Origin of the sequence: Maritimibacter sp. UBA3975, assembly GCF_002384975.1 — a bacterium.
Taxonomy (GTDB): domain Bacteria; phylum Pseudomonadota; class Alphaproteobacteria; order Rhodobacterales; family Rhodobacteraceae; genus Maritimibacter.
On record NZ_DGCP01000009.1, the window covers coordinates 820,827 to 878,497 of the forward strand.

Below are 57,671 nucleotides of genomic sequence, written 5' to 3' on the forward strand. Positions count from 1 at the left end.
CCTCTTCTGCGGCCTGAACCGCGCGATCGACCTCATCCGCACCGCCGTTGGCCGTGTCGTGGGAGGCGCCGTCGACGGGTTGCGACGCGAAGGTGGAGCCGGAGCCGACCCAGTCGCCGGCGATCAGGTGTTTGCCTTTGGGTTGGTATGTCATGGACTTACTCCTTATTTGCCCCAGTTGAGCGCGATGAGATCAAGCTCACGCGACAGGGACAGCAGACGGTCCCTCGTGCGGGGCGACATGGGTTTCAGGGGGTGGCGCACATGGTCGGACCCGATTACGCCGCCCTCCATCATCACGACTTTCGCGGCACGCAGGCCGCATTGCCGATTTTCGTGGTTTATGAGGGGCAGGCACAGTTTCCACTGCTCCAGGGCCGCGTCGGTATTGCCCGCGCGGTAGTCGACGACGATGGGCCGGATCTTTTCGGGCTGGAGCGCCGACGTCATGGTGCCGGTGCATCCCGCGTCGAGATCGGCCAAGAGCGTCACCGCCTCCTCGCCGTCGAAGGGGCCGACGATGTGATCTCCGCCCGCCTCGATCAGCGCGGCCAGCTTGTCGGCGGCAAAGGGTGTTTCCATCTTGAAGTAGGAGACGTTCTCGATCTCTTTCGCCATGTGCACGAGCAGCGGAACCGTCAGCGTCACGCCGGACAGCGGCGCGTCCTGCACCATGATCGGGATCGACACCGCGTCGGAGACCGCCGCGAAATGCTCGAAGATACCCGCCTCGGCCGGGACCAGCCCGACGCCGTGATAGGGCGGCATCATCATCAGCATGGATGCACCCAGCGCCTCGGCCTCACGCGCGCGGGCCACCACGATTTCCGTTGCGAAGGCGCTCACGGTCACGATCACCGGAACGCGCCCCGCGACGTGTTCGAGGCTCACACGGGTGAGGATGGCGCGCTCCTCGTCCGACAGCAGGAACTGTTCGGAGTAGTTGGCCAGGATACAGATCGCGTCGACACCCTGATCGATCATGCAGTCGAGCACACGACGCATCCCTTCGGGGTCGATGCGGCCATCCGCGTGGAACGGCGTGGGTGCGACGGGCAGAATCCCGGTCAATGGCGTTTTCATAGCGGCCTCTTTGTCTGTCGGGTCACGGCAAAGCGCGTAACTTGTCGGTAAGTCTCGCCCGGTGACAGCACCGAGCCTGGATAATCGGGGTGGTTCGGCGTGTCGGGCCAGAACTGCGGCTCGAGCGCGATGCCCGCACCGGGGCCATAGGGCCGGCCCTCGTGGCCCGCGAAGGGCGCGGTATCCAGCGCGCCGCCGGTGTAGACCTGAAGCCCGATCTCGGTGCTTTCAATCTCGAGCCTGAGCGCGTCGGTTTCCAGCCGGCAGACGAGACGCATGTCGCCCTGTGCGCCGTCGAAACAAAAGTTGTGGTCGAGCGCCGGATCGGGCGCGTGTGGCTCACGGAAATCGAAGCGCGTTCCGGCCACGGGGGTTGGCGCATCTTGCGGGATCAGGTCGGCATCGACCGCCAGATAGCGTTCCGCCGGAATTGTCATGCGATGCGCTGACAGATCGCCCGCCCCGTTCAGCGTCCAGTAACCGTGGAAGGCCGGGCCGAAATATGTCGGGGCGTCGGTTGTCCCCGTAATCTCGACGGTGAGCACGCCAGCGTCATCGAGGGCATAGCGCGCACGAACGGCGATGTTGCCCGGAAACCCGTCGCGCCCGTCCGGGTGCTCAAGCGTGAGGACGACCGTGTTCGGGGTCGTCTCGGCAATCGTCCAATCCTGCTCCGAGAACCCGGTGCTGCCGCCATGAAGCGTCGTCTTGCCCGCCTCGTTCCGGTCGAGGTCAAAGACCTGTCCGCCAAGGGGCATACGTCCCCCCGCGATACGGTTGGCGACCGGCCCGACGATGGCCCCGAAGTAGCGCATCGGCCCGGCATAGGCCGCGATGCCCGCGCTCCCCAAGACAAGAGACTGGTCGACGCCCTGGATGCGGAAGTCCTGCAAGGTCGCCCCACGGGTCAGCACCGTGGCCGTGGCCCCGCCGCCCGTGATCGTGACCGCCTGAACCGTCGTGCCATCCGCGAGGGTCGCGAAGGGCTGGATATGGGTGCCCGTCTCGCTCACCAGTCGAACGCCTCCACCGTGACGCGACGGCCAAGCGTGAAGGCATCCGCGACGTGGCGCATCGGCGCCAGGTCCATGTCGATCCCGCCGGTGGCGACGAGCCGGGCCATCTGGTCGTAAAGCCGCGGATACTCGCCCGCCAGACCGGGCAGGCTTTCATCCTCCTGCCCGTCTATGGTGAGTTTGCCGCCGCCGTTTTCCAGCGTCAGCGTGCCTTGGTCCGTCACCGCCTCAATGGTCCAGACCGGGTCGCCCGGTTCCAGCCAGTCGAGCGCCATCGTGACCTCGGCCCCGCCGGGGTGGTGAAAGCCGCACTCGACGGCAATCGGTGTGTCGCGGTTGGCCGGGAACTTCAGCTCGGCCCCGGTGACATGAACGGGCACCGGCAGGATTTCGGTCAGGATCGACAACGCGTTGATGCCGGGGTCGAACACGCCAAGGCCCCCGGCCTCGAACACCCAGTCCTGCCCCGGATGCCAATGCCGCACGTCCTCGCGCCAGTCGATCCTGAGCGAACGGAGCGTCTTGTCAGCCAGCCATGCTTTCGCGGCGGGCACCTTGTCGGCCTGCCGTGAATGCCATGTCGCGTAAAGCGAGACACGCTGGGCGCGGGCCAGTTCCTCGAGCGCGTGACATTCGGACAGCGTGGCGCCCGGTGGCTTTTCCAGCATGACGTGCCGCCCCGCCTCGATCGCCATGCGGGCATAGTCAAAGCGCGGCATGGGCGGCAGGCTCAGCGAGACCACGCGAATTTCGGGATGCGCCTCAAGCATGGTGGCGAGGTCGGTATAGGCGGGCACGCCATCGACCGACCCGTGCCGCGATACCGTCGCCGCGAGATCCCAGTCCGGGCTGGCCGCAATCGCGGGGACATGCTGGTCCACCGCGATCTTTCCGATGCCGACGAGTGCAACTTCCATCAATGCGAGTCCTTTCCGACCGGCGAGCCACGGCAGCCCTTGAGAAAGTCCAGATCGGCCCCCGTATCCGCGCCCATCACATGGGTCTGGTGGAGCCATTCATAACCGCTTTCGCGTTGCTCGTGGTTCGGTGTCCATGCCTCCAGCCGTGTCGACAGATCAGCCTCGGAGATGTCGAGGTGGATGCGCCGGGCCTCGACGTCGACTTCGATCATGTCGCCCGAACGTACCACGGCGAGCGGCCCGCCTGCGGCGGCTTCCGGAGAGGTGTGGAGGATCACGGTGCCGTAAGCGGTGCCCGACATGCGCGCGTCCGAGATACGCACCATGTCGGTTATGCCCTTTTTCAGAACCTTCGGCGGCAGCCCCATGTTGCCCACCTCGGCCATGCCGGGATAGCCCTTGGGCCCGCAGTTCTTCAGCACCATCACGCAGGTCTCGTCGATGTCGAGCGCGTCGTCGTTGATCCGGGCCTTGTAGTCGTCGATATCCTCGAACACCACGGCACGTCCCCGGTGCTTGAGAAGGTGCTGTGACGCGGCCGAGGGTTTGAGAACGGCACCGTCGGGCGCAAGGTTTCCGCGCAGCACGGCGATCCCGCCCTGATCGGTCAGCGGTTTGTCGACGGGGCGGATGACGTCCTCGTTCCAGTTTCGCACGTCCTGAACCTCGTCCCAGATCGTGCTGCCGGCCACGGTCAGCGCGTCCTTGTGCAACTGCCCGGCTTCGCCCAGACGTTTCAGGACCACGGGCAGGCCACCGGCATAGAAGAACTCCTCCATCAGGTATTCGCCCGATGGCATCAGGTTCACGATGGTCGCCACGTCGCGCCCGCAGCGGTCCCAGTCGTCGAGCGTCAGGTCGACGCCGACCCGGCCCGCGATGGCGAGCAGGTGGATGACCGCGTTGGTGGAGCCGCCGATGGCGCCGTTGGTGCGGATCGCGTTCTCGAACGCGTCCTTTGTCATCACGTCGGACGGCTTGAGGTCGTCCTTGACCATCTGCACGATGCGACGCCCCGAAAGCTGCGCCATCACGCGGCGGCGGCTGTCAACGGCCGGGATTGCGGCGTTGCCGGACAATGCCATGCCCAGCGCCTCGGCCATCGAGGCCATCGTCGACGCGGTTCCCATCGTGTTGCAGGTGCCCGTCGAGCGGGACATGGAGTTCTCCGCTTCGAGGAATTCCTCCTGCGTCATCTCGCCCGCTTTCACCGCTTCCGAGAACTTCCACAGGTGCGTGCCGGAGCCGACGCGTTCGCCCCGGAAATACCCGTTCAGCATCGGTCCGCCGGTCACGACGATGGACGGCAGATCGGTCGAGGCCGCCGCCATCAGCAGGCTCGGCGTGGTCTTGTCACAGCCGACGAGGAGCACGGCCCCGTCGATGGGCTGGCCGCGCATCTGTTCCTCGGTCGCGAGGGCGGCGAGGTTGCGATACATCATCGCCGTCGGGCGGAATGTGTTTTCGGAAGCCGAGAACACCGGGACTTCGACGGGGAAGCCGCCAGCCTCCCAGATGCCCGCCTTTACCTTTTCCGCCAGTTCGCGAAGGTGGCCGTTGCAGGGGGTCAGGTCGGACCATGTGTTCATGATCCCGATGATCGGCCGCCCGTCGAACAGGTCATGCGGGTGGCCCTGGTTCTTCATCCAGCCGCGGTGATAGATCGTGTCGCGGCTGTTGCCCTCATACCATTCCTGCGACCGAAGCCTGCGCGGCCATTTTGCTGGCGAAAAAGTCATGGCTCACCCCTGTTTCGATTTGTTGTAGACGTCGAAGATCACAGCGGCGAGCAGGACGAGGCCCTTGATCATCTGCTGGTAGTCGATGCCGATCCCCATGATCGACATGCCGTTGTTGAGCACACCCATCAGGAAGGCCCCGACCACGGCGCCGACGATCTTGCCGACCCCGCCGGACATCGACGCGCCGCCGATAAACACCGCCGCGATCACGTCGAGCTCCAGCGCAAAGCCCGCCTTGGGCGTCGCGGTGTTGAGCCGCGCGGCGAAGACGAGGCCCGCAGCGGCGGCCAGAATACCCATGTTCACGAAGGCGAGGAACGTCAACCGCTCGGTCTTGATGCCTGACAGCTTGGCCGCCTTCTGATTGCCACCCAGCGCGTAGATGCGGCGGCCGAGGATCGTGCGTTCGGTGATGAACGCATAGACGATGGTCAGCACGCCCATCGTGATCAGCACGTTCGGCAGACCCCGGAAGGTCGACAGCTTGAACATGATGAAGATCAGCGCGATGCCGACGATGGCGTTTCGAGCAATGAAGAAGCTGCGCGGCTCGTCCACGATGCCATAGGCCCGGTTGCGCGCCCGCTTGCGGATACCCGTCGACACCACCGCAAAGGCGGCGATCAGACCCGTGCATAGCGCCAGAACGTTCACCTGCCGCGCGTCGAAAATCGGGGCGAGCGCCGCGCCGATCCCTTCGGGGAAGATGTCGGGCACAAAGCCGTTGGCGATGACCTGAAACTGCTGCGGGAAGGGTCCGACGGACTGCCCTTCGAGCAGCCAGAGAGACAAACCGCGAAACACCAGCATCCCGGCCAGCGTCACGATGAAAGACGGAATCTTCCAATAGGCGACCCAATAGCCCTGCGCCGCACCGATGACGCCGCCCGCCAGCAGGCAGACGAGGATCGTGAAGAGGAAGTTGAACTCGTAATTGACGATCATCACCGCCGCGAGCGCGCCGATAAAGCCCATCACCGAGCCGACCGAAAGGTCGATGTTGCCCGACACGATGACGACCAGCATCCCCAGCGCCATGATGATGATATAGCTGTTTTGCAGCAGCAGGTTCGTGATGTTGACGGGGCGCAGCAGCGTCCCGCCCGTGACGATCTGGAAAAAGGCCATGATCGCGATCAGGGCGAACAGCAGCCCGTATTCCCGCATATGACCCAACAGGTATTCGCCGACGCCCTTGGGCTGGTTTTCTTCGACAGTGTTCTCAGCAAGTGCCATGTCCGGCCCCCCTATTCCGTCACGATGAGCGACATGATCCGCTCCTGGCTGGCTTCATTCGCGGTCAGTTCCCCGACGAGCGCCCCTTCATTCATCACATAGACGCGGTCGCACATGCCGAGCAGTTCGGGCATCTCGGACGAGATCATCAGCACGCCTTTGCCCTGTGCGGACAGGTCGTTGATGATCCCGTAAATCTCGAATTTCGCGCCAACGTCGATCCCGCGCGTGGGCTCGTCGAGGATCAGAACCTCGGGCCCGGCAAAGAGCCATTTCGACAGCACCACCTTCTGCTGGTTGCCGCCCGACAGGTTCATGACCTTCTGAAAGACGCTGGGCGTGCGGATGTTCATGGCGCGCCTGTATTCTTCGGACACCTCGGTTTCGCGGTTGTCGTCCAGGATGCCGCCCCGCGACACGCCGTCGAGATTGGCCAGCGTCACATTGCGCAGGATGGTCTCTTCCAGCACGAGGCCAAGGCTCTTGCGATCCTCGGTCACATAGGCGAGGCCCGCGTCAATGGCGCGATGCACCTTGCTGACGTCGACGGGCTTGCCGTGCATCTTCACGGTGCCGGAAATATTGCGGCCATAAGACCTGCCGAAAATGCTCATCGCCAGTTCGGTGCGGCCCGACCCCATCAGCCCGGCGATCCCCACGACCTCGCCCGCCCTGACGTGGAAGTCGGCGGATTTGATGACCTGCCGCTCGGCGTGTTCCGGGTGCCAGACGTTCCAGTCCTCGACCTCGAGAAGAACCTCGCCCGCCCGGCGTTCGCGGCTCGGATAACGATGGGCCATGTCGCGGCCCACCATGTCGCGCACGATGGCGTCCTCGGTGATGGTCTGGGTCTTGGCATCCAGCGTGGACACGGTCGTGCCGTCGCGGATCACCGTGACCGTATCGGCCACCCGGCGCACTTCGTTGAGCTTGTGGCTGATGATGATCGACGTGACACCCTGTGCCTTCAGCTCCAGCATCAGGTCGAGCAGCGCCTGACTGTCGGATTCCGACAGCGCCGCGGTCGGCTCATCCAGAATGAGCAGGCGCACTTCCTTGGACAGGGCTTTGGCGATCTCGACAAGCTGCTGCTTGCCCACGCCTAGCTTGTCCACCAGCGTCGTCGGCGCCTCGCGCAGGCCGACCTTGCGCAATAGCTCGGTGGTGCGCTGGAACGTGCCGGGCCAGTCGATGACCCCGCGTGTGGCGTTCTCGTTGCCCAGAAACAAGTTCTCGGCAATGGACAGAAGCGGGACGAGCGCCAGCTCCTGGTGAATGATGATGATGCCGCGCGCTTCGCTGTCGGCAATGTCGCGGAACTCGGCCAGCGCGCCGTCGTAATGGATTTCGCCGTCATATGTGCCTGCGGGATAGACCCCGGAAAGCACTTTCATGAGCGTGGATTTCCCGGCACCGTTTTCGCCGACCAGTGCGTGAATTTCACCCTGCCTGACGGTCAGGTTCACCTCGTCGAGCGCCTTGACACCCGGGAACGTCTTGGTGATCGAACGCATTTCGAGAAGCGCGGTCATCGCCACCCCTTTCGATAAACCGAACCTGCCCGGACCGAAGCCCGGGCAGATCGGGAGAAGATCAGGTGATTACTGGATCTGATCCATCGTGTAGTAGCCGGAGTCCACCAGCCGCTCTTCCCAGTTCTGCGCCGTCACGGGGAGCGGCTCGAGCAGGTAGGAGGGGACGACCTTGACGCCATTGTCATAGGTCTCGGTGTCGTTGATCTCGGGCTCACCGCCTTCGAGCAGCGCATCGACCATGCCCACGGTGACGCGGGCCAGTTCGCGGGTGTCCTTGAAGATCGTCGAGTATTGCTCGCCGGCAAGGATCGACTTGACCGAGGGAACCTCGGCGTCCTGACCCGTGACGATCGGCATCTCCTGATCGCCGGAGCCATAGCCCACGCCCTTGAGCGAGGACAGGATACCGATGGACAGCCCGTCGTAGGGCGACAGCACACCATGAACCTGCTTGTCGGTGTATTGCGCCGACAAAAGGTTATCCATGCGCGCCTGCGCCACGGCACCGTCCCAACGCAGGGTGCCGACCGTGTCCATGCCCATCTGGCCCGACGCGACCTCGATGCTGCCATCGTCGATCAGCGGCTGGAGCACGCTCATCGCGCCGTCATAGAAGAAGTAGGCGTTGTTGTCGTCGGGCGAGCCGCCGAACAGCTCGACGTTCCACGGGCTGACGTCCGGGAAGCGTTCCTTCAGACCTTCGACCAGCGTGGTGGCCTGCTGCACGCCGACCTTGAAGTTGTCGAAGGTGGCATAGTAGTCGACGTCCCCGCTGTCGCGGATCAGGCGGTCATAGGCGATCACCGGGATGCCGGACGCCGCGGCGTTGGCCAGCGCGTTCGACAGGGTGGTGCCGTCGATGGCGGCGATCACGAGCGCGTCGACACCCTTGGTGATCATGTTCTCGATCTGGGCCAACTGGTTCGGGATGTCGTCTTCGGCATACTGAAGATCGGTCTCGTAGCCCGCCTCCTCGAACTGGGCGACCATCGAATTGCCGTCGGAAATCCAGCGGGCCGATGATTTGGTCGGCATCGCGATGCCCACGGTGTCGGCCCAGGCCGCAGGCGCGGATGCGAGCACGGCAATGGCACTGGCCGAAGCCAGGAAAGTCTTGAATTTCATGGTGTTCCTCCACTTTGTCGCGCTCTCCCGGCGCGAACTCTCCCTGAAGGTCCTTGCGAACCCAGCCAAGGCCTAGGCTGCGGCTGCATAACAATCAAATCCGAGTTTTGACAATCTGCATACTATGAATGATATGTTTATCGCATGGATATTGCGCACCGCCTGAAACCCAGCCATATGCAACTCCTTCTGCACATTGCCGAAACCGGCCAATTGCAACGGGCGGCCCAGCTTTGCGCCATGTCGCAACCTGCCGCGTCGCGCATTCTGTCCGATATCGAGCGCCAGATCGGCAGCCCTCTGTTCGACCGGCATCCCAAGGGCTCGACGCCGACGGAACTCGGGTCAGTCGTGATCCGGCACGCCAAAGTGGTCCTGCAAGAGCTGGATGAACTGGAAACCGACGTGGCCCGCCACACGACGGGCGAGATGGGGCAGGTGCGCGTCGGCGCGGTCACGGGCCCCGCGGTCGGGTCGCTCATTCCAGCGATCCGGCGGATCCGCTCGCGAACGCCGGATATCGAAATGACGGTCGAGGTCGGCCCCTCGAACGAACTCGTCCGGGGCCTCGCAGAGGGGCGCTTCGATTTCGTCATCGCGCGGCTGCCGCCGGGATACGACTCCCGCGATTTTCGCATGTACCCCGCGCGCAGCGAAGAGGTCGCGCTGGTCGTGCGGCCCGGCCACCCGCTCGCCACGCGCAGGGGCGTCCGACTTTCGGAGACACTGAACTTCGAATGGGTGATCCAGGCGATTGGCTCACCGATCCGCCAGGCGGTCGAAGCAGCCTTCCACGCCCGCGGGATCGACACGCCGGCACAAGTGACGAACTCGTCGTCCCTGCTCGTCATGCTCGCCATGCTCGACGGGACCGACGTGATCGCCCCCCAAAGCAGGGAGGTTTTCGACATGCTCGTCTCCGGCGGTCGCGGCGCGCATGTGGCCATGATCGACCTTGACGTGCCCCTGTCGGTGTCACCCTGCTTCATCATCCGCAATCGCTACAGCCGCCTGTCGGCGGCAGCAGAGCGGCTGTTTCAGGAAGTCTTGGCCGCGCTATAGCGGCGAGCCCCGATGCATGTCCCCGGACCGGAGCTTTCGCCCGGCCCCGCTGAAACCGGGGCCGGTGCACTTTTTGGAGGACTCTATCCTATTATTCGGCGGGGTATCACCCGAACAGGACAGGTGCGCATTTCAGGCGGTCAAGCCCTACCAGAGCAGCGACTGGCTCCCGCCAAGTTTCGAGTTTCCGAGTGGGCGGTAGCTTTCAACAAAAGCCTCGACTTCAGGCGCATCGAACAACGACAGGTAGGCGTCCGCCCATGCCAATTCGAAGCCCTGCACCTCGTCTTCGCCGTTAAAGAGCGTCTGCGCCTCGCCAGCGCGATCCGTGACCAGCGCTTCGTCTTCGAACGCAGCCGGCACGAAGGACGCGATCCGGTTGATCGCGCCGTCGCACTGGGAAAACAGGTCGTAACCGTCGTCGTCCAGCATCGTGGCCCCCACGACCAGCGGCGCGACCGCGTGGAGTTGGTAGTGCATGGCACGCGGACCGCGATCCATCTCGAGCGGAAGCGCTCCGACCTGATCCGCCTGGCAGGCAACGGTCATCAGTGAATACGCGCTCCAGGACCGCAGCAGGTCGTCATCGGTGGCGTCACCGACAGCGGCGGCCGCGAAGCCGGCCCAGGCGCGCAGGTTGTTGCGGCTCGCCTTGGGCGGCGCGTCGGCATCGAACCAGTTCATGCTGTGCGTCATACGCGCACGCAGCCACTGGTCGATGCGCTCGCCGGCCTCGGGCTCCGGTTCCACCACCTGCTTGGCCTGCCAGTAGGCCATCGCAAAGCCCGCAATGCGGGACGGGGCGGACAGGTTGGCATTCATGCTGCCCAGATCCGAGAGCGCGTCGCTTTCGGCCCATTGATCCAGGGCGGCGATGACGCAGCGCGCTTCGGACTCGGCATCGGCCCCCTCTTTCTCGAGCGCCGCATTGGCGTGAGAGGTCAGCTCCACGATGAAGTCGTCCACCGGGTCCAGCGCCTCGTTCACTTCGGCATTGGACTGTTCGTCGATGTCCGAGCGGTCCTCGCTCTCGTCGGTGTAGCGGCTCCCGTAGGACAGCGAGACCACGGGCTCGGGCACGTCAAAGCATGCCTCTCCCCCGCCCTGCGCCTCCTGGGCCTGCGCCCCCGTGGTCCCAAACGCAGTCGCGAGGGCCAGGAGGGATAAGGTCGTTTGGCGTTTCATTCGGATGTCCTTTCGTTTGTCAGAAGACCAACGCGGCTTTGCGCGGTCGGGTTTCCTGCTTCGGCGGCACGGTCAAGCCATGCGCGGGACTGCGCCGGGTCGGTCTCGACCCCGATGCCATAGGCATAGGCCTCGGACAGGAGCAGCATGGCTTCCCCCTGCCCCTGCGCCGCGCTCGCTTGCAGAAGCTCGGCGTAACGTCCGGTGCCGTCAGCCCCTTCCGCATCGCGCACCAGCTTGGCCAGTTCGAGCTGCGCGGTCGCATTGCCCTGTTCCGCAGCGGTCGCATAAAGCCCGCGGACGTCGATCTCGTCCTGAACCGCAGCCTTCAGCTCCGGGTCGGAGAACTTGAGCAGCTTGAGCGCGGAGGGGATGCCCTCGACGGTTGTCGCGTCGAGGTATTCGATCCAAAGCTCCTTGGCGTCCTCCAGCGCGATCTCGGCCTTCCCTTCCTTTCGCATCGCAAGCAACTTGCGATACGCGATCGGGTAGTCGAGCGCTGCGGACTTGCGGTAAAGCGTCATCGCCGCCTCCGTCGGGCGCTCAAAGAGGTCGGCGTTCGCGAGGAGCGCATCGCCAACCGCAACCAGCTCCCAGTCGACGCCGGATGCCGTGGCTTTCGCCACCTCGAACCAGTGGCGCGCGTCGTCCGGCCGGTCCAGCGCGAGCATGGCGTCAGCCATGCGCACCGCGTCCATGCCGTGACAGGGGATGACGGCCTGAATCCGGCCGATATAGTCCGCGATCCGCTCGGGATCGTTCAGATGGTACAGTGCGAAGGTCAGCGCCTGTGCATCGCCCGTGCGTTCGATGTCCTGCGCGAAAGCCTCCCACGCCGCCTGCGCGTCCATCTCGGGATCGACGTCAATGAGAAGCTCGATGGCGCGGCCGTTGCCCTGATGGGCGGCCTCGGTGGCGAAACGGATGATGTCGTCGCGCCGCGCCTCGCGCAGGCCCGGATCGGCATAGAGTCTTGCAAGGTCGATTTCCGCCCCGTCCTCGTCCGCTTCGACCGCCTTTTCAAACCAGACGCGCGCCGCGTCACGGTCGCCGTTGCGAAGCGCGGCCAGGCCACGGGCGGAATTGATGGGTTCGCCGTTGCGGCGAAGTGACCCGACCAGCGCTTCCAGACCTTCGGCAGACCCCTCGCCCATTTCCCTGAGCAGGTTGGCCAGCGACCGGCTTCGGTCGTTCAGCGCCTGCGACTGAAGCTGGGCCATCGTGACAAACGCCTCCGAGGGGCCCATCTCGCCCGTGTTCAGCTCTGCGGCCGTGATGGTCATGTCCCCGGAAAAGGCTTCTGCGCCATACCAAAGCTCGGCCTTGTCGAGGACCGGCGCCTCGGGTGCCCGGCAGTGATAGACCCGTTGGAGGGCCTGCATGAATTCCGTGCGCCCGTTCTCGCGCACCATCGCCCTGAGGCCCGAGGTCAACTCGGTGAAGGCCTCGTCACTGTCAACGTATCGCATCCGCAGGCGGGCATCGCGCAGCTTTGCCGCAGGTTTGCCCGGCTCCAATTCCAGCGCACGGTCGATAAGCGCCTGGGCTTTCTCTTCACCGGCCCAGCGCCCGTCACGTTCCAGGACTGCGTCGCTGAGTTGCGCGAACGCCCAGGCAGGCGGGTCGGGCAGTTCGGTTATGTCGGTCAGCAATGAGATGATCCGCGCCCTGTCATCCGGCGAGCCGTCGCTCTCCTGCTTCGCGAGGTTGGCGAGGCGGCTGTAGGCGGTCAGATCGCCGTGCGACGCGGCGGCCTCATACAGCGTGGCGGCGGCGTCGACATCCCTTTCCGCAAGAGCACCGCGTTGCAGGACCTGAGCCATCTCGGTCATCGCGTAGGGCAGTTCCCCGTCGGCGGCCCGCGTCAGGTGCGCCATGAGAACGTCATTGTCCTTGTCGATGAACTCCGCGCTCATGTGATAGCGCGCCACCTGCCAGGCGGCGTTGAAATCGCCGAGGCTCGCTGAAAACCGATACCAGGTTTCGGCGAGGTCGTGGTCCGTCTGCACCACGTCCCCCTTGGCATAATGGGAGGCAATCTGGTTGATCCGGTCGCAGACCAGCGGGTCCGCGTCGCCGATCTTGGCACCGAAGGCCATCGTGATGGCCACGTCCGGTGCGATGTTCCAATCCGGGACATCCAAGCCCGAGGCGGACATCGACGCGAGTTCGATGATCGCGTTCGGATGCCCCTCATAGGCGGCCGAGCGCAAGAGCGTCAGCGCCTGCGCGTCGTCACGTTCGACCCCGCCGCGCCCCTCGGACAACAGGGACGCAGCCGTAACCTTGACCGACCCCGATGCGCCGGGCGCCAGATCGACGAGGGACTGCGCCAGCCCTTCTTCCTCGATCTGATCACTGCGCCCGGCGGCTTCCAGAAGCGCGAGGCGGTCACGTTTGCGGTCGGAGTCGTCATAGGACTCCGACCGCTCATCAAGCAGCGCCTGCGCACGTTCGATCGTGTCGAACCATGTCGCGGCATCCATCTGCCGAAGCAAGCGCAGGTCCCGACGCACGAGGGCGTTGGACCGGTCGCCCAGTTCGGCACCGTCCCAGCCTTCCCAGCGCGCGCGCACCTCATGGTTGGGCGGACGCGGCACACAAAGGTCCTGTGGCGCCATTTCGGGCGGCGTGAACGTCACCTCGATGGGATCGGCCTGTGCGGGCAGCGCCGCCGACAGGGCCAGACAGGCCATCAGCGGAGCTTCGAGACGTATTGGGGCGGTCATGGATGCCTCCTGGATCGGGTGGCGGTTCAGTCGGAATAGGTGCTCTTGGCGACGCCGAGCTCAGCGGATTCCGCGTTACCCGTCACGACAACCGTTGAGCCGGTGCCGCGTTCGAGCGTGACGGGATCGAGGCTGGCGAGCGTCTCGCCGTCCTGGCGAAGCTCGAACGTCAGCGTCAGCGGCGCTTTCAGGGCCACGCCGGAATGTGCGCCGGGCGCCACATCGGCCATCGCGGCCGTTTCGGCCTCGACCGCATAAAGCTCGAAGCTCTCGAGGTCGCCGAGGTTGTACAGCAGCAGGTCAGCCTGCGCCGGGGAGTCCTCGACGGCGTCTTCGGTCAGGGTCGTCTCACCCTCGTCCGCGATCACCGTGTAATGCGTGTTGGCCCCGACCTCGAACTCCGAGGTGTCGTCGCCGATGTCGAGACCGACCGTGCCGGGCTGAACCTCGATATAGGGCGAAAAGCCCGCGTCGTTCATGTCCACATCGCTGCCGTCGATCCGCGCGCCGTCGTTCTCGACGTCGAGGACGCGCAGGAACGAGGCGTCGGGGGAGCTGGGTTCCGGATAAAGCCCGCCGTCCTGCGCAAAGGCAGGCGCGGAGACAAGGCAGGTTCCGATGAGAAGAGTGGTCAGACGTTTCATGTGGATGTGTCCTCCGTTTTGCAGATGGAAAGAGTCGCGTCGTCGGTCGCCGGACGATCCAGCGTGACGTCGACCCGGGTGAAATCGGCACGCCATGCAGGCGCGACGTATTGGTAGAACCAGCGCGTCGGCTCATAGCGGATGGGGCGGCGGATCGGTGTGCGCGCTTCGACACCCTCGCCAGTCGACAGCCGGATCACCGCCTCGCGGCCATTTGCCGACCCGGTATCGACCTCGATGTAGTCGTCCCGGCCCAGCGCGCCCTCGGGCAGCGTGGCGGTGAGGGTCATCGACCCGTCCTGTTCGGTGTCGAGCGGAGCGCACTCGGCCGCCATGGGCGCATGAAGCTCGCGCAGCGGCATCTCGCCGAACTCGCCAAGGTTGTTGTAGATCGGGTTCTCCCAGATCAGCACAGCGGGCGGGTTCTCGCGAAAGTCCTCCGACAGAATGTATGAGGTCATGCCCCCGAACTGGTTGCCGCCGGTGATCGAGTAATTGGCGACCGCAAGACCGCTTTCCTGCGCCAGGAACTGTTCGAAGTGAAAGCTGGCCTCGGCCGACATCGACGTTCCGGCCAGCGCGATCGGCGGGCCCGAGGCTTCGGCGGCGAAAATGCCAGAGCCTGCATCGGATTCGCTTGTGCGGGTGGTCGCGTAGCCTTGGACTTCGGCTGCGGGGACCGTCTCGCGGCAGAACTCCTGAATGGTCGTTCGCAGGCGCGAGTCCATCGGCTCGACCTCGGTCGCTTCGGTCTCGTAACCTGTCTTTTCAAGGTCGTCATAGTCCGGCATCGCGCGAATGGTCTCGCCGAGCGCCCCTGCGACGGCGCGCGCACCTTCGGGGCTCCAGTGGAAATCCGTCAGTTGGAACGGTGCGCCATCCGCCTCGCGCATGGCGCGCATGGTGTCGACGGTCGTGACGCCCGCATCGGTCAGCTTTCCGAGGAAGGCGTCATAGGCGACCTCGGCCACCTCCATGTCGAACCCGTAGGAGTCGACCCCGTCCGGCACGCGGTCCGGCATCGCGAGGCTCTTGGTCGGCACGGGAACATAGATCAACTCGGTGCCCAGTTCACGCAGCGCAGCCGCCATGTCGCCGATCAGCCCCGCGGCGCCGGTCGACAACGGTTGGTTCATGCGGAAGTCCAGCTTCAGCCGGAAGAACGCACCATCCTTGCCCTCGATAAGCGGGGGCGAAGCCCTGTCTAGGTTATTGCAGCCATAATTCGACGGTGCGGCCGTGAGCGGTGCCACGCCGAGCGTCAGGAGCGCACAGGATGCGGCGGAGGTGAGGCGTTTCATTGAACGGTCTCCTTTCCGGTGTTTTCCGGGTTCGTTTCATCGTCGAGGCGGGCCAGAAGCGTGCGCGCAGCGGCGCTCATGCCCAGATCGCCCTCGTCGCGTGCGATTTTCAGCAAGCCGCGGATCTGCTCCGGATCGCGCGGAGCCTCGCCCGACATCATGTCCCGCACGAGGTCCATCGCGGCTTCGGGATTACCGTTTTCGGCGCGTTCGATCATGATGCGGCGCACTTCGTCCGGCTTGCGTCCGAACGGCTCGCCGCTGGCATAGAAGTCGGCCAGAGCGTTCACGGCCCGGTCGCTGCCCTGCAACGCGAGGTTGCGCATCGCGTTCTCCAGATGCTGCAACCGCCCCTCAGAGAATTCGACCTCCGGGTCACGCAGCAGCTTGACCAGTTCGTAAACCGCGTAGTCCCGGCCCGTAAGCGCGGCCGAGGCGAAATAGAGCGCCGCGGCAGAGCGCACCTCCGGATCGTCCAGCGCCAAGAGCCGCTCGCCGTATTGAAACGAAGCGTTGCCGTCGCCCGCATCGGCAAGGCGCCGCATCTCGTCGAACGAGATGTATTGATCGGCCAGCATCCGGCGCCGGATGTCTTGAAGCTCCAGCGTCGGCAGGTCGCTTGTCCGGTTCACGCGATTGTCTATGGCCTGCGCGCGTACAACGGGCAGGTCAGTCCGGGTCTCGGGCACATCAACAGTGTCCGCTGTCCCGATGGACAGGATGAACGGAAGGGTGAGAGTGAGATTAACCATGAAGGGCCTCCTCAACGGTCATGTCGGGCTGACCAAGGTAGCGAACGGGGTATTCCCAGATCACCGTCTCGGCCTCGGCGCCCGCGCGCGCAGGGTCCGCGAGATAGTCGAGCATCGGGGCCAGCGGCCCGCGCCCTTCGGTCGCGAGGTTCAGGACGTCGCGCTGCAACGCCAGCTTGAGCGCAGGCGCGAAGCTCCAGCTTTTGTTGGCGCTGTAGGATGTGCCGATCAGGACGAGGTCGATGCCGTCCTCCGCCTCGCCGGCAAAGATGCCCCCCTCTGCGCCGCCGGCCTCTTCGGCCACATACGGCGTCACCCGCTCGGGTCCGAGCCCGAGGCTCGGGGCCAGCCGGTCGGAGGTGACGAAGGAAACGAGGTCGCCCACGAACTCTTCTGGCGCGCGCGGCCGGCGAATGAACTCGGTTCCGCCCGTCTCGACGTGTTCTGACTCAGCGACCCGGTCCGCGACCTGCGCTGCGCCACGCGGCGTCCAGTGTGTATCGGTGGTCAGGTACATCGGCGCATCGGACCGACCTGTCACAAGGGCCGGGCGCGTGTCGACCGAGGCGATGTCGCGATCGGCCAGCGCCGTGCGGAACCGGGCATATTGCTCGGCCATCGCGGCGCCCGCGCCATCCGGGGCCTCATCTCGGTAGATGTCCGCCTTGGCCGGGATCGGCACGAGGACGAGTTGCGTGTCCTGCTCGGCCAGCTCCCGCGCCACGACCTCGATCTGATCGACCGCGGCGGTGACGGAGTCCGGTTTGGCCGGGCGCATCTCCTCGTCGGAGAAAAGCCAGCGGTGCGACCCGGCCGTCACGCCTTCGCGTCCTTCACCAAGGAGCAGATAGCGCCCTGCCCCGATGAAACTCACGGCCGTTTCGCGGTGCGGCAGCGCGGCGCTGTAAAGCCCCGCCACCTCGCTCGCGGCCTCGCCGGTGATCACGTCGCCCTCGACGCCCTCGAGCAGCGGCTCGTCCGAGAAGATGTCGACATTGACGAAAAGCGCGTAGCCCATGAACAGAACCGGAAGCGCGTGTCTCAGCATGTAGAGTATGGTCTGCATCTTCGGCCTCAGAACTGGAAATAAAGGAAGGGTGAGAAACTCTGCTCGGCGAGCTTGAGCAGCGTGAGCACGGCAACGCTCCCGACGAGCACGGTGGGCGCGACAGCCGTGGTCACGCCAAGTGGCGCGCCGGCCTCCGGCATGAGCCGTTCATGCGTGAACCGCATGAGCCACGGCTCCGCGATCACGACGGCAATCGCGATGACGAGAAAGGCAAGGCTTTCGCCGGTCAACGCGAGCGCGGCTTCAGGCGCCATCCCGGCGCCATTGAGGCCCAGCATCCCGCCGTAGACCGCGAAGGCCTGCCCCATGTCCGGAGCACGGAACACGACCCACCCGATGAGAACGAGGAGCAGTGTGCGCCCAAGGGCGAGCACGGACCGCGAGCGGTCCAGCCCTGTCGCACGCTCAAGCGCCATCCAGCCGCCATGCCAGGCACCCCAGACCACGAAGGTCCAGGCCGCACCGTGCCACAGCCCGCCCAGCACCATCACGGTCAGCAGGTTGACATAGGTCCGGCGGTTCCCCCGGCGATTACCGCCGAGCGGAATATAGAGGTAGTCGCGCAGCCAGACCGACAGCGAGATGTGCCAGCGCTTCCAGAACTCGGTGATCGAGCGGGAGATATAGGGCGTTTCGAAATTCTCGATGAACCGGAAACCCAGCATCTGGCCGAGCCCGATGGCCATGTCTGAATAGCCCGAGAAATCGAAATAGAGCTGCACCATGTAGGCAACCGCCCCGAGCCACGCGAGGGTGAGCGAGGGGTCCGGGCTGGAGAAGGCAAGGTCGGCCAGCGGCGCCACGGCGTCCGCCAGCAGCACTTTCTTCGCAAGCCCCACGAAGAACCGGAACAGCCCGTTGGTGAACTTGTCCATCGAATGCGTGCGGTGCTGGAACTGACCGGCCAGGTCCTTGTAGCGCAGGATCGGCCCGGCGATGAGCTGCGGAAAGAGCGCGATGAAGGCGGCGAAGTCGATCAGCCGAACGTCCTCCGGCGCGTCGCCCCGGTAGGTGTCGATGAGATAGCTCACCGACTGGAAAACGTAAAACGAGATGCCGATGGGCAGCAGGATCTGCCAGTGGATGCCCATTGCCTCGGGGGACGTGCCGAACAGGTCGGCAAAGCTGCCGACGAAGAAGTTGAAGTACTTGAACACGCCCAGCACACCGAGGCAGCCGATCACGCCCACCGCCATCCAGCGCTTCGCGGTCGCGCCTGTCGCGGCATGGCGGATCTGGCGCCCGAGCACATAGGTCCAGACCGTCGTCCCGATCAGGAGCAGCAGGAAATCAACCCGCCACCAGGCATAGAAGGCATAGGAGCCGGCCAGGAGCGTGACGGATTTGAAACGCCACGGCGTCAGGTAGTAGAGCGCGAGAAAGCCCGGCAGGAACAGGAACAAGAAGGTTTCGGAGGAAAAGACCATCAGAGCGTCTCCTCATCGCCGCAGGCGGCAAAGGCGCGCGCCGCCGCGTCCTTGCGCAGGCTGTCCGAAACCCGGGCCGAGACCTTGTCGACCACGATGTCCGGACGCGCGCCGCCACGGGCGGCATCGAGATATGTCGGCGTGACCTGATCCAGGTCGCCCGCGAGCAGGCGGGGCATCTGATCTGACAGGTCGTTGCGGGCGAGCCGCACGGTGGCCAGTCCGGTGCCCCGCACACCCATGCGGTTGCCGTCGAAGCGGTTGGCGAACACGAAGGCCGTGCTGTCTGCGGGCTGCCCGTTGATGGCCAGACCTGCGCCCCGGTTCGCCGCGATCGTGTTTTCGTCGAGGATCACGGTCCCGGCCATGTCCAGCGCGATGCCGCCGCCGATGTTCTCTGCGACGGTGTTGTTCCGGATGCGCACGCAGCCAGCGCCTTCGGCCACGGTGACGGCAGTGCCTTCGAATCCCGCGATGTCGTTGTCCGCAAGCGTCACGCGCGTGGCGTTATCATCGATGCGAAGCGCCTTGCCGCCCCCGAAGTCGAAGGTGTTCGACGTGATCTGCGCGGACCGCAGCCCCGACAGGTGCAGCGCATGTGCGCCGCGCGTGCCTGAGAACAGGTTGTCCGTGATCGTCGCGTCCGCGCCGTCCACCATCCGCAGCGTCGAGCCGCGAAAGAAGGCGAACCGGTTGTCGCGGATCACCGCATCGTCAAGCTGGCTCAGCGTGACCGAGCGAAGGTTGGAAAAATCATTCCCCGTCAGAGGGTTCGCGGACCCGTTGCCGAGCAGGCCCTGCGCCCCGACGAAGACGCCGCCGGTGAATGCCGAGCCGCCGTATCCGAGATCGGACAGGGTGCTATCGGTGATCGACAGGCTACGCTGCCCGACACCTGCGAGGAAAGGTTTGAAGCCCGGAATACCGTCATAGGGCGTGCCCTCAGCGCGAAGGGTCGCGCCCTCGACCGATACCGCGCCCAGCGCCAGGATGAAGGCGCCCTGCGTGCGGTCCAGCGTCAGCTCCTGACCCTCGGTGATGTCGAGCCGCGCGCCCTGAAGGACGACCAGCGGACGGGTCAGGCGAAATCCGCTATCGGTTCGCACCACGGCGCGCTCGACACCCTCCGAGTCCGCTGCATCCGCCAGTTCGGCAAGTGTCGCCGTGCCGGACTGGACGTACAGCGCCTCGCCCGGCCCGGCCTCGATCAGGTCCGACACGTTCGCGTCCACACTCGTGGCAAGCTGCATCAGCGCCAGGCGCAGGGAAGACGACGAAAGCACGACGTCACCCTTCGCCTCCTGCGCGGCAAGCGGCGCAGTGGCGAGCGTCGCCAGAAACGCGAGCGCTCCAAGAAGCCGGGCGATGGGTTTGGGTTCAGGCAACCGCATGGCGACCCTTCTGGAGCGAATAGGTCGCTCCCCCGTCCTGACCTTTCAGGTCACCGGCAAGGTCGACGGCAACAACGGTCAGCGGCGTTTCGCAAGCGTTATGGACACGCGCCGTGTGACCCGGCTCGACGGCAAGGTGATCGCCGGTGCATTGACGCTTCGGCCCAGACCCGTTCGTCACCTGGCCTTCGCCGCCCGCAATGGTCAGAACCACGCCGTTCTCGTCGCTGGCGGAGACGACCATGTCGTCCCCTTTCGCCAGCGTTTCCTCGCGCACATGTGCGCTCGCGGCGCGCGGCGGCAAGGACGCATGGGTGAACACTTCGGCGCGGTGATTGCGCTTCAGCTCACTGACGGCCTCTTTCACCATCTGAGCGTTCTCATGGTTGGTCACGAGAAGCGCGTCCGGCGTGTCCACGACGATGACGCCTTCCATCCCGACAACAGCGACGAGCTTTTCGCCCGCCCGGATCAGGCTGTCATGCGTATCGAGCGTGACGACGGCCCCGGTTTCGACATTGCCGTCACCGGTCTTCTCTCCAAGCGAATGGATGGCGGGCCAGGCGCCCACGTCGCTCCAGTCCACGTCTGCGGGACGCACGGTGACGCGCGGGCTGTGTTCGAAAATCAGCCGCTCGGTCGGCTCATTGCGCGCTTCCGAAAAGGGCGCTTCGGCGAGGAGAGGACCCCAATCGGTCTGTTCCGCCTGCCCCAGCGCGCCTTTGACGGCGGCGAGCGTTTCGGGCTCCAGCCGGGCGAATTCGTCGATCAGCACGTCCGCGCGCATCATCGAAATGCCAGAGGCCCAGAATGTCTGGCCCTCTTCGACAAGGCGCGTGGCCTCGTCCAGGTCCGGCTTCTCGATGAAGCTGTGGACTTCATGCAGGGCGTTGTGGCCTTCGACGGACGCGCCGGCAGAGATATAGCCGAAGCCGGTTTCCGGGTGGCGCGGCACGATGCCGAACAGGACGATATGCCCCTCATCCGCAGCAGGCGCCATGTCCCGCACGGCGGCGTTCAGATCGCCCTCGATGATATGGTCGGAGGGCAGCACGAGCAGCAGGGCACCCGGATCGGTTTCGGCAAGTATGAGCGCGGCGGCCAGAACGGCCGGCCCGGTGTTTCGTCCGACCGGTTCGCCCACGAAACGGGCGCGCGTGCCGATGTCGGCCAGTTGATCGAACAGGAGTTCCCGCTCGGATGCGCTCGCGACGATCATCGGTGTCGCGAAGCCTTCGGCCCGATGCCGCAGCACGGTTTCCTGCAGGAAGCTGTGGCTGCCGTCGCCATCGATCGGCTGGAACTGCTTCGGCTGGCGGACACGGGACAGCGGCCAGAGCCGCGTGCCCATGCCACCGGACAGAATGACGGGTACGATTTGCTTATGGGTCATGGGTTTGGCCTCTTCGGTCATTGAATCAGGGTTTCGAGTTCATTGAGTCCCGCTTCAGCGCGGCGCAGCGCCGGTCCGAACGGGTCATGCGAGACGGAGAGCCGCGCGATCCGGCCTGCCGCTCCTTCGGGAAGGCCGGAGTCCGGCGCGAAGGTGAGCGTGGCGTAGTCGTCGGGCGCACCGCCTGACGGGATGTGGGCCCCTTCCGCGAGCGAGGCGGTAAAGGTCGTCCCGTCCGAAAGCTCGGCGCGCACACCGCCCGCCCGCTCAATCTCATAGATCATGGCGCGCGGCACTTCGGCCTCGATCACGAGACCCGCGTCTTCCGACGCGACGGCCGCGACCGCGTCACCGGCCAGCACCGTGTCGCCGGGCGTCGCGTTGATCGGTCGCGCCGTGCAGTCGCAGGGCATCGCGATGGTGAGCGTCTCGCCGTCCGACGTGTCGATGGCATAGAGAACGTCTCCCTCACCCGCTTCGAGATCGACGAAGGACAATTGGCCGTCCGCCGTCGCGCGCAGTGTCTGCCCGGCGGGCATCACCCGTGCGGGCGTCGTGATGTTCGTTGTGAAGACGCGCCGGTCCACAAGGTAGGCGGCGGTCGCGACAAGGATCGCGGCGAGCAACAGGACCATGAGCGTGCCGAGGACCCGGCGTGCCCGCGCCGCAAACCCGGGCTTGGCGTCTGCCGGGTGGCGGGGCACGTCGCCGCGCGTCAGGTCGGCGCTACGGATCAGGTCGCCGGAGGAAGTCAGATCCCCGGAAATGTAGTCGTTCAGCACCTGCCGCAGCTGCGCATGGTGATCGCCGGTCGGCTCGGTGAAGACCAGTTCGAACCCGTTGTCGCGATTGCGCGAAATGCGTGCCGCGGGGGCGAGGACGATCTGGAACCCCGGAAACTCGAAGATCAGATGGACGACGCGTTCGGTTCCGTCGATGGCCGGATCGACCAGCCCGGACACCTCCGCCTCGACCAGTGAAATCCCGTCGCCGGTATAGCGACGCCCGTCGATCACCGCGCTGAAGGGGATGTCGAGCAGCGGGTATTCGTTGCCCGTGCGGTGCGGCGCGGGTTGCGGGTGCGCATCTTGATGCGGATCGGTTGGAGAGGTCATCTCGGGTGTCCCTTTCCTGGGTTATTGAAGAATGCCGGTGAGAATGCTGGCGGCGAGCGCGAGCCAACCGAGCGCGAGAACCTGCATTGCGGTTGAAGAAGCGTTTCGGATCCGGGTGCCGACCGGGATGCGGGCGCTACCGCCACTTGCGCCCTGACGCGTCCATTTCTGGCGGTCGAGGCGGAAGAGCGCATAGCTCTTCACCGTCGCCCCGACGATCTGGCCGAAATACAGCAGGAACGGATAGGTGATCGGGAAGAAGCCGGGGCGGAAGAGCGAGAGCGCCGCGCAATAGAGGTAGCGCGTGAACATGATCCACGCGACGTAAGCCGGCAGCACCAGCGGAGTCGCGAAGATTGCCGTGAGGATGACCGCAATCGGGCCGAGCAGCGTCGTGAAGATCGAAATGCGCTGGTCGAGGATCGACCACCAGGTGAACGCCCCGATGCGCGAGGGGCCGAGCGACAGGGCGCGCCCGTTCGTGCGCAGCATGTTTCCGAACCAGCGCTTCATCAGCGCGATCGCGCTTTCGACGAAACCCGGCTTCGGCTGGCTTTCCATGCTCAGGGAATGGACGTCCGGCAGATAGGTCATGTGATAGCCCCGGCTCAGAAGCCAGAACCATGTCGACTTGTCGTCTCCTGTCAGGAACCGGATGTTGCCCAGCCGCCAGTGTTCGATGTGGTCGGACTGAACCTGACGCACGAAACTGGGATCGGTGGCGAGGTCGGCGCGGAAGACCGACATCCGCCCGGTCAGGGTCAGCACGCGGCCGCCGAGGGCCATCGAGGACATCATCATCTGGCGCTGCTGAAACCGCAGGTGGAACCATTCGCGGAACGTGGGATCGTCGGGGATCTCCACCCGCTCGTCCGTGGTCAGTGCGCCCACCTTTGGATCGGTGAAGAAGGGCGCCGAACGCGCGATGATGTCGCGCGGCACGCAACTGTCTCCGTCGACGAAGACAAGCACGTCGCGCGACGTTGGCGCCTCGCGTTGCAGCAGCCGAAGCGAGCGTGCGATGGCATCGCGTTTGCCCGAGCCGGGGATCTGGTCGATCACCAGCTTTACCCCCGGCATCCGGGCCTCGTTCGCGGCATGAAGGTCGCGGATCAGGCGCAGATCGGCCCCCTCGACGACCGAAGCGACGATGGTCGCCCCGCCCTCCGACGCTGCGGCAGCGTCGAAGATCGACTGGTAGACCCGCCGTGTCACCTCCGGCTCGATCTTGTAGGATGTCACCATGAAATAGCCATGCGCGGGCACGGGCCGGCGCGCATAGGCGGCCTCGGCCGCGCGACGGCGGCGGGGGTAGCGCGCGCGGATGTAGATCAACGCGCGGGTGAAGTTCACCAGCCCCCAGCCATAGCGCCACGTCCCGATCACGCCGAGCGTCAGGATCGCGCCTTCGGCTCCCGTGAAGTTGCCGTCATAGACGGACAGGGCAATGGCGGCGCAGGCCGCGATGTATATCAGGTGACCGAGCATCGCGGGATTACCAGCAGATGCCCTGGTAGGTGTCGCCCGAGACCATACCCGGATCGACGCGCGTCAGGTCGACGACCCGCACCCGTTCGGCCGCATCGCGGATGCGCGGCGCGATTTCGGGATAGGCATTGCCCACCACGATCACGTCAGACGTGTCGATGAGCGTGTCGATATCGCTTTCCATCCGCGCGCTCAGGTCCGGCACAACGTCGTTGCCGCGCCCGACCGCCTCGGGGTCCATCTCAAAGGCCTCGGCGACATAGGGGTCATAGACATGCACGTCCTGCCCGCGCTCGATCAGCCGTGCGGCCAGATCGGCCAGCGGACTTTCCCGCAGGTCGTCGGTGCCGGATTTGAAGCTGACGCCGATCATGCCGACCGACTTGGTCGCGGCGGAGTTGACCATGTCCTCGGCGCGCCCGATCTGGGCGGTGTTACCGTCGAGGACCGCATCCAGAAGCGGCGTCGGCACCTGTTTGGTGCGCGCGACGTGGCGCAGCGCCCGCACGTCTTTCGGCAGGCAGGACCCGCCGAAGGCGAACCCGGGGCGCAGGAAGGCAGGCGACATCGCCACCTTTTCGTCCGAGCACAGGATGCGCATGACGACCTGGCCGTCGAGCTCGTTTGCCTTGGCGATATTGCCGATCTCGTTGGCGAAACTGATCTTCATCGCCCGCCAGGAGTTCGAGGTGTATTTCACCATCTCGGCCGTGCGCAGATCGACCTTGTTCATCTCGCAGGGCAGATCGCGGTTGATCTCGGTCAGAAAATCCTCGGTCTCGCGGTCCAGCGCGCCGAAGACGATCAGGCCGGGGTTGGCGTAATCCTCGATCGCCGTGCTTTCGCGCAGGAATTCGGGGAAATAGCCGACGCCGAAGTCGCGGCCGGCGCGCTTGCCCGAAGCCGTCTCGATCGTGGGGATGCAGACCTCTTCCATCGTGCCGGGCACGATGGTCGACCGCATGACGACCGAGTGAAAGCCGGACTTGCCGGCCAGCGCGCGGCCGATGGATTCGCAAACCGAAACAACGTGACCGAGCCCCACGGACCCATCGGGGTCCGACGGCGTGCCGACGCAGACGAAGGAGGCATCCGTATCACGGATGGCTGCATCCGCATCTGTCGTGGCGGTAAGCTTGCCGGAGGCGACCGTGTCCGCGACCAGTTCATCGAGACCTTTCTCGACAATGGGTGCGCGTCCCGCTCCGAGCGTGTCGACCTTGTGCTGGTCCACATCGACCGCGATCACATCATGCCCGTCCCGGGCGAGGCAGGCCGCCGATACGACGCCCACATATCCGATACCGAAGACGCTGATCCGTGCCATCGTACATCCTTTTCCGCCCTGTCCGGGCATTCGCTTGATTCGTCCGTGGCGCAGCCGGGCCGCGCCGTTCGAGAACAGATGTAGAGATGAGGAAGCGTGGTTTTCAGTCGGGAATCCGACGGGGTCTGGTAGGAATTTCACCGCACCGGGCCGGGGGAATCCCTACCCCCGGTGGGGTCTTCCCCCACCCGACTTCAGAACAGCCAGCCCCGTGCGCAGGCCACGCGCACCAGATCCGGCTTGGCGTTGATGTCCAGCTTGCGCATGGCGCGGGCGCGATGCGTGTCCACCGTCTTGGCGCTGAGCGCGAGATGCGCCGCGATCTCGCGGTTGCTGTAGCCCAGCGCCACCATCCGCAGCGTGGTTTCCTCCCGCTCCGACAGCGCCGGGGCTGCCGTGTCGTTCATGTCGATGTCGCGCATCTGACGCACGAATGATTTGTGGATGAACGTGCCCCCGTCCATGACGACGCGGATTGCACTCACGAACGACGTCGGCGCCATCGTTTTGGGCAGAAAGGCGCGGAACCCCATTTCCAGACAATAGCGCGCAAGTTCGAGCGTCGGCCGCGAGGCATAGGCCACGAAGGACACGCCCGGCGTGGCCTGCCGCACGGCGTCGACGAAACGCGGCAGGGACTCTGTCAGCAATGGGTCGAGGATCAGGAGGTTCGGATTGGCATCGATCACGGTTCGCGTCCGGATCGGTGCGACCTCTGCGATCTCTTCGGGATCGACCGAGAGGCGGTCGGTCAGCAAGCCCGCGATGGATGAGACGAGAACCGGGTTCTCATCCGCAACCACGATATGACCAGGGGACCCCACGACCGGCTCAGGCGAGCCAGGCCTGTCCTTCGGCGAAGTCATAGACCGCGCCACGCCCGGAAAGCCCGAGCTTGTTCATCGCCCGGTACTTGTAGGTTTCCACCGTCTTCGGACTGATCCTGAGCGTGCGCGCGATTTCCTTCGCTGCGCGCCCTTTCGCGACCTGTATCAGGATTTCGCGTTCACGGGCCGACAGGCCGTCTTCATCTTCGCTAGTGCGGTCTTCCGAAAGCGTGTTTGCACCGAATTGCCCGAACACGCCGTCGATATAGACGCCCCCGGCGATCATGGACTCTATCGCACGGATAAAGCAGTCGAGCCCCTCTCCGCGCGAAATGATGCCCGAGTAATCCGCCCGCAGGCATTCCCGCGCCACGCCGGAGGCATCGGACGGGATGTAGGCCACGCTTTCGTGGTCACCGAACATGTTCAGGTGCGTTTCGCGCAATGCGCCCGGAGCGGTCTCGGTCTGACAGGGATCGGCCACGACCATGTCTGGCGCGAAGTCCGCGATTTCACGGGTCGGCTGTGCCGACGGCGTGGTCCACGACATGCACTTGCAGCCATCCAGCCGCGAGACTTCGCGCGCCATCGTGCCGCACAGGATTTCGTTGTCATCTACAAAAAGCAGTCGGACTGCGTCCGGGGCGGGATTGGCGTCACGCATCTTGTCTTTTCCGATTGTTAGGACTCGCTCGTTTCGGACATTCAATGGACCACATCGGCCGTTTGTTCCGAAAATATGCGCCACGTCCGAAAGGTCACCGCTCCCGACCGGGGGCTTTGCGGCCTCGTGGCGACTGCGCCGGCCGGTCATCGATCGGAGAATTGACCCCGAAACCGCGCAGGTGCGCCCGCACCCACCCGTAGCGTCGGGAACGGCCGGTGGCGTTGCCGCTCACCATCCCGTGCTCAGCGTGGCACACCGATTCGCGGCCAAGTTGCTGAAACATATCGCCTTTCTGCGGAAACGAGCCACGACCAATCCCCAGCCTTCTCGGTGGTCAGCGTGGGTCAGTTCCAGCCGGACGCCTTCAGCCTGATTGCATGCGTTCAGGTCCGCTCCGGGTGGTGAATCCGCGGTGTTCAGCGCCGCAACCACGCCGCCCCGCAAGCCGGGCTGGCGTGCTCAATCCTTCGACCAGTCTTCCAGCGCCTCGACGACCGATGCGCCGATCCCCCGCGCCCTAGCTGACCCGAGAGGACAGGCGCGCGACAGGCGGTCCTGCACAGCCGCGACGTGGAAGCCGTCGGGCCGGTCCAGATCGGACAACTCGTCCCATGTGACGGGCGTGGCGACGGCGGCCCCCGGACGGGCGCGCAGGGAATAGGGCGCAATGGCCGTGGCCCCGCGCTCGTTGCGCAGCCAGTCGATGAACACCCTGCCCTTGCGCTTGGCCTTGGACATCGTGGCGGTGTAGCGGTCCGGATGGCGTTCGGTCAGGACGGTGGCAAAGGTCTTGGCAAAAAACTTGACCGTGTCCCATTCGGACACCCGGCGCAGGGGCACGACGACGTGCACCCCCTTGCCACCCGTGACCATCGGCGCGGCGTCCAGCCCACAGGCGGCAAGCCCGTCGCGCACGTCGCCTGCCGCCTGTTTCACGGCATCGAAGCCCAGCCCCTCGTCCGGGTCGAGGTCGAACACCATACGATCCGGGCGTTCGATCCGGTCGCGTTGCGCGCCCCAGATGTGAAACTCCAGTGTGCCCATCTGGGCCGCACCGACCAGCCCCTCGGCCGCGGTGACATACATGTAATCCTCGGTGTCGCCGTCCTTTTCCTCGACAGGCAGGGACTTCACCCCGTCGGGAAAGCCTCGGCCTGCGTGTTTCTGAAAGAAACAGTCGCCCGAAATGCCATCGGGACAGCGCAGAAGCGACAGGGGGCGATCCGCGGAATGCTCCAGCATCCGGTCCGCGACCGCCGCGTAATACCCGGCGACCTCGCCCTTGGTCAGACCCGTCTCGGGATAGACCACGCGCCCCGTGCTGGAGACGCGGACCCCGGCGATCTTCCGTTCATCGTCGGAGCTGTCGCTCGCGGCCTCTGCTTTGGCACTCACGTCCTTGGCCTCCTTGTCCTCGCGCAGACCCTGATACACGCCGTGGCGGATGCGGCCCTCGCTGGTGAATTCGGCGTATTCCGTTTCGACGACCAGCTTCGGCGTGACCCAGCGCGCGTCCGAGGCTTCGGCCGGCAGGTCCGCGTCAAATGGTGATGTCTTGCGGGCGAGCGGCTTCATCGCCCCTTGCAACGCGTCGAAATCGTCGCCGTCGAACCCGGTGCCAACCCGGCCGCGATAGACCAGTCGCCCCCGCTCGAAGCTGCCGAGGATGAGAGACGAGAACGGGCGCCCCTTCTTGTCGGAGGGTGACCAGCCTGCCACCACGAATTCGGCGCGCTTGATGCATTTGGCCTTGATCCAGCTCTTGGCGCGGCCGCCGCGATAAGGCGCGTCCGTGCGTTTCGACACGATCCCCTCGCCGCCCGCGTCACACATCGCAGCCAGCGCAGCGGCCCCGTCGCCCTCGATCACCGGGCTCATGCGGAGCGGACCGCGCGGGGGCAGCCCGCCGAACAAGCCTTCAAGCGCGTCACGCCGTTCCGACAAAGGCTTGCCCGTCAGATCCTTACCGTCGAGGTGGAGGCAATCGAACGCGTAGAAGGTCAGCGGATCACCGGACTTCAACGCTTTCTGGAGGGTCGAGAAATCGCCGCCCCCGCCGCCCGCGATCACCTCGCCGTCGATCAGCGCCGCGTCGCAATCAAGTGCCGCCGCAGGTTCGCACAGGTCGCCGAAACGGTCGGACCAGTCCTTGCCATTGCGTGAATAGAGCCGAACGCCGCCCTTGCCCACGGCAATCAGGCAGCGGTAGCCGTCGAACTTGGCTTCGTGCTGCCAGTCATCGCCTTCGGGCGGCGCATCGCGCAGCGTGGCGAGCTGGAGCTTTTGAAAGCGCGGCAGGGGCTTGCCGTGTTTGGCCGGTTTCTGCGGCGCCCGCTCCTTCGCGATATCCCGCATCGCCCGGCCGGTCGTGACGCTGGTGCGGTGCTTGTTTGTCAGGGCATCGGCGCTGCGTCCGGCAAAATCGTCACGTTCCTTGATGAGCAGCCAGTTCTCGCGCCTCTCACCCTTTTTTGCGCGCATCCGGATCAGCGCCCAGCCGCCCTTCATCCGCGCACCATGCAGCCGGAAATGGAGTTTGCCCTCTTTCAGCCCCTCTTCGGGGTCGTGCAGCGGCTCCCACCATCCGTTGTCCCACAGCATCACGGTGCCGCCGCCATATTCGTTTTCGGGAATCGTCCCCTCGAAACCGCCATAGGCGACCGGATGGTCCTCGGTCCGCACCGACAGACGTTTTTGCGACGGGTCGGTCGACGGCCCCTTGGTCACCGCCCAGGACAGCAGAACGCCGTTCCATTCGAGCCGAAAATCAAAGTGCAGGCGGCGCGCGTCATGCTTCTGGACGACGAATGACAAGCGGTCGCCCCCGGCCTCCACCAATTCCGCGCGCGGCTCCGGCGTGAGGTCGAAGTCCCGCTTTTTCTCGTAGGCCTCCAGCGATCTCATGACGCCTTCTTGCGGCGCCCACCGGACTTGCCGCCCTTGCTTTGCTTGAGGCTTTTCTTCAGCGCATCCATCAGATCGACGACATTCTCGCCCTCGCCCCGACCATCGTCATCCGGGCGTTTCGCGCGCGGGGTCTTCTTCGACTTCATCTTGCGGTCGATCAGGTCGCGCAGCGCCGCCGCGTAGTGATCCTCGAACGCCGACGCATCGAAGGGCGCCGTCTTCTTGTCGATAAGCTGCGTCGCCACGTCGAGCAGCTCGTCGTCGGTCGCATCATCCGCGATGGAGGAAAACAGCGGGTCCGCGTTGCGGATGTCCTTTTCGTAATGAAGCGTCTCCATCAACAGACCGTCGCCGCAAGGGCGGATGGCACAGAGGTATTCCTTGCCGCGCATGGTCAGCTGGCCCAGCCCGGCCTTCCTGGTCTGGCGCAGCGCGTCGCGCACGACGCGGTAGGCATCCTCGGCCAGTTCGTCGCTGGGCACGACGTAATAGGGACGATCGAACCAGATCGGCGCGATTTCCGAGGTTTCGACGAACTGAACCAGCTCCAGCGTCTTCTTCGTCTCAAGCTTGATCGCGTCGATTTCGTCCGGTTCGAGCAGGATGTAGTCGCCGTCATCCGTCTCATAGCCCTTCACGATCTCGTCGCTCTCGACCGGACCGACGCCCTGCACGGTTTTCTGGTAGTGGACGGGTTTGCCGGACGGCCCGTGAATCTGGCGAAACGACACCCGCGACCCGGACTCGCGGGCCGAGTGGATTTCGACCGGAATCGAAACAAGGGACAGCCTGAGTTGACCCTTCCATATCGCTCTCGACGCCATGCTCAAATACCTCCATCGACGACGGGCGCGGTGCCAACAACAGACACCTCAACGCGCGGTCCCGGGTCGGCTTCGCCGCGCCGCGAAAGCGTGTCGCCCATACCGGACTATCGGCTCGCCGCACCGGAAAGTTCCCGCAAAGGCGCAATTCCGTTCAGTGGTGGATGGGGGTGGCGAGGGTCGACGCGATGTCAGGACCGCACAATTCCGGCGGGCCGCACGCCTGCCACGGAACGCGCACAGGTCTTTCGGGCCCGCAGTATCAGCGCCGGTGGGCCGATCTCAGGCGCACAGCTCAAGCCCGGCCGCGCGTCACTCGATCCAGTCCTCGACCAATGTGAGGGAGGCATGAAAGATCGGGCGTTTGGCTCCGTCGCGGACGGTCACCGTGACCGCGCATTTCATGGAGTCCGGCAGCCCTTCCCGCGCCACGGGCGCGAGAACGGCAAGCGCCTCTTTGCGCGCTTCGGCCCGGTCCGCCAGCTCTGTACCTGTGTCGTCGTAGGCCGCCTCCAGGCCATCGTTGATGTCGAAATAGAACAGGCTCATGCAGGGCTCCTTCCTGCGCCGTGCTCGGCTGTCGCATCCACGCCGTTGGCGCGCCCCTCGCCCAGATGCAGATAGTCGGCTTCGAACTCGGCAAACTCGCTCAGGGCGTCGAAATCCTGGACCGAAACGCGACTGTCCTGAACATTGATAAGCCCCTGATTGCGCAGCCCCGAGATGACCCGTTGAGCGTGGACCGAGGAAATGCCGAGGATATCCCCCAGCTCTTCCTGCGTAAGCGGCATGAGAGAGTCGTAAAGCTGGTCCACCGCCGCAAGGCGCGTGTGAACCTCGCAAAACAGGTGCGCCATCTGATGATCCGACCGTCGTCGGCCCATGTTGACCAGCCATTCGCGCAGGATCGCCTCGTCCACGAGCGTCGACCAGAACAGCGCGTGGCGGATGCGGGGGTAGTTGTCGAGCAGATCGGCGATCGTATTCTTGGGAATCCGCACGATCTGACAGTCGGTCAGTGTTCCGATGCTGTGATCCATCTGCCCGAGGATTGCGACATGCAGGTCGCAGATATCGCCCGGAAGCATCAGGGCCACGATGGCGCGGCTCCCGTCCGGCAGGATCTTGTAGCGGCAAGCCATACCGGTCAACACGAGGTGCACGTTTTCCGGGTCGTCGCCGTGATGGATCAGGTCTTCGCGAGCGCCGAGTTCAAACGGGTCCGATATGACCTGTTCGAGCCGTTCCATGTCGTCAGGCCCCAGAGGTCCGGCGTTTCGGAGTTTGCGCGCGAAGACGTTGTTCATGCCGTTTATCCATTTGCATGAGTTCCGTTTACGCGGATCATATCATTTTCCGGGGCAACAGGGAAAGTCACCGATAACAATGCGCCTCCGCCATCGCGTGGCGTCCAGACCGCTTCGCCCCCCATTTCGGCCGCAAGCGCCGCGATAATGCCGGTTCCCTGCCCATCGCCCGGCGCGTCGGTCAGCCCGACACCGTCATCCGCGATCCGAAGGCACAGACGATGCCCGTCGACCAGTTCCACGGAAACGTCGATCCGCCCTCCGGCGCCATCCGGAAACGCGTGCTCGAGGCAGTTGGTGACAGCTTCCATGAGCACGCGCGCCGCGTTCTCGGCCGTCTTCGCAGGCAAATGGCGCGGGGTGTCGGCAGTAATTCCGACCTCGATCCCCTGCGCGCGCCCGAGTTGCGTCCAATGCGTTTCGATCTGGTCGAGGAAGTCTCCGAACTTGCCGAGGTCCGCTTCGGTCAGCGCGGTTTGCAGGCTGGAGACCGAGCGAATCTGGTCCAGAACGCGGCGCACCTGTTCGCGCGCCTCGTCTGACTCGCATCTCCTGAGCTGTTGACGCGTATAGGCCTGCAACAACTGGAAACCATTGGTCATTCGATGACGAATCTCGGCGACTTGCAAACTCTCGAACTCGCTATGTCTCTCCATGCGCAAATACCTTCCTTCCTGCGAATCTAGCCCAAGCATGAGGCAAGGTCCGGCCGCAGGTCGGCAACAATTGTTGGGACGTACGCCATTTCCTGGCGCCTTTTCGGTGTCGAACCTAAGCGTGCGTCACGCCTTCGTCCCGGCAGCCCGTCCGTCGGCCCCGAACAAGCGAAGCGCGAGCCCTGCGATGAGCGCCATGAAGAAGAGCCCGCCGCCGACCCACATGAACGCCCCGGCGAGCGCCTGATCGCCCATCGCGTCCAATCCATAGGGCAACGTCGTAAGCTCATGCCACGGATGCCAGAGCTTGTCCGAGACGATCAGAAGCACCGCCAGAAGCGTCATCTGCGCCCCCGTGCCTGCGGCTGCGAGCGCCGTGGCGAAGGGCCCGGACGCGACCCAGCCGCGAAACGAAGCCCACAACACGACTGCGGCCCCGACCACGCTGACATGCATGGACCAATAGGCCAGATCGGACTGGAGCGTGAGGGCATAGGGCCCCGGCACATGCCAGAACCAGAACAGGGCGGCAAAGACCACGGCCGCCAGTGCCGGCGGCGGGGCCTTGTCCTTCAACAGCGGCGCCAGCAGGGGCGCGGCAACCAGCGTAAGGAGCAGGTGCTGCGCGACGCGGGCGGAAAAGAGCGCCATCGAGGCGGCGCAGATCGGCGAGACGAACAGGACGGCAACCAGCGCCCAGCCGAGGAGCGGCTGACGCCGCGCCACGCCGCGCGTGGTCCACAGGATGGCCGCCAGACCGAGGGCGAGGACGCCGAGAAGGACCGGGTCGAGTGTCCATCGGGACCACAGCTCCGACGGCAGCGGCGGCGTTCCGCAAAATGGCACATAGTCGTCCATGTCACCCTCCACAGCTTTGAAAAAAGAACAGCGCCGACGCATTCGCGAGGATCGCGAGGGCGAAGATCAGGCCGCTCCAGAACGCAGCGGGCCTGAGGTCGCCGTCCTCTCCGGTCCGCGGCGCTGCGACCGACCACAGGCACAGCGCGACGCCCAGCACCGTCACCACGGCACCGGCGATCAGAAGTGTCGGGTGGCCGATCAGCGCCCGCGCCGCGCAAGCCGCCGAAATCAGCGCGTAGATCGCGATGAAATGCACGGCCCAGACCACGCCCGGTCTGGCAATCGCGACGATCTGACGGGTCAGCGCGGTCATCCGACACCTCCCACCGCGCCCGCGATAAAGAACGCGCCCGCCACGGCGACCATCAATCCGCAGCCCTTCGCGAAGGTGGCGAGATTGAAGTCGGGCATCGACTGGCCCGGCCCGATCCGCCGGGTCAATCTGCGCGCCGCGTTGAACAGCCCCCAGTATGTGAGGACGGCGAGGTTGAAGGCGACAAAGCCGCCGATGGCCCAGAGCGTCGCGCCCAGCGCGCTGGCCCACGGGTCAATGGGCATCAGGGACAGGCCAAGCGCGGCCACGGCGAGGAGCGACGTCAGCACCGTCAGCAGGGACAACACCGTGGCCCCGGCGAACCGGTCACGCACCGCCGCGCGGCGGGTAAGCTGGCCGAATAGCGCGACGGCGAGGCCGAGCACCACCGCAACCGCGGCCGGCAACAACGCGGGCCGGGTGAGCGTTTCGGCGGCCTCGGGGCGGATGTTCCACAGGTAGAGAAGCCCGAAGATCAGCGAGGCGAAGAGCGCCATGAGTACCAGCATCGTGCCCACCAGCGCCACATGCATATGCGACCGGCGGTCGACCACGTTCACCGGCAGCTCATGCCCCATCCCCGCGTCCCGCGTCACTCCGCTGTCCGACGGCTCCCACCCCCACAGCGTGAAGGCGACAAGCGCGATGACGGCCCCCACGGCGCAGAGCCAGTAGGCCGAGGCCAGCGTCGCCCCGAACAGGAGGGCGAGTCCGGCGGCGGCGATCATGGGAAGCCATGTGGGGTGCGGCAGGCGCAGGATGTACAGGGGCTTCCCGCTCACCGGGTCGCAGCCCACCGTCTCGCGCCGCCCGTCGCGGATGCCGTGCATGACGCCCTCGACCTTATGCGCTTCGGTTTCAAGAAGGTGGGGCTGATCCCACAACGGCTCCCGGCTTTCGACCGGCGGGATGGCGTGGAAGTTGAAGCCGGGCGCGACCGGGGGATAGAGCCATTCCAGCGTCCCCGCCCCCCAGGGATTGCGCGGCGCGGGCGGGCCGTGCCGGCGGCTGCGGAAGAAGTCGAAGACGAACAGCGCGATCCCGGCTGCCAGGATATAGCTCCCGATCGAACTCAGCATGTTCAGCCGGTCCCAGCCCAGCCCCTCGGCATAGGTCGCCACGCGCCGGGGCATACCGCGCAGGCCCGTGATGTGCATGAGCAGGAAGGTCGTGTTGAACCCCACGAACATCAGCCCGAAGACCCAGCGGCCAAGCCGCTCGGACATCATCCGCCCGGTGAAGTGCGGCGCCCAGTAGTAAAACGCGCCGATCAGGGGAAAGACCATGCCGCCGATCAGGACGTAGTGCAGATGGGCGACGACGAAGTAGCTGTCATGGGCCTGCCAGTTGAACGGCACCGAGGCGAGCATCACGCCGGTCAGCCCGCCAAGGACGAAGATCGACAGGAAGCCGAGGATGAACAACATCGGCGTGGTCAGTTTCGGCCTGCCCGAGGCAAGCGTGGCGATGAAGCAGAACACCTGTATCGCTGTCGGCACCGCCACCATCGTCGAAGCCGCCGAGAAGAGCGACAGCGACAGGATCGGCAGGCCCGTGGCGAACATATGGTGCGCCCAGAGGCCGAAGCTGATGAACCCCATCGACACCACCGCTGCCACCGCGAAGCCGTAACCGAACAACGGCTTGCCCACGAAGGTGGGGAGCATCGTGGCCACCATCCCAGCGGCTGGCAGGAAGATGATGTAGACCTCCGGGTGGCCGAACAGCCAGAACAGATGCTGCCACAAAAGCGGGTCGCCCCCGAGCATCGGATCGAAGAACGGCAGGCCCAGCAACCTCTCGGCCTCCAGCAGGATCGACCCGATGATGAGCGGCGGAAACCCGATGGCGATCATGAAAGCGGTGATGAGGATATACCACGCGAAGATCGGCATCTTGGTCAGGCTCATCCCCGGCGCACGCGCGGTCAGGATCGCGGTAATCAGCTCGACCGCCGCCGTGACCGAGGCGATCTCGGCAAAGGTGATCCCGATCAGCCAGAAATCCGCCGAAAGCCCCGGCGTATGCGCCTTGGTGGACAGGGGCACATACATGAACCAGCCGCCATCCGGCGCCGCGTCGAACACGAACGACGACAGCACGATGATCCCGCCGAAGAGGTAGCAGTAGTATCCGAACTGCCCGAGACGCGGAAAGATCAGGTCGCGCGCGCCCAGCATGAGCGGGATGAGATAGACCGCGAAGCCCTCGAGGATCGGGATCGCGAACAGGAACATCATCAGCGTCCCGTGCATCGTGAAGACCTGGTTGTAGGTCTCCAGATCGAGGAACGTGTTACCCGGCACGATCAACTGCGTGCGTACGAGGAGCGCGAGCACGCCCGCGATCAGGAAGAACACGAACCCGGTATAGATGAAGCGCCGCCCGACGACGCGGTGACTGACCGACGACAGAACGTGGATGCCCTTGGGCGTGTCCCACACGCCCTCGAAACTCTTGTCCTCGCCCTTGCGCGCGCCGGAATAGGTCGTCGGTGTTTCGCTCACACTCATGTCAGGCTCTCCAGCCAGGCGACCAGCGCGCGCAGGTCAGGCCCGGACAACTGGTTGTAGGAGGGCATCTCGGCGCCCGGTTTCATGTCGCCCACATCCGCGATCCAGCCGGCGAGGTTGCCGGTGTTCATCTCCCACATCCCAGCGCCCAGCGCGGCACGTCCGCCCACGCGGGTCAGGTCAGGGCCGATCCGGGCGTCGCTGATCCCTTGTACCCGGTGGCAGGCGACGCAGCCGGAGGTCTGAAACACCTCGGCCCCGCGACGTTCCTGCGGCGTGACGGCATCGCGGGCCTCGCCATCGAGATCGGCGAGAAAGGCGTCGTATTCCTCGGGCGGCAGGACAACCGCCTCGAAGGCCATGAGCGGGTGGGCCAGACCGCAGAACTCGGCGCACTGGCCGCGGAACCGGCCCTCTCGGGTGGCGGTCACGGTGAGCGTGTTCACGCGGCCGGGGATCATGTCCATCTTGCCGGCGATCGACGGCACCCAGAAGGAGTGGATCACGTCGGTGCTTTTCAGCCGGATCTCCACGGGCTCGCCCAGGGGCAGCACCACCTCGTTCGCGTCCCGCAGGGCGCGCCCTTCCGGGTCATAGATCACGTCCCACCAGAACTGCTTGCCGGTCACTTCGATGACATGGGCCGGGGTCGACGGCCCCGCGATGGCGCGCAGCACGAAGGTCGACGTGACGAACAGCGTGCCGATCACGACGACGGGAAAGATCACGCCGCCGCCCACGATCCACCATGTCTGCCCGCCCCCGCGCCCGCGCCACGCGAGAGCGATAAAGACCATGACGACCACGAAGATCGCCACGCCCGCGGCCGACATGAGAACCGTAAGCCACAGCGTCTCACCCGCCGCGAAGCCCGCGACGTTCGATGTGTCCTGACTGCCGAATGTGTCGAGTGTCGACTCCATCTCAGCGCCTCAACGTGTAGAGATAGGCCGCCATGTGCTCCGCCTCGGCCTCGGTCACGCCCATGTCGGGCATGACCGTCTCGGGCGCGTGGCGCGGCGGGGATTGAAGCCAGTTGACGAGGTCGCCGGGGCGGTTGGGAAGCACACCGGCGATATACGCCTGATCGTGCAACCCCGTGAGGTCGGGTCCGACGCTGCCATTTGCGCGGGGAATGCCGGGGATCGTGTGGCACGCGCCACAGCCGAATTGCGCGACAAGACGCGCGCCTTCACGCGGGTCGCCGTCGGCCACCACCAGCGCAGCTTCGCTCCAGTCCGGCGACGGTCCGGTGCGCTCCGGCAAGACCGCGTCGGCCTGGCGCATCACCCAGGTCACGGCGCGCTCCACAGTCGCCGTGACCGGATCGGCGTCTGGCCGCGCGAGCGCCCAGACGCTCACCACGACGCAGACAGCCGCAATGCCCGTGCCCACCACGATCACGCCAAGAACGCGACCGGCTTTGTCCACTTTGCTCACGGCCGATCACTCCGCTGCGGGCATATCGTACTCGGCCTGCGCCTCTGCCCCGTCCGTTGCGGGGTTGGACACCCGTGCGTAGTATTCCGACACGGCGCGCATATCCTCTTCGGTCATCTTCTTCGCGATGGTGGACATCACGTCCATCGCATCATTGTCGCGCGTCCCGTCCGTCCAGAGCTCGAGCTGAAGTTCCATGTATCCGGCGTATTGCCCGGCGAGATACGGGACCGACGGCGGAAGCCCTGTGCCCTGCGCCCCGTGGCAGTTCACGCAGGCCGGGATACCCTTCTCAGCGGAACCGACAGCAGCCAACTGACCGCCCCATTGCAGGAGCGTGCCGTCCATACTGCCATGCGCGGTGTCCAGATCGCCCGAGGGCATCGCGGCGTAATACGCCGACACGGCCTCGCGCTCCCGCTCGGTGAGCCGTTGCGCGATCCCGGACATCACCCGGTTCGGGCGGTCGCCGCTGGCATAGTCCTGTAGCTGCTTGTACATGTACCAGCCCGCCTGACCGTCGAGGCGCGGAAACGCGCCGGAGCCGTCGCCCTCGCCGTCCACGCCGTGACAGGTGATGCAGGCCATGCCGGAGCCCCCGTTTTCCGAGCTTCCCATCGCGACAAGGCGGCCCAGCTCCAGAAGGTCGTCGTCCGGCTCCTCCTTGATGGTGGCGTTGAACAGGACACTGTCCACGTCGAGCCGACGCTCGAGTTCGGACATCTCCGGCTCCTCGGTCTGATCCTGCGCTTGCACGATGGCGGCTGACCCGAGACTGACCGAGGCGATGGCGAGAATGGCGGTTCTTGCAAGTTTCATGTCGGTCCTCCTTCAGGCGTCCATCAGCGGGCGGGGGTTTTGCAGGTAGTCGTTCTTCATGTGGTCGAGCGTCCAGTACGCCAGCCCCATCAATGGCCCGGTCGGGTTGTAGCCGAGGTTCTGGGGGAACAGGCAGGCGCCGAAGACGAAGACGTTGTGGTGGTCCCACATCTGACCGTAGCGGTTGACCACGCTGGTCGCGGGATCGGTGCCGATCACCGCGCCGCCGGTGTTGTGGGTCGTCTGGTAGGGCACGACGGAATAGCTCTCGCCTTCCGCCGCGCGGTTCACCGTGCCGACCGCGCGCACGTTGTCCATGTTGCGCGCGATCTCTTCGGCCTTGGACAGGACATAGGCGCTCATCTTGCGGTCGTTCTCGGGGAAGTCGAAGGTCATCCGCAGGAGCGGCTGGCCATAGGCATCCTTGTAGGTCGGATCGAGGTCGAGATAATTCTCGGGCACCGCGACCGAGCTTCCGTGACAGACGATCCCGACATGGTGCAGGTAGCTTTCGCGCACCGCCTGCTTCCATTCCGCGCCCCAAGACGGGGTGTCCGGCGGGGTCGGCTGGTAATTGATCGGGCGCCCGTTGGTCTGGTTCGCGCTGATATAGCCGCCGCCGACGAAACCCAGATCGGTGTGATCGAAATTGTCACCGTTGAAATCGTCGATGGTCATGCCCAGCGCGCCGGCCCCCATGAAGGGGTTGGACCAGACGTTTTCGTCGAAGAACACGCTGGCGGCCGCGATGGTCTGGTAGGCATAGTTGCGCCCCACCGTCCCCTCGCCCGTTTCCGGGTCATAGGGCGTGCCCAGCCCGCTCACCAGCATCAGGTGGACGTTCCACAGGGCATAGGCATTCAGGCAGACGGTATCGGCAGGCTGAAACACTTCCTGCCCATTCTCGTCGATATACGTCACGCCGGTCGCGGTCTTGCCGTCGGCCGATTTCTCGACCCGCAGAACCTGCGAGTTCATCCGAAGCTCGAAATTCTCGTGGTCCTTGACCACGTCGTAAATGCAGATGATCGGGTCCGCCTTGGCGAAGTAGCCGCAGCCGAAACGCTCGCAGAACCCGCAATAGGTGCAGGGGTGAAGCTGCGCGCCATAGGCGTTTTCATAGGCCTTGGTCACGTTGGCCGACGGCATGTGAAAAGGGTTGTAGCCCATCTGCGCGGCGGTATCGCGGAACATCTGCAAGGGCGGCGAGGCCTTCATCGGCGGGTTGGGATAGTCCGCAGATCGCGGCCCCTCGAACGGGTTGCCGCCCTCCTGTGTCTCGCCGTTCAGATTGCCGGCAACGCCCGCCGTGCCGCAGACCCGGTCGAAGAAATCGAGGTGGGGTTCCAGTTCGTCATAGGTCACGCCCCAGTCCTGGACGTTCATGCCGTCGAGGATGCTCTCGCCATAGCGTTCGGCGTAGTGGCTGCGCATCTGAAGGTCCGAGGGCAGCGGGCGCCAGAGCTGGCCGTTCCAGTGGATACCGGCCCCGCCCAGCCCTTTGCCGGGCAGGAACGACCCCAGCCGACGCATGGGCAGCGCGGTCTGATCGGAATTGTTGCGGAACGACAGCGTCTTGGTCGGCGTGTCGATCATGTGTTCCTTGCGCCGGGCATATTTCAGCTCGTCATGCTCTTCGGGCGCGCCGAAGTTGGTCGCGTCATGGCGCCAGTCGCCGCGCTCGATCACCACGCAGCGCTGGCCCGCATCGGCCAGTTCCTTGGCGGCGGCGAGGCCGGTCCAGCCCGCCCCCACGATCACGACATCGGTTTTGGGAAGTTCCGTGGCCAAGGCTCAGCCCTCCTCTTGCTGGGTGTCTGCGTCGGAGCCCGTCAGCGCGCGGCTCGTGCTGGCTGACCGGCTGCTGCCCGGCACATGCGCAATGCCGCGCGGCGGTGCGGGAAAGGGCGCGTTCTTGTCCACGAGGTCCGCGTAGTAGGCATGCGCGCCGGGGAACCCGACCATCCGCCAACCGGCGTAGTCCTTGTTCCCGCCGTAGATCGGATCGGAGAAATACCCTTCTTTCACCAGCGACCAGATCTCGTCGAACAGGGTCGTGGCGGGCACGTCCCCCAGATCGAAATCCTCGCCTTCGGACAGACGCGTCACGAAATCCTCGCGCTCGCTCGCGTCGAGATCGACGAGCCGCGTGTCGCCGCTTTCGAGCCGCGCGATGCCGGTCCGGATCAGCGTGGCGGGCGTGTGATCGACCTGCCACCCCTGTTCGGGCGCGCCATCACGGAAGGGCCCTTCAAGAAAAAGACCGGCACCCTTTCCGTAGGGTCCGGCCAATTGAAGATCTATGAAATCGACGACGCCTGCCTGCGATGCACTGGGGAAGTCATCCTCCGGGATCAGCACATCCGCCATGGAGGCGAGGAAGCGCGCCTCGTTCCCGTCAAGGAAGCTCCAGGGCTGTGTGTCGAGATCGGCGTAGCGGTTCTGGGCAAGCGACGCACCGGGTGTCAGGGCCGCCAGCCCGGATGCACCCAATTGCATGAGCACGGCTCTGCGCGAAAAATTCGGCATGGTGTCCCCCGTTTTGAGAGCTAGTGATAATTTAACAGGCACCCCCCGCCCGAAAGTTCCCCGACAATTTCAATTCTTGCGGTCTTCAGGTTCATCACTGGACCCTTCGGCTTCGAAGATCGCGTCGACATCGTCGATAATCTCGTCTTCGACGACGACGATCAGCCGGTTTCCTTTCTCGAGAACGGTGTCGGTATGACCGAGCCGCTCGTCGTCATCCGCGGCGACCCCCATCACCCGGCAACGGTCCGGCAGATCGAGGTCCCCGATCGCGCAGCCCGCCAGCCGGTCGCCGATCGAGTAGCCGCGCACGGTCAGGCCATTGCGGAAGCGCAGTTCCAGCGCCGCGTCGGAGTGGTCTTCGAGCATCCTGAGGAGTGAGCGCGCGAGGGTCTGGTGCGGTGTCACGAGGTCGTCGAGGCCCAGTTCTTCGCAGACCGCGACGAGTTCCGAGCGCACGATCTGCGGCACCACCCGCTCGAACCCCACAGAGCGGCCCACCACGGCCGCCATGATGTTCACGTCGTCGGTATTGGTGAGCAGGATCAACGCATCCGCATGATCCCCGAACGCCTCGCGTTGCACCGTGGGCAGCGAGCCGTCGCCGTGCAGCATCCCGCAATCCAGATCCTCGGCCACCTGATCCAGCTTCTCGCGATCGGTGTCCACCAGAACGACCGTGTGTCCGGTCTCGATCAACTGCTCTGCGGTGGCCACCCCGAAACGGGACGCGCCGACAATGACGATTCTCATGACATTCTCCTTATCTCCAGGTGGCCGGCGACAGCGCGGCGATCACGGCGAGGAACTCCAGCCGGCCCAGAAACATCGCGGCCGCCAGCACGGCTTTCAGGTGCGGTGCAAGGTCGGGTCCGGTCACGCCCGACGACAGCCCCACCGTGGACAGGGCCGAGACGATGTCGAACAGAGATCCCAGTGGCGCTTCGCCCGACATCAGAAAGACGATCCAGGCGACCAGGGCGGTGATGCCGTAACAGGCGACCACGGCGACGAGCGAGATGATCCGCTCCGATTTGACCGGCTGCCCCTCCTCTTTCAGATGCGTCACCGCGCGCGGCGGGGTCCGCATGCGCATCAGCGTCAGCCCGATCATCCGCGCCACGCTGATCGCCCGGTCGATCTTGATCCCCCCGGCAGTGGACCCTACGCCGCCCCCGATGATCATCGCGGTCAGCAGGAACGCGACCACGCCGGGCACGTCCGTCACCACGGCGACCGAAAAGCCCGCCGTCGTCAAAGCGCTCGTGAAGTTCAGCAGCACATCCGTCAGGGCGGACAGCGGCATCTCCGCACTGACGAAGAACAAGGCTGTAAGCACGACGAGGCCGGTGATGAACCCGACCATTACGCCGCGCGCATTGGTCTCGCCCAGCGCCGTTCTCAGGCCCTTCCGGCGCCACAGGACATAGAACATCAGCGTGACGGTCGTGGACAGGCAGATCAGCATCGTCACGACCTGCGCCAATCGTCCGTAACTGGCGAGGCTGTCGGGTCGCGGGGTGAACCCGCCCGTCGACACCGCGGTCAGCCCGACGACCACCGCCTCCCACGACGTCGGCAGGAGCGGCAGCAGCACGGCGATGGCAAGGATCGACAGCGCTCCGTAGACGATCATCAATTGCCGGGCCTGTTCGCGCGTGGAGCTGAGCAGGTCGCGCTTTTCGATCCCGACTTTGCCCATCGCCTGCGCCGTGGCCCCCGGACCGACGATCAGGGCGACACCGGCCACGGCGATGGCGAAGCCACCCGACCATTGCAGCCAGCCGCGCAAGAGGTGCCCGGCGAACGGCCAGTCCATCGTCCCGGTGGCGACGGTCAGCCCGGTGGAGGTGATTGCCGAGACGGATTCGAAAACTGCGTCCCATCCGGGCAGACCCAGAACCATGAACGCCGGAACGGGCATCGCCGCGGCAACGGCGAAGAGCCCCACCAGCGTCACGACAGCCTCGATTCCGCGAAGATCATCCGGCGCCCAGAAGCGCGGCGCGACCAGCCCGACAGCGGCGAAGGCGACCGTCGGCAGGGCCAGAACGGTCAGCAATTCCCACCGTTGGCCTGCGAGCGCGGCTACCGCCGGAACCCCCGTGATCGCCGCGAGCACGAGCCCGTAGGAGGCAATCGCGCGCAAGATGCGGTCAGGCCGGGCTTTCCACACGACACTGGATTGGCCTTGAGCCGAACTCATGGCGTTACGTCGGTTTCGGGCAGATCATGCACGGCCAACGTGTCGCCGGGCCAAGGGGTTCCGCCATGAATACCGGTCCCTGCCCATGAAAAAAGGGGCCACCCGAAGGTGGCCCCCAGTTTTCCGACAAGAGAAAGCGGGATTATACGTCGTCCCAGGTTTCCATGCTTTCGAGGTCTTCCTGGGTGTGGTCGGTCGAAACCTCGATCGCGTTCATCCCTTCACCGTTCTGCTGGATGTCCAGCTCATCGAAGGGAAGTGCGACCGGCTTCTCACCGATGCCGAGGAAGCCGCCGACGTCGACGATCACCTGGTCGATCTCACCGCTGTCGGCGAGAACGAGGGTCGAGACGTCACCGATGCTTTCGCCATTGGTGCCGTAGACGGTCTGGCCTTCCAGCTCGCTGGCGGTCAGCTGCGCCATCTGGTCGTCGGTCATGGACTCGCCATTACCGGCGTTCTGCGACCCCGCATCGGCCATCTGTTCATCTTCCGAGCGGTCTTCGGACATGTCGTTCTGCGCAGTTTCTTCGTTCTGCGCGTCTTCGCTCATGTCGTTCTGTGCAGTTTCTTCGTTCTGCGCGTCTTCGCTCATGGCGTTGTCGTTTTCGGCCATGTCCTGCTCTTGCGAACCGCTTGCCGAGGTCGTGTTCTGCGAGGTCTGCTCGCCTTCGGGCATATCGTTACCCGTCTGCTCGGCGGCACGCGCCTGCTCGGCATAGTCAGGTGTCATGACCTGATCGCCTTCGGCTTCGGCTTGCGTGCGGTTGAACTCTTCCTCGTCTTCGAGCTTCGAACGGTCGCCCGTGAAGACGATGAAGTATTCGTTGTCGGCGTCAGCGTCGCTGTCGCGCACGAACCGCAGATCGTCCATCGAGGTTTCGATTTCCTTTTCGCCCATGCCGAGGAAGCCACCGGCATCCAGCGTGACGGACTTGATCTCGCCTTCGCGGCTGAGAACCACGTTGCCGACGTCGCCCACGCGCTCCCAGTCATTGGAGACTTCGGACATTTCGCCGCTCATGTTCGCGGTGTCCGTGCCTTCCGCCGGGATGTAGACGGCATGGCCGCTCAGATCCATCGCGCGGATGGTCAGGCCATCTTTCTCGGTCTCGGCGCTGGCAGCTTGCTGCATGCGCTGGTCTTCGGACTGCATGTCCTCGTTACCGGCATTCGCCTGCTGTTCGTTCTGCTGGTCAGCGTTCATCTGGTCGTTGTCCGCGTTCGCCTGCTGCTGCTCTTGCTGCATGTCGGCGGCGGACGTCTGACCGCTGGCTTCGGCCGAGGCCTGATCGAATTCTTCGCTCTCTTCGAGCGTCACCTTGTCGCCGGTGTAGACGACGTAGATTTCGTTCCCGTCAGCGGCTTTCTTGAACTCGACCGACGCGGTCTCGAGGCCGACGCGGTCCTTGTCGCTGGCGGTTTCGCCGTTCGGGGCGAAGACCACGGTCGCGATGTCGCCGTTGTTGCCGACGAACACGTCTTCGACCGAACCGATTTCGGTCCAGCTGTCAGGCACTTCGGAAACTTCCATGCCTTCGACGTTCTGGCTTTCGCCTTCCGCCGGCATGTAAACCGTCGCGCCCATCATGTTGCTGGCGCGGAATTCCTGATCACCGACCGTGACCTGCATCTGGGCTTCGTTGGAGTTGCCCGTGTGCTGCTCCGCGTAAAGCGGCATCGCAGTCAGGGCGGCGATTGCGGTCGTCGTGAGAATGCGTCTCATGATGACTCCTTTCGATCTTTTCTGCATCGGTCAGGGCGTCGTCCGGCCCGTGACCTTCAGCCCAAAAACACCCTCCCCCCGGTGAGTCGTTCCAAACGTTTTTCGGAAAAATTCCTGCGGAACCCCGCGCCGGGACGTCGCGTTTGCGCGGGCTCCGGCCGGGGGCGGCTCCTGCGTCCACCTGGCGAAACGCCCTCTCCCGCGCCCCATGCGTGGCAGACAGTGATGCGCGCGCGCGCGTGTACGCGAACCAGTTTTCGAGCCATCAGTTGCGATCGTTTTTTTTTCATCCAGCCCGAAACCTCTCCTCACGAATTGGCGTTCCGGCTCAAGACTTCGCGAGGATCAAATTGGTGGTCGCGCCAGCCTGACGTCACCGACGCCCGACCTCGCAAGGATGCGGAATTGGAAGAGGAGTGAGTGTCTTGGGAAACGCACAATTTGAACTGAGCTGGATCGACTACGCCATCGTGGCGGTCTATTTCATCGGGATCATCGCGCACGGCATCTACGTTTCGAAAAAGCTCGAAGGCGGCTCCGAGAGCTACTTCCTCGCCGGCCGTTCTCTGCCCTGGTATCTCATCGGCTTCTCGCTTTTCGCGTCCAACATGTCCGGGTCGAGTTTCGTGGGCCTCATGGGCGGCGCCTATGGCAACGGGGTCGCGATCTTCAACTACGAATGGACGGCGTCGCTTGTCCTGATCCTGTTCGCGATCTTCATCCTGCCGTCCTTTCTGCGGGCCAATATCACGACCGTCCCCATGTTCCTCGAAGAACGCTACGACGTCCGGTCCCGCCGGGCGTTTTCTTTGTTCACCATCCTCGCGATCATGTTCATCGACACCGCTGGCGCACTCTATGCGGGCGGGCTCGTGATCTCGAGCGTGACCGGGTATCTCAACCTCTGGACGGCGGTGGCCGTGCTCGCACTCGTCGCGGGTATCTATACGATCCTCGGGGGTCTCTCCGCCGTGGTCGTGACCGACACTGTGCAGGCGATCCTGCTCATCATCGCCGCTGCCGCGCTCTTCTGGCTCGGCCTGAACGAGATCGGCGGCTGGAAAGAGCTGTTCATCGACGTGCCGGAGGAGAAACAACACCTCATCCTGCCAGCCGACAACGATTTCCTGCCCTGGACCGGGCTATGGGGCGTCGTGCTTCTGGGGTTCTACTACTGGACCATCAACCAGTTCGTCGTGCAGCGCACGCTGGGCGCCAAGGACCTCAAGGAAGGTCAGGTCGGCGCACTGTTCGCGGGTTTCCTGAAGCTGCCGAACCTGTTCCTCATGATCCTGCCGGGCATCATCGCGCTCAAGCTCTATCCTGACCTCGAAACCCCCGACCTCGCCTTTCCGACACTGGCGTTCGAGCTGATGCCCATCGGCGTGCGGGGCCTGATCATGGCCGCACTCATCGCCGCGATCATGTCCTCGCTCGACTCCGCGCTGAACTCGGCGGCGACCCTCGTGGTCAAGGACTTCCTCGAGCCGGTGTGGAAAGTGAAGGAAGAGCGGCAGGTCTGGTTCGGCCGCGTCGTCACGGGCCTCGTCATGGTGTTCGGTGCGGTCTACGCCCCCTCGATCGCCAGCTTCGAAAGCCTGTTCGAATACTTCCAGTCGTCGCTGTCCTACATCATCCCGACCATCGTCGTCGTCTACATCCTTGGCCTTTTCGTGCCCTGGCTGAACGGCACCGGCGCGTTCTGGGCGATCGTCGTGGGCCTCGTGATCGGCATCCCGCTCTTTATCCTCAAGGAGGTGACGGGCATCTGGGAAAGCTGGGGCCTGCCCGAGATCCACTACACCGTCATGTCGTCCATCATGATGTTGATCGGGATCATCGTTCACTTCGGCCTGTCGGCCATGACCCGGCAGGATGTGAGCGAGGACACCAAGAACCTCGTCTGGTCCGTCTCGGAATCCAAGAAGGTCTTTACCCAGTGGGAGAAACCGCTTTGGAAAGACCGGACCCTCTGGGCAGGTTTCCTGATCATCGGCACCATCGGCTTCGTGATCTGGTTCGCCTGATCTTATGGACGACCTCGAGCGACTGTTCGAAAATGTGGCCAACACGGTCGCAAGCTGGCCCGACTGGATCGGGCCGGCTGCCATTCTTGTCGCGGCGTTGGTCAGCGCGCTTGTGCTGCATTTCCTCCTGTTCTTCGCGATGCGGCATTTCTCGAACACCGACAGCGGCATACTGGGCTCGATGGTGCGCCGCGCGCGCAGGCCGACCCGGCTCGCCTTTGTCCTCGCCGCCCTTGCCATCACCGTGCCGCGGCTCGACCTTCCCTACCGGCTGCAAGGCTGGCTCGGCCATCTGTTCCTGATCCTGCTGATCGTGCTGATCGGCTGGACCGCGATCCTGCTGACCCGCCATTTCAGCGACCGCGCCGTGCGCAAGCACCGGCTCGACACCGAAGACAACCTCGCCGCGCGCAAGTTCGTCACACAGGTCCGCGTGTTGCGGCGCACGGCGATCATCCTGCTGGTCATCGTGACGGCCTCCGCGGTCCTACTGACCTTCGACGCCGTGCAGGAATACGGGGTGAGCCTTTTCGCCTCGGCAGGCGCCGCCGGCCTGATCCTCGGCCTCGCCGCACGGCCGGTGCTGGCCAACCTCATCGCCGGCATCCAGATCGCCATCACGCAACCGATCCGGCTTGAGGACGTGGTGATCGTCGACGGCGAATGGGGCTGGATCGAGGATATCTACGCCACCTATGTCGTGGTGCGCATCTGGGACTGGCGGCGCATGGTCGTGCCGCTGAGTTACTTCATCGAACAGCCGTTCCAGAACTGGACCCGTGAAAGCGCGTCGATCATCGGTTCGGTCTTCTGGTATCTCGACTACACCGTGCCGGTGTCCGAGGTGCGCGCGAAACTCGAAGAAATCATCCGCGACTCGCCGCATTGGGACGGCAAGGTCGTGAACCTTCAGGTCACCGACACCGACAAGGACACCATCGCCCTGCGCGGGCTGATGAGCGCGCGCACCTCGCCGCAGGCCTGGGATCTGCGCTGCGAGATCCGTGAAAAGATCGTCGCCTGGTTGCAGGAAACCTACCCCGAGGCCCTGCCCCGCCTGCGCGGCGAACTGGCGATGGTCGCCCCCGACACAGCCAGCGAAGGTCAGAGATGACGCAATCCTCCCGAACCCTCGCGCTGCTGGGCGGCGCGCATGTCCACCTGCCCGACCACCTGCGCATGATCGACGCGCGCGGGTGGCGTATCGGCCATGTCCACGACCGCGACACGGCGCGGCGCGACAGGCTCTGCGCCGAGCTTGGGGCCAAGCCTCTCGACACGCTGGACGGGCTGTCCGGGCTGGACGTGGCGGGCGTTGTCGTGTGCAGCGAGACCGCACATCACGACACGGACATTCCCGCAGCCCTCGAGGCGGGCCTTCCGGTGTTTTCCGAGAAGCCCCTCACGGGACGTGCCACCGCCGCGCGTGCCATCGCAGACCGGGCGGCCGACGCGGGCGTCCTGCTTCAGACGGGGTATTTCTTTCGCACCGTCCCGGCGCTGCAAACAGCACGCGACTGGATCACCGAGGGTCGGGTCGGCCGCGTATCCGCCGCGCGCATGATGTTCTGCCACAACGGGGGCTACGCGGGCTGGCTCGACCTCAACTGCTGGATGACCGACCCCGCGCTCGCCTGCTACGACGGGTTCGTCGACGAGGCGGTCCATGTCATCGACGCGCTCCAATGGATGCTCGGCCCCATCGCGGACGGCCACGCGATCACCGGCAATGCGCTTGGCTGGCCCGTGGACGATCACGGCGTGGCGGTCGTCACCTTCTCATCCGGCGCGACGGGGGTGGTGGAGGCAGGCTGGACCGACACCCGGATGCGGCTGGAACTCGACATCGTGGGCGACGACGGCGCGATCTCCCTGCGTGACGAACACCTCACGCTGACCCCGCGCGACGCGGACGGCCCGGCCGAACACCACAGGCTCGATCCGCTCGACTCCGGGACCGGCATCCTCCCCTTCCTCGATGCGCTCGACGGCAGGGCAGCCCCCGCCCTCGTGCCGCCCGACGAGGCGGCGTCGGTCAACGACCTCCTCGACGCCATGAACCTGCGCCTGCCGGCGCGCGACCCTGACTGACACACCGAAAGGACCCTGCACATGGATTACGGACTGAAAGACAAGACCGCCCTCATCACCGGGGGCGCGTCCGGCATCGGCAAGGCCACCGCCCGAATGCTGCTCGACGAAGGGGCGCGGGTGATCCTGGTGGACCTCAAGGGCGACGAGGTGAGCCGCGCCGCCGACGAACTGGGCGACGGCGCCAAGGCGCTTCAGGCCGACCTGCGTGACCCTGAACAGGTCAAGGGGCTGGCCGCCACCACCGAGGAACGCTTCACCATGCCCGACATCGTGGTCTGTGCCGCCGGCGTGACCGGGGCCAAGGGCCACCCGCTCGACATGAGCGATGCCGACTGGCACGAGGCCTGGCAGACGGATTTCATGTCGGTCGTGCGCACCCTGCGCGTCTTCGTCCCGGCGATGGAAAAGCGCGGCTGGGGCCGGGCCGTGGTCCTGTGCTCGGAAAACGCGGTCCAGCCCTATTCCGACGAAGTCGTCTACAACGTCGCCAAGGCGGGGCTGTTGAATTTCGTGAAGGGTCTGAGCGGCGAGGCCGCGAAAAAGGGCGTGCTGGTGAACTGCGTCTCGCCCGCCTTCATCGAAACGCCAATGACCGATGAGATGATGGATCAGAAGGCCGAGGCCGACGGGACCAGCCGGGACGAAGCCGTGCGCGATTTCCTGGCGACCGAGCGGCCCTTCATCGCGCTCGACCGGCGCGGGCGGGCCGAAGAGGTGGCCGCGGCCATCGCGTTTCTGTGTTCCAGGCAGGCAAGCTTCATCGTGGGGGCGAATTACCGCGTCGACGGCGGGTCCGTCGCGGCAATCGCGACCTGACGGATGAAGGCGGGCAAGGTCACGCCCTGCCCGCCGCGCGCCTCAACTCCCGACGATCATGCCGCCGTTGGGATGGAGCGTCTGGCCGGTGAAGTAACTCCCGTCCTCACAGGCGAGGAAGAGGTAGGAGGTCGCGACCTCCCACGGCTGGCCGGCCCGTCCCATCGGGGAATGCGCGCCGAAATCCTCGACCATCTCGTCCGACATGCTGCCGGGGATGAACGGCGTCCAGATCGGCCCCGGCGCGACCGCGTTCACCCGGATCTTGCGGTCGAGCAGCTGCGTCGCGATGGAGCGAGAGAAGGCCGAGACGGCCCCGCGCGTCGCGGTGTAGTCGACCAGCTTGTCGTTGCCCTTGAAGGCGTTGACGCTCGCCGTGTTCACGATGGCCCCGCCGTCGGGAATGTGGTCGAGAGCGGCTTGCGTCACGAAGAAATAGCCCATGACGTTGCTGTCGAAGGTGCGGCGCAATTGCTCCTCCGAGATGTCGCGCAGGTCGAAATCCACGAACTGCTGGGCCGCGTTGTTCACGAGCACGTCGAGACGCCCGAAGTGCTCGGCAATCTCCTTCACGGCACCGAAGGCCGCGTCATGGTCACCCACGTCGGCTTTCACGAGGTGGCAGCGCTGCCCCTCCTCCTCGACGATCCGGCGCGTGTCTTCGGCATCGCGATCTTCGTTGAGGTAGACGATCCCCACGTCGGCCCCTTCGCGGGCGAACAGCGCGACCACCGCGCGGCCGATGCCGCTGTCGCCGCCCGTCACCAGCGCGACCTTGCCGTCGAGCCGGCCGCTGCCCGGATAGCGGGGCCGCCAGTCGGGTGCGGGGTTCATTTCATGTTCGGCCGCCGGCATCGCGTCCTGATGCTGCGGCGGAATTCTGGCATGTTTGGTCATGTCATCCTCCAGTCAGGTTGCCTGAACCCAACGCCGGGTGATCGGCCCCGTTCCCGCGAAGTTCCAGGGTCGGCACGGCGCCGCCGGGCCACGACACCGGAACCACCGGCCCCCCCCTCGGGTTGGGGTTTCGTGCTGCACAAACTGACTGATTTTCCGCCCCGGGGCGCAGACCGCGCCGCACCGCGATGGCTCCGGCCCGTCGTGGCGGCGCTCATGTGCGTCATCACGCTCGCGGTCGCCCCCGCCGCGCCCGCGCAAGACGACTCCCAGTTCTGGTACGAAACCGACGCGCTCAACTCGGGTCTGCAAACCGACGACACGACCCCGCCGGACCGGTCCGCCCCGCGCCAGACGATCCGCGGGTTCGTCGCCGCAGCCGACCGGGGCGACTACGGCTCGGCCGCGCATTACCTCAACCTGTCACGCATTCCGCCCGAACAGCAGGAGCAGGCCGGGCGCGACGCTGCCCGCAAACTCGCCTCGATCATGGAGCGTCAGGTCTGGATCGACTGGTCCGACCTGTCGGCCCGCCCCGACGCCATGATCGAGCGGCGCGGCGGGTCCAGCAGCCGGTCGGGCGACGCGCGCCGCGACATACAGATCGAAACGCTCCAGACCGGCGGCACAGCCTATGACCTGCGCATCGCCCGGTACAGGCCACCCGAGGGGGACGCCCTGTGGCTCTTCACCCCCCAAACGGTCGACAATATCGCGCCGCTTTTCGATGCCTTCGGGCCAAGACCCTACGAACGGTTCATCCCGGATGTCCTGAAATACGAAATCATGGGTCTGTGGCTGTGGGAATGGATCGCGCTTCCGCTGCTCGCCCTGTGCGTCATCGGGCTGGGCTGGGTCGTGCAGAAGCTGGTATTCCTGCTCGCACAGCGGGCCCCGCGCAACTGGCTCAGGAACGGGTTGCAGCGCAGCCGCCTGCCTGTGGCGCTTCTCGTCATGGCGGGTGTGACACAGGTGATCCTGAACTGGGTGCTGTCGTTCTCCGGCCCGGTTCAGGCGTTTCTTCAACCGGTGCTGATCATCGTCATGGTCTGGGGCGTCGGCATGACCGCGCTGCGTATTCTCGACGCCATCCTTCACAAGATCACGCTGCGCTATGTGGGCGAGATCGACGACAAGCGCGGGGTCGATGAACGCGCGTTCTACACCTCGATCTATGCGCTCCGGCGGCTCATCGTGCTCGCAACGGTGGGCATCGCCGCGATCATCGTGCTCGTCCGGCTCAACCTCTTCGACAGCATCGGCATGACGCTGCTGGCCTCGGCGGGCGTGCTGACCGTCGTGCTCGGCATCGCGGGCCAGGCCGTGCTCGGCAATATCATCGCCTCGCTCCAGATCGCCTTCGCCAAGCCCGTGCGGATCGGCGATGCCGTGTTCTTCGAAGGCGAATGGGCCTATGTGGAATCCATCTTCTACACGTTCCTCAGGCTCAGAACCTGGGACAAGCGGCGGATCGTCGTGCCGGTGACCTATTTCGTCTCGAAACCGTTCGAGAACTGGTCCGTCACCGAGGCCCGGATGATGCGCGTCATCGACCTTTGGCTCGACCCGCGCGCCGACGTGTCGGCGCTGCGCCGGTCGTTCGAACGTATGCTCGAGGCGGACCCGGATATCGACGAAGCCGAGAATTCCTTCGTCTACGCGACCGACCAGTCCCCCGACGGCTTCAAGATCAGCTTCTACGCCATGATGCCCGACCCCTCGACCGGCTGGACCGTGCAAAGCCGCCTGCGCGAACAGCTCATGGCCTGCGTGCGCGACGAACACCCGGAGTGGATCGCCCGCGAGCGGGTGCTTGATGCCGGATCGGAAGATGACAGCAGCGCATCAAAATCGTCCCGTGCCGTCGGCGCGGGCTGACCCTTCAACCCTCAGGACAGGAAAGTCACCCATGACCGACACGACAGCCTCCCCGTTCACCGCGTTCCTGCGCGTCGTCGAGTTGCGCTGGCTGTTGTATCTCGCCGGTCTGATCTGCCTCTTCTGGGGCCTGGCCGAGCTGGCCGACGAAGTGCTTGAGGGCGAAACGCGCAGCTTGGATCGCGACATCCTCCTCGCATTGCGCACGCCGGGCGACCTGTCAGATCCCATCGGACCCGGGTGGGTGGAAGAAATGGGGCGCGACCTGACCGCTCTGGGCGGCACCGTCGTCCTGACCCTCTCGACCCTGCTCGTCTCACTCTACTTCCTCATGCGCCACCGGATCAGCTCGATGCTGTTTCTGCTCGCCTCGGTCGGGGGCGGCATCGCGCTGTCCAGCCTCGCGAAGGCCGCCTTCGACCGCCCGCGTCCCGAGTTGGTTCCGCACGGCTCCATCGTCCACACGGCGAGTTTCCCGTCAGGCCATTCGATGATGGCGGCAGTCGCCTATCTTTCGCTCGGCGTGCTCCTCGCACGGGTTCAGCCGCGCCGCCGCCTCAAGGTCTTCATCCTCTGCGTGGCGGTCACGCTGACACTGCTGGTGGGCATCAGCCGCGTCTATCTCGGCGTGCACTGGCCGACCGACGTGCTCGCCGGCTGGCTCGCGGGCGCGGCTTGGGCGGCGCTGTGTTTCGGCCTCGCCCAACTGCTCGCGCGCCGCGGTCATGTGGAGCCTGAGAACTGCGATCCGCCCGACGACCCGTGACGGACGCACGGCAAGTGAGCGGCAAGGAACAATGGCCCGCCGGGTCCGTTGATCTTTAAGGAAAGGGAGCGCGCGAATGGTCCACACACTGCCTCATCGACCCCAGCTTCTCGTCATCGGCGCAGGCGTAGCAGGCGGCATGGTCGCCCATCGCGCCGCGCAGGCGGGCCTGAAGGTGAGCATCCTGTGCGACGGCCCGCAGGTGCAACGCGAAGATCTGGTCGACAGGTTCCGCTCCTCCGACCCGCAGACCATGATGTCGCCCTACCCGCCCGTGCCCCACGCGCCCCAGCCGCAGGTCGCGCGCACCGACGACTACCTCATCCAGAAAGGCCCCCACGCCTACGACCAGCAATACATCCGTGCGGTCGGCGGCACGACGTGGCACTGGGCCGCCGCCGCGTGGCGCTACCTCCCCAACGACATGAAGCTGAAGTCGCGCTACGGGGTCGGGCGCGACTGGCCGCTCGACTACTGGGACATCGAGCCGTGGTATCAGGCCGCGGAAGAGGAAATGGGTGTCGCCGGACCCGAGGACGCGCCCTTCGACGCGCCCCGCTCCGCCCCCTACCCGATGCCCGCAGCGCCGCTGTCCTACATGGATCAGGTCTTTCACGAAAAACTCACGGCCCTTGGCTACGATCACGTCAGCGCGCCGCAGGCCCGCAACAATCAGCAGGTCTATGACGGTCGCCCGCCCTGCTGCGGCAATGCCAACTGTATGCCCATCTGCCCGATCGGCGCGCAGTATTCCGGCAACATCGCCGTGGAAAAGGCGCAGGCCGCGGGGGCCGAGTTGATCACGAATGCCGTGGTCCACCACCTCGAAGTCGGCGACGACGGCGAGATCATCGCGGCCCGCTACCTCACGCCGAGCCGCGAGGAGTTCCGGATCGAGGCCGACCGCTTCGTGCTGGCCGCGAACGGGATCGAAGGGCCCAAGATCCTTTTGATGTCGACGCAGGAGAACGCGCCGGAGGGCGTCGCCAATTCCTCGGACATGGTGGGCCGGAACCTGATGGACCACCCCGGCACCTCGTCGTCCTTCGACAGCGAAGTGCCGCTCTGGCCCGGACGCGGCCCCAACGTGATTTCCGCCATCACCAGTCTGCGTGACGGCGATTTCCGCAGCGAACATGCCGCGCGCAAACTGATGATCCTGAACATGAACCCGGTCGAAGGCATCGCGAAAGCGGCCATCGACGAGGGGCTGACGGGCACAGAGCTGCGCGAGGCGGTGCGCCATCGCACCGCCCGCCGGCAGGTCATCACGGCGTTCCACGAACAACTCCCCGACCCGAGCAACCGCATCCGCCCCTCGACCGAGGGCAAGACCGACCGGCTCGGCCTGCCCCGCCCCGAAATCCACTATGACGTCGGCGACTATGTGGCGCGCGCCGCCGAGGACACGCGCAAGCGGGTCGAGCGGATTGCCGAAACGCTCGGCGCCACGGCCAGCAGCGTGGAACACAACGAGGGCTACCTGCCGAACAACCACATCACCGGCGCGACGATCATGGGCGACGACCCGCGCGACAGCGTGGTCGATGCCGATTGCCGGGCCCACGATCACCCGAACCTCTGGATCAGCTCGTCCTCGACCTTTCCATCGGTCTCCAGCGTGAACGTCACGCTCACCATCGCCGCCCTCGCGCTGCGCATGGGCGAGCACATCGTGAACGAGGCCCGCCCATGACTGTCGCCCGCACGATCCTGGCGCTCGCCCTGACCGCCTTCGGCCCCACTGCCCTCTCGGCTCAGTCGACCGACATCCTGCTGAATTGCTCGGCCTGTCACGCCGTGGCGCCGGAGCGCCCCACCACGCAGGTTTTCCCCGATCTGAACGGCCAGCCGATCCGCTACCTCGAACGGCAGCTTGAGGCCTTCCGCGAGGGCGACCGGCGCCACCGCCAGATGGAACTCACCGCCCTCGCGCTCGGACAGGGTGACGGGGCCATGGCACGGCTCTATGCCGACGCGCCCCGCCCGGTCCTCGAACCGAAAGGCATGAACGACGACACGCCGCCCGCGCTTGTCACCCAGGGCGACTGGAGCCGCGGCCTCGCCCCCTGCGCCAGTTGCCATTCGCTCGACCCCGACACCGACCGCGCCCGCACCGCGCCACGCCTTCACGGCCAGCCCGAAGCCTATCTGGCCGACCAACTGCGCGCCTATGCGGACGGACGCCGGACCTCGGACCCGATGGGACGGATGCGGGCCTATTCCGCCCGTCTCGACACCGCAGAAATCTCTGACCTCGCCGCCTATTACGCCTCGTGGCGGCCCGAGACGGAGGAGGCGAAGAATGATTGAGACACACCTCTCCCGCCGGCTGTTCCTCGGCGGCGCATCCGCCGCCGCGCTGATGCCCGGAGCCGCCCTCGCCCAGTCGGACGGCAGGAAAACCCTCGCCTTTGCAGCCACATGCCGCGAACTGGCGGGCTTTGACACCATCCCGAACGCACTCGTTGCCGGGGCGGCCCGGGCTTTCCCGGACGAGGATCGAACCGCACTGGCAGAAAAGACCGCGTCGCCTGACCTGTCGAAAAGCCTGCTCAAGACGCTCTACACCGGCATGTACAGCCCCGAAGACGGCGACCCGACCCGCTTCGCATATGCCGAAGCGCTCATGTATGCCGCCGTCGAAGACAGCCTGAACGTGCCGAGCTACTGCGGCGGCGTTCCCGGCTACTGGGCCGAGAAACCTGTAAGCGCCTGACAGAATGAACCTGTCACACCTCCCACATGCGGCAGGCCGCTCGGGCCACCGCGCAAGCCACGGTGCGCCATGACCGCCGACGAAAATCGCCCCACGGGGATCAAGGACAACGACGAAGCGCCCGAGACCATCCACGCGGAATCGGAGGAGGAATCGGTCACGCAGGCGACGCGGCTCTCCGCGCGCCTGATCTATGAGGTCATCCGCCGCGACGGGGACGAGGAACTGTCGCGCCCGGCCATGTCGCTGGTCTGGTCCGGTCTGGCCGCCGGCGTGCTCATCAGCATGTCCGTGATCTCTCAGGCCGTGCTGCACCACAATCTGCCCGACGCCGACTGGGCCATACTGGTGGAAAGCCTTGGCTATTCGGTGGGGTTTCTGGTCGTCATTCTTGGCCGTATGCAACTCTTCACCGAGAACACGATCACGACGGTGCTGCCCGTGATCTCCCGTCGCTCCATGTGGTGCCTGAACCGCACGGCGCGACTGTGGGGTCTTGTCATGACCGCGAATGTCGTGGGCGCGATGATCGCAGCCGGGTTCCTCACGCTGCCGGGCGTCGTGTCGCCGGAGCTGTATGAAAGCCTCCTCGCGGTCGCCCGCCACGCGGTCGAGGGCGATGCGCTGACCAATTTCCTACGCTCGATGCCCGCGGGGGTGCTGATCGCAGCCATCGTCTGGATCATGCCTTCCGCGGGTGGAAACTCGTTTTTCGTGATCCTGACCCTCACCTGGATCATGGCGGCGGCGGGCTTTGCCCATATCGTCGCCGGATCGGTCGAATACGGGCTGATCCTCTGGAACGGCGAGACGGACGTGATGACGGGCCTCCTGCGGTTCTTCTTCCCCGTTCTGGCGGGCAACATCACCGGCGGCACGGCCGTCTTTGCGCTGATGGCCTGGGGGCAGGTCCGCCGGGAAGTGAAGCAGGGCACGGATATCTGACCCGCGACAACGAAAAAAGCGGGGCACAAGGCCCCGCTTTTTCCCGCTTCTGTTTTCTCGATCAGCCGCGCGGCGACGCCGTGCCGGGGAAGTTGGGCTCGGCCGTCGGGACCCGGGTCTGGGGGCGGCTCGGGCCGTCTCCGATCACGACGCGGTAGGTCCCGTTCGGCGCTTCGAAGATCTTGATCTTCGGCAGAGCGGTCTGTTCGCTCAGACCATGGAGTTCTTCACAGGCCGACAGTCCGGCTTCCGTGCAGGCCTCGGGATGGTTGGAATTCTCGTTACAGGCATTCACCACATGGTTGATGCAGGCCGGCATGCTCTCCCCGGCATTCCCGGCCAGGGCAGAGCCCCCGGTGGCGGACGTGATCAGGGCGAAAGCGGCGATGGCGGT

Annotated in this window: 51 protein-coding genes (2 of these 51 cut by a window edge); 11 read left to right on the forward strand and 40 right to left on the reverse strand. The window is 65.3% G+C overall.

Annotated features, from left to right (window positions below; all coding sequences use genetic code 11):
- The 8 genes from B2585_RS09170 to chvE all read right to left on the reverse strand — a co-directional run.
- Window positions 1–154: the 5' end (the start) of an aldehyde dehydrogenase (NADP(+)) gene (locus B2585_RS09170; protein WP_292022215.1), read on the reverse strand. The gene continues 1,361 nt to the left of window position 1, outside the view; the window shows 154 of its 1,515 coding nt (coding positions 1–154); the start codon lies at window positions 152–154; its stop codon lies beyond the left edge, outside the window.
- A gap of 11 nt (window positions 155–165) precedes the next feature.
- On the reverse strand, window positions 166–1,083 hold the full coding sequence (locus B2585_RS09175; RefSeq protein WP_292022217.1) for a dihydrodipicolinate synthase family protein: 918 nt from the start codon (window positions 1,081–1,083) through the stop codon (window positions 166–168).
- Window positions 1,080–2,096: an aldose epimerase family protein gene (locus B2585_RS09180; protein WP_292022219.1), complete on the reverse strand. Its 1,017-nt coding sequence runs from the start codon at window positions 2,094–2,096 to the stop codon at window positions 1,080–1,082. Before B2585_RS09180 ends, B2585_RS09175 begins: the two co-directional genes overlap by 4 nt.
- Window positions 2,093–3,016: a Gfo/Idh/MocA family protein gene (locus tag B2585_RS09185; protein WP_292022221.1), complete on the reverse strand. Its 924-nt coding sequence runs from the start codon at window positions 3,014–3,016 to the stop codon at window positions 2,093–2,095. The genes B2585_RS09180 and B2585_RS09185 overlap by 4 nt, the downstream gene beginning before the upstream one ends.
- Complete coding sequence (gene araD, locus B2585_RS09190) at window positions 3,016–4,758, reverse strand: L-arabinonate dehydratase (RefSeq protein WP_292022223.1); 1,743 nt, start codon at window positions 4,756–4,758, stop codon at window positions 3,016–3,018. The genes B2585_RS09185 and araD overlap by 1 nt, the downstream gene beginning before the upstream one ends.
- 3 nt (window positions 4,759–4,761) lie before the next feature.
- Window positions 4,762–5,997 carry a multiple monosaccharide ABC transporter permease gene (gene mmsB, locus B2585_RS09195; protein ID WP_292022225.1) on the reverse strand — a complete coding sequence of 412 codons (1,236 nt, stop codon included), beginning with the start codon at window positions 5,995–5,997 and terminating at the stop codon, window positions 4,762–4,764.
- An 11-nt stretch (window positions 5,998–6,008) separates the two neighbouring features.
- On the reverse strand, window positions 6,009–7,529 hold the full coding sequence (gene mmsA / locus B2585_RS09200) for a multiple monosaccharide ABC transporter ATP-binding protein (RefSeq protein WP_292022244.1): 1,521 nt from the start codon (window positions 7,527–7,529) through the stop codon (window positions 6,009–6,011).
- Window positions 7,530–7,598: 69 nt separating this feature from the next.
- Window positions 7,599–8,657 (reverse strand): multiple monosaccharide ABC transporter substrate-binding protein, encoded by a 1,059-nt coding sequence (gene chvE, locus B2585_RS09205; RefSeq protein WP_292022245.1) that lies wholly within the window; start codon window positions 8,655–8,657, stop codon window positions 7,599–7,601.
- Between the two features lie 144 nt (window positions 8,658–8,801).
- On the opposite strand from chvE, the gene B2585_RS09210 reads away from it, so the two are divergent.
- Window positions 8,802–9,719: a LysR family transcriptional regulator gene (locus B2585_RS09210; RefSeq protein ID WP_292022247.1), complete on the forward strand. Its 918-nt coding sequence runs from the start codon at window positions 8,802–8,804 to the stop codon at window positions 9,717–9,719.
- A gap of 147 nt (window positions 9,720–9,866) precedes the next feature.
- Here the strand turns inward: B2585_RS09210 and B2585_RS09215 are convergent, their stop codons facing one another.
- The 30 genes from B2585_RS09215 to B2585_RS09360 form a co-directional block, all read right to left on the reverse strand.
- Complete coding sequence (locus B2585_RS09215) at window positions 9,867–10,904, reverse strand: alginate lyase family protein (RefSeq protein WP_292022249.1); 1,038 nt, start codon at window positions 10,902–10,904, stop codon at window positions 9,867–9,869.
- Entirely contained in the window at window positions 10,901–13,633 is a 2,733-nt protein-coding gene (locus B2585_RS09220; protein ID WP_292022251.1) for a tetratricopeptide repeat protein, read from the reverse strand. The genes B2585_RS09215 and B2585_RS09220 overlap by 4 nt, the downstream gene beginning before the upstream one ends.
- A gap of 26 nt (window positions 13,634–13,659) precedes the next feature.
- Complete coding sequence (locus tag B2585_RS09225) at window positions 13,660–14,277, reverse strand: alginate O-acetyltransferase AlgF (RefSeq protein ID WP_292022253.1); 618 nt, start codon at window positions 14,275–14,277, stop codon at window positions 13,660–13,662.
- A complete protein-coding gene (locus tag B2585_RS09230; protein ID WP_292022255.1) occupies window positions 14,274–15,578 on the reverse strand; it encodes an alginate O-acetyltransferase AlgX-related protein in 1,305 nt (434 codons plus the stop codon). Before B2585_RS09230 ends, B2585_RS09225 begins: the two co-directional genes overlap by 4 nt.
- Window positions 15,575–16,330 (reverse strand): hypothetical protein, encoded by a 756-nt coding sequence (locus B2585_RS09235; protein WP_292022257.1) that lies wholly within the window; start codon window positions 16,328–16,330, stop codon window positions 15,575–15,577. The genes B2585_RS09230 and B2585_RS09235 overlap by 4 nt, the downstream gene beginning before the upstream one ends.
- A complete protein-coding gene (locus B2585_RS09240) occupies window positions 16,323–17,396 on the reverse strand; it encodes an alginate O-acetyltransferase AlgX-related protein (RefSeq protein WP_292022258.1) in 1,074 nt (357 codons plus the stop codon). The genes B2585_RS09235 and B2585_RS09240 overlap by 8 nt, the downstream gene beginning before the upstream one ends.
- Before the next feature lie 8 nt (window positions 17,397–17,404).
- The gene (locus B2585_RS09245; protein WP_292022260.1) at window positions 17,405–18,826 is read right to left on the reverse strand and encodes an MBOAT family O-acyltransferase; all 1,422 of its coding nucleotides are present in this window, start codon (window positions 18,824–18,826) and stop codon (window positions 17,405–17,407) included.
- The gene (locus B2585_RS09250; protein ID WP_292022262.1) at window positions 18,826–20,217 is read right to left on the reverse strand and encodes a right-handed parallel beta-helix repeat-containing protein; all 1,392 of its coding nucleotides are present in this window, start codon (window positions 20,215–20,217) and stop codon (window positions 18,826–18,828) included. The genes B2585_RS09245 and B2585_RS09250 overlap by 1 nt, the downstream gene beginning before the upstream one ends.
- Complete coding sequence (locus B2585_RS09255) at window positions 20,204–21,610, reverse strand: mannose-1-phosphate guanylyltransferase (RefSeq protein WP_292022264.1); 1,407 nt, start codon at window positions 21,608–21,610, stop codon at window positions 20,204–20,206. Before B2585_RS09255 ends, B2585_RS09250 begins: the two co-directional genes overlap by 14 nt.
- 17 nt (window positions 21,611–21,627) lie before the next feature.
- Window positions 21,628–22,725, reverse strand: a complete 1,098-nt coding sequence (locus tag B2585_RS09260; protein ID WP_292022266.1) for a hypothetical protein — start codon at window positions 22,723–22,725, stop codon at window positions 21,628–21,630.
- Window positions 22,726–22,746: 21 nt separating this feature from the next.
- The gene (locus B2585_RS09265; protein ID WP_292022268.1) at window positions 22,747–24,213 is read right to left on the reverse strand and encodes a glycosyltransferase; all 1,467 of its coding nucleotides are present in this window, start codon (window positions 24,211–24,213) and stop codon (window positions 22,747–22,749) included.
- Between the two features lie 7 nt (window positions 24,214–24,220).
- A complete protein-coding gene (locus tag B2585_RS09270; RefSeq protein ID WP_292022270.1) occupies window positions 24,221–25,540 on the reverse strand; it encodes a nucleotide sugar dehydrogenase in 1,320 nt (439 codons plus the stop codon).
- Window positions 25,541–25,734: 194 nt separating this feature from the next.
- Complete coding sequence (locus B2585_RS09275) at window positions 25,735–26,406, reverse strand: response regulator transcription factor (RefSeq protein ID WP_292022272.1); 672 nt, start codon at window positions 26,404–26,406, stop codon at window positions 25,735–25,737.
- The gene (locus B2585_RS09280; protein WP_292022274.1) at window positions 26,372–27,031 is read right to left on the reverse strand and encodes a helix-turn-helix transcriptional regulator; all 660 of its coding nucleotides are present in this window, start codon (window positions 27,029–27,031) and stop codon (window positions 26,372–26,374) included. The genes B2585_RS09275 and B2585_RS09280 overlap by 35 nt, the downstream gene beginning before the upstream one ends.
- 462 nt (window positions 27,032–27,493) lie before the next feature.
- Complete coding sequence (gene ligD, locus B2585_RS09285) at window positions 27,494–29,938, reverse strand: DNA ligase D (RefSeq protein WP_292022277.1); 2,445 nt, start codon at window positions 29,936–29,938, stop codon at window positions 27,494–27,496.
- A complete protein-coding gene (locus B2585_RS09290; RefSeq protein ID WP_292022279.1) occupies window positions 29,935–30,765 on the reverse strand; it encodes a Ku protein in 831 nt (276 codons plus the stop codon). The genes ligD and B2585_RS09290 overlap by 4 nt, the downstream gene beginning before the upstream one ends.
- A 312-nt stretch (window positions 30,766–31,077) precedes the next feature.
- Complete coding sequence (locus tag B2585_RS09295) at window positions 31,078–31,314, reverse strand: DUF6894 family protein (protein WP_292022281.1); 237 nt, start codon at window positions 31,312–31,314, stop codon at window positions 31,078–31,080.
- A complete protein-coding gene (locus B2585_RS09300; RefSeq protein ID WP_292022282.1) occupies window positions 31,311–32,072 on the reverse strand; it encodes a Crp/Fnr family transcriptional regulator in 762 nt (253 codons plus the stop codon). The genes B2585_RS09295 and B2585_RS09300 overlap by 4 nt, the downstream gene beginning before the upstream one ends.
- A 5-nt stretch (window positions 32,073–32,077) precedes the next feature.
- Window positions 32,078–32,767, reverse strand: a complete 690-nt coding sequence (locus B2585_RS09305; RefSeq protein ID WP_339717931.1) for a sensor histidine kinase — start codon at window positions 32,765–32,767, stop codon at window positions 32,078–32,080.
- Between the two features lie 87 nt (window positions 32,768–32,854).
- A complete protein-coding gene (locus B2585_RS09310) occupies window positions 32,855–33,586 on the reverse strand; it encodes a cytochrome c oxidase assembly protein (protein ID WP_292022286.1) in 732 nt (243 codons plus the stop codon).
- Window position 33,587: 1 nt separating this feature from the next.
- Entirely contained in the window at window positions 33,588–33,902 is a 315-nt protein-coding gene (locus B2585_RS09315; protein WP_292022287.1) for a hypothetical protein, read from the reverse strand.
- Window positions 33,899–36,415 carry a cytochrome c oxidase subunit I gene (ctaD, locus tag B2585_RS09320; RefSeq protein ID WP_292022289.1) on the reverse strand — a complete coding sequence of 839 codons (2,517 nt, stop codon included), beginning with the start codon at window positions 36,413–36,415 and terminating at the stop codon, window positions 33,899–33,901. The genes B2585_RS09315 and ctaD overlap by 4 nt, the downstream gene beginning before the upstream one ends.
- Window positions 36,412–37,338, reverse strand: coding sequence for a cytochrome c oxidase subunit II (gene coxB / locus B2585_RS09325; protein ID WP_292022292.1), 927 nt, complete (start codon window positions 37,336–37,338; stop codon window positions 36,412–36,414). Before coxB ends, ctaD begins: the two co-directional genes overlap by 4 nt.
- Window position 37,339: 1 nt before the next feature.
- The gene (locus B2585_RS09330) at window positions 37,340–37,855 is read right to left on the reverse strand and encodes a c-type cytochrome (RefSeq protein WP_292022294.1); all 516 of its coding nucleotides are present in this window, start codon (window positions 37,853–37,855) and stop codon (window positions 37,340–37,342) included.
- Between the two features lie 6 nt (window positions 37,856–37,861).
- A complete protein-coding gene (locus B2585_RS09335) occupies window positions 37,862–38,674 on the reverse strand; it encodes a c-type cytochrome (protein ID WP_292022296.1) in 813 nt (270 codons plus the stop codon).
- A gap of 12 nt (window positions 38,675–38,686) precedes the next feature.
- Window positions 38,687–40,465: a GMC family oxidoreductase gene (locus tag B2585_RS09340; RefSeq protein WP_292022298.1), complete on the reverse strand. Its 1,779-nt coding sequence runs from the start codon at window positions 40,463–40,465 to the stop codon at window positions 38,687–38,689.
- A gap of 3 nt (window positions 40,466–40,468) precedes the next feature.
- Window positions 40,469–41,203 (reverse strand): gluconate 2-dehydrogenase subunit 3 family protein, encoded by a 735-nt coding sequence (locus B2585_RS09345; protein ID WP_292022300.1) that lies wholly within the window; start codon window positions 41,201–41,203, stop codon window positions 40,469–40,471.
- Window positions 41,204–41,272: 69 nt separating this feature from the next.
- Complete coding sequence (locus tag B2585_RS09350; RefSeq protein WP_292022302.1) at window positions 41,273–41,956, reverse strand: potassium channel family protein; 684 nt, start codon at window positions 41,954–41,956, stop codon at window positions 41,273–41,275.
- Window positions 41,957–41,966: 10 nt separating this feature from the next.
- Entirely contained in the window at window positions 41,967–43,352 is a 1,386-nt protein-coding gene (locus B2585_RS09355; protein WP_292022304.1) for a potassium transporter TrkG, read from the reverse strand.
- 199 nt (window positions 43,353–43,551) lie between these two features.
- Entirely contained in the window at window positions 43,552–45,135 is a 1,584-nt protein-coding gene (locus B2585_RS09360) for a PRC-barrel domain-containing protein (protein ID WP_292022307.1), read from the reverse strand.
- A gap of 425 nt (window positions 45,136–45,560) precedes the next feature.
- On the opposite strand from B2585_RS09360, the gene B2585_RS09365 reads away from it, so the two are divergent.
- The 4 genes from B2585_RS09365 to B2585_RS09380 are packed head-to-tail and all read left to right on the forward strand — an operon-like array spanning window position 45,561 to window position 50,072.
- Complete coding sequence (locus B2585_RS09365; RefSeq protein ID WP_292022309.1) at window positions 45,561–47,162, forward strand: sodium:solute symporter; 1,602 nt, start codon at window positions 45,561–45,563, stop codon at window positions 47,160–47,162.
- Between the two features lie 4 nt (window positions 47,163–47,166).
- A complete protein-coding gene (locus B2585_RS09370) occupies window positions 47,167–48,276 on the forward strand; it encodes a mechanosensitive ion channel family protein (RefSeq protein ID WP_292022311.1) in 1,110 nt (369 codons plus the stop codon).
- Window positions 48,273–49,253 (forward strand): Gfo/Idh/MocA family protein, encoded by a 981-nt coding sequence (locus B2585_RS09375; protein ID WP_292022312.1) that lies wholly within the window; start codon window positions 48,273–48,275, stop codon window positions 49,251–49,253. Before B2585_RS09370 ends, B2585_RS09375 begins: the two co-directional genes overlap by 4 nt.
- Window positions 49,254–49,274: 21 nt before the next feature.
- Window positions 49,275–50,072, forward strand: a complete 798-nt coding sequence (locus B2585_RS09380; protein WP_292022314.1) for an SDR family NAD(P)-dependent oxidoreductase — start codon at window positions 49,275–49,277, stop codon at window positions 50,070–50,072.
- A gap of 42 nt (window positions 50,073–50,114) precedes the next feature.
- Here the strand turns inward: B2585_RS09380 and B2585_RS09385 are convergent, their stop codons facing one another.
- Window positions 50,115–50,969, reverse strand: a complete 855-nt coding sequence (locus B2585_RS09385; RefSeq protein ID WP_292022316.1) for an SDR family oxidoreductase — start codon at window positions 50,967–50,969, stop codon at window positions 50,115–50,117.
- Between the two features lie 132 nt (window positions 50,970–51,101).
- Here B2585_RS09385 and B2585_RS09390 point away from each other — a divergent pair, with 132 nt between their 5' ends.
- The 6 genes from B2585_RS09390 to B2585_RS09415 all read left to right on the forward strand — a co-directional run bounded on the left by B2585_RS09390 (window position 51,102) and on the right by B2585_RS09415 (window position 57,277).
- Entirely contained in the window at window positions 51,102–52,847 is a 1,746-nt protein-coding gene (locus B2585_RS09390) for a mechanosensitive ion channel family protein (protein WP_292022318.1), read from the forward strand.
- A 31-nt stretch (window positions 52,848–52,878) separates the two neighbouring features.
- On the forward strand, window positions 52,879–53,613 hold the full coding sequence (locus B2585_RS09395) for a phosphatase PAP2 family protein (RefSeq protein ID WP_292022319.1): 735 nt from the start codon (window positions 52,879–52,881) through the stop codon (window positions 53,611–53,613).
- A 76-nt stretch (window positions 53,614–53,689) separates the two neighbouring features.
- Window positions 53,690–55,309: a GMC family oxidoreductase gene (locus tag B2585_RS09400; RefSeq protein WP_292022321.1), complete on the forward strand. Its 1,620-nt coding sequence runs from the start codon at window positions 53,690–53,692 to the stop codon at window positions 55,307–55,309.
- Window positions 55,306–55,926 carry a c-type cytochrome gene (locus tag B2585_RS09405; protein WP_292022322.1) on the forward strand — a complete coding sequence of 207 codons (621 nt, stop codon included), beginning with the start codon at window positions 55,306–55,308 and terminating at the stop codon, window positions 55,924–55,926. Before B2585_RS09400 ends, B2585_RS09405 begins: the two co-directional genes overlap by 4 nt.
- On the forward strand, window positions 55,919–56,332 hold the full coding sequence (locus B2585_RS09410; RefSeq protein ID WP_292022325.1) for a sugar dehydrogenase complex small subunit: 414 nt from the start codon (window positions 55,919–55,921) through the stop codon (window positions 56,330–56,332). The genes B2585_RS09405 and B2585_RS09410 overlap by 8 nt, the downstream gene beginning before the upstream one ends.
- 69 nt (window positions 56,333–56,401) lie before the next feature.
- Complete coding sequence (locus B2585_RS09415) at window positions 56,402–57,277, forward strand: formate/nitrite transporter family protein (protein ID WP_292022327.1); 876 nt, start codon at window positions 56,402–56,404, stop codon at window positions 57,275–57,277.
- Between the two features lie 61 nt (window positions 57,278–57,338).
- Here B2585_RS09415 and B2585_RS09420 read toward each other — a convergent pair whose 3' ends face one another.
- Window positions 57,339–57,671: the 3' portion of a hypothetical protein gene (locus B2585_RS09420; RefSeq protein ID WP_292022329.1), read on the reverse strand. It continues 18 nt past the right edge of the window; 333 of the gene's 351 nt are visible here — the last part of the coding sequence; its start codon lies beyond the right edge, outside the window; its stop codon occupies window positions 57,339–57,341.

What these genes read in the sequence shown, in the direction of transcription:
- B2585_RS09295 (WP_292022281.1), bottom strand. Translation starts at nt 31,314, where the DNA reads ATGAGCCTGTTCTATTTCGACATCAACGATGGCCTGGAGGCGGCCTAC.
- B2585_RS09310 (WP_292022286.1), bottom strand. Translation starts at nt 33,586, where the DNA reads ATGGACGACTATGTGCCATTTTGCGGAACGCCGCCGCTGCCGTCGGAG.
- B2585_RS09185 (WP_292022221.1), bottom strand. Translation starts at nt 3,016, where the DNA reads ATGGAAGTTGCACTCGTCGGCATCGGAAAGATCGCGGTGGACCAGCAT.
- B2585_RS09175 (WP_292022217.1), bottom strand. Translation starts at nt 1,083, where the DNA reads ATGAAAACGCCATTGACCGGGATTCTGCCCGTCGCACCCACGCCGTTC.
- coxB (WP_292022292.1), bottom strand. Translation starts at nt 37,338, where the DNA reads ATGGAGTCGACACTCGACACATTCGGCAGTCAGGACACATCGAACGTC.
- ctaD (WP_292022289.1), bottom strand. Translation starts at nt 36,415, where the DNA reads ATGAGTGTGAGCGAAACACCGACGACCTATTCCGGCGCGCGCAAGGGC.
- B2585_RS09305 (WP_339717931.1), bottom strand. Translation starts at nt 32,767, where the DNA reads ATGCTTGGGCTAGATTCGCAGGAAGGAAGGTATTTGCGCATGGAGAGA.
- araD (WP_292022223.1), bottom strand. Translation starts at nt 4,758, where the DNA reads ATGACTTTTTCGCCAGCAAAATGGCCGCGCAGGCTTCGGTCGCAGGAA.
- B2585_RS09275 (WP_292022272.1), bottom strand. Translation starts at nt 26,406, where the DNA reads ATGACTTCGCCGAAGGACAGGCCTGGCTCGCCTGAGCCGGTCGTGGGG.
- B2585_RS09315 (WP_292022287.1), bottom strand. Translation starts at nt 33,902, where the DNA reads ATGACCGCGCTGACCCGTCAGATCGTCGCGATTGCCAGACCGGGCGTG.
- B2585_RS09220 (WP_292022251.1), bottom strand. Translation starts at nt 13,633, where the DNA reads ATGACCGCCCCAATACGTCTCGAAGCTCCGCTGATGGCCTGTCTGGCC.
- mmsB (WP_292022225.1), bottom strand. Translation starts at nt 5,997, where the DNA reads ATGGCACTTGCTGAGAACACTGTCGAAGAAAACCAGCCCAAGGGCGTC.
- B2585_RS09370 (WP_292022311.1), top strand. Translation starts at nt 47,167, where the DNA reads ATGGACGACCTCGAGCGACTGTTCGAAAATGTGGCCAACACGGTCGCA.
- B2585_RS09230 (WP_292022255.1), bottom strand. Translation starts at nt 15,578, where the DNA reads ATGAAACGCCTCACCTCCGCCGCATCCTGTGCGCTCCTGACGCTCGGC.
- B2585_RS09360 (WP_292022307.1), bottom strand. Translation starts at nt 45,135, where the DNA reads ATGAGACGCATTCTCACGACGACCGCAATCGCCGCCCTGACTGCGATG.
- B2585_RS09415 (WP_292022327.1), top strand. Translation starts at nt 56,402, where the DNA reads ATGACCGCCGACGAAAATCGCCCCACGGGGATCAAGGACAACGACGAA.
- B2585_RS09225 (WP_292022253.1), bottom strand. Translation starts at nt 14,277, where the DNA reads ATGAAACGTCTGACCACTCTTCTCATCGGAACCTGCCTTGTCTCCGCG.
- B2585_RS09300 (WP_292022282.1), bottom strand. Translation starts at nt 32,072, where the DNA reads ATGAACAACGTCTTCGCGCGCAAACTCCGAAACGCCGGACCTCTGGGG.
- B2585_RS09235 (WP_292022257.1), bottom strand. Translation starts at nt 16,330, where the DNA reads ATGGTTAATCTCACTCTCACCCTTCCGTTCATCCTGTCCATCGGGACA.
- B2585_RS09385 (WP_292022316.1), bottom strand. Translation starts at nt 50,969, where the DNA reads ATGACCAAACATGCCAGAATTCCGCCGCAGCATCAGGACGCGATGCCG.
- B2585_RS09410 (WP_292022325.1), top strand. Translation starts at nt 55,919, where the DNA reads ATGATTGAGACACACCTCTCCCGCCGGCTGTTCCTCGGCGGCGCATCC.
- B2585_RS09345 (WP_292022300.1), bottom strand. Translation starts at nt 41,203, where the DNA reads ATGCCGAATTTTTCGCGCAGAGCCGTGCTCATGCAATTGGGTGCATCC.
- B2585_RS09375 (WP_292022312.1), top strand. Translation starts at nt 48,273, where the DNA reads ATGACGCAATCCTCCCGAACCCTCGCGCTGCTGGGCGGCGCGCATGTC.
- B2585_RS09270 (WP_292022270.1), bottom strand. Translation starts at nt 25,540, where the DNA reads ATGGCACGGATCAGCGTCTTCGGTATCGGATATGTGGGCGTCGTATCG.
- B2585_RS09280 (WP_292022274.1), bottom strand. Translation starts at nt 27,031, where the DNA reads ATGCGTGACGCCAATCCCGCCCCGGACGCAGTCCGACTGCTTTTTGTA.
- B2585_RS09240 (WP_292022258.1), bottom strand. Translation starts at nt 17,396, where the DNA reads ATGCAGACCATACTCTACATGCTGAGACACGCGCTTCCGGTTCTGTTC.
- B2585_RS09290 (WP_292022279.1), bottom strand. Translation starts at nt 30,765, where the DNA reads ATGGCGTCGAGAGCGATATGGAAGGGTCAACTCAGGCTGTCCCTTGTT.
- B2585_RS09350 (WP_292022302.1), bottom strand. Translation starts at nt 41,956, where the DNA reads ATGAGAATCGTCATTGTCGGCGCGTCCCGTTTCGGGGTGGCCACCGCA.
- B2585_RS09395 (WP_292022319.1), top strand. Translation starts at nt 52,879, where the DNA reads ATGACCGACACGACAGCCTCCCCGTTCACCGCGTTCCTGCGCGTCGTC.
- B2585_RS09405 (WP_292022322.1), top strand. Translation starts at nt 55,306, where the DNA reads ATGACTGTCGCCCGCACGATCCTGGCGCTCGCCCTGACCGCCTTCGGC.
- B2585_RS09265 (WP_292022268.1), bottom strand. Translation starts at nt 24,213, where the DNA reads ATGCTCGGTCACCTGATATACATCGCGGCCTGCGCCGCCATTGCCCTG.
- B2585_RS09335 (WP_292022296.1), bottom strand. Translation starts at nt 38,674, where the DNA reads ATGAAACTTGCAAGAACCGCCATTCTCGCCATCGCCTCGGTCAGTCTC.
- B2585_RS09250 (WP_292022262.1), bottom strand. Translation starts at nt 20,217, where the DNA reads ATGCGGTTGCCTGAACCCAAACCCATCGCCCGGCTTCTTGGAGCGCTC.
- chvE (WP_292022245.1), bottom strand. Translation starts at nt 8,657, where the DNA reads ATGAAATTCAAGACTTTCCTGGCTTCGGCCAGTGCCATTGCCGTGCTC.
- B2585_RS09215 (WP_292022249.1), bottom strand. Translation starts at nt 10,904, where the DNA reads ATGAAACGCCAAACGACCTTATCCCTCCTGGCCCTCGCGACTGCGTTT.
- B2585_RS09245 (WP_292022260.1), bottom strand. Translation starts at nt 18,826, where the DNA reads ATGGTCTTTTCCTCCGAAACCTTCTTGTTCCTGTTCCTGCCGGGCTTT.
- B2585_RS09260 (WP_292022266.1), bottom strand. Translation starts at nt 22,725, where the DNA reads ATGACCTCTCCAACCGATCCGCATCAAGATGCGCACCCGCAACCCGCG.
- B2585_RS09380 (WP_292022314.1), top strand. Translation starts at nt 49,275, where the DNA reads ATGGATTACGGACTGAAAGACAAGACCGCCCTCATCACCGGGGGCGCG.
- B2585_RS09255 (WP_292022264.1), bottom strand. Translation starts at nt 21,610, where the DNA reads ATGACCCATAAGCAAATCGTACCCGTCATTCTGTCCGGTGGCATGGGC.
- B2585_RS09400 (WP_292022321.1), top strand. Translation starts at nt 53,690, where the DNA reads ATGGTCCACACACTGCCTCATCGACCCCAGCTTCTCGTCATCGGCGCA.
- ligD (WP_292022277.1), bottom strand. Translation starts at nt 29,938, where the DNA reads ATGAGATCGCTGGAGGCCTACGAGAAAAAGCGGGACTTCGACCTCACG.
- B2585_RS09210 (WP_292022247.1), top strand. Translation starts at nt 8,802, where the DNA reads ATGGATATTGCGCACCGCCTGAAACCCAGCCATATGCAACTCCTTCTG.
- mmsA (WP_292022244.1), bottom strand. Translation starts at nt 7,529, where the DNA reads ATGACCGCGCTTCTCGAAATGCGTTCGATCACCAAGACGTTCCCGGGT.